General features: G+C 70.6%; 45 protein-coding genes (1 of these 45 running past the window's edge). 22 read left to right on the top strand and 23 right to left on the bottom strand.

What is annotated here, in order from left to right:
• A protein-coding gene (locus tag LR393_RS16845) for a hypothetical protein (protein WP_231484888.1) crosses the window boundary here: on the bottom strand, positions 1–137 show its 5' end (the start). The gene continues 2101 nt to the left of window position 1, outside the view; 137 of the gene's 2238 nt are visible here — the first part of the coding sequence; the start codon lies at positions 135–137; its stop codon lies beyond the left edge, outside the window.
• Positions 138–391: 254 nt separating this feature from the next.
• Between LR393_RS16845 and LR393_RS16840 the strand changes: the two genes are divergently transcribed.
• Complete coding sequence (locus LR393_RS16840) at positions 392–1159, top strand: TIGR03089 family protein (protein ID WP_231484887.1); 768 nt, start codon at positions 392–394, stop codon at positions 1157–1159.
• A gap of 95 nt (positions 1160–1254) precedes the next feature.
• Here the strand turns inward: LR393_RS16840 and LR393_RS16835 are convergent, their stop codons facing one another.
• The 6 genes from LR393_RS16835 to LR393_RS16810 form a co-directional block, all read right to left on the bottom strand.
• Positions 1255–2544 carry a SpoIID/LytB domain-containing protein gene (locus tag LR393_RS16835; protein WP_231484886.1) on the bottom strand — a complete coding sequence of 430 codons (1290 nt, stop codon included), beginning with the start codon at positions 2542–2544 and terminating at the stop codon, positions 1255–1257.
• A gap of 238 nt (positions 2545–2782) precedes the next feature.
• Entirely contained in the window at positions 2783–5302 is a 2520-nt protein-coding gene (locus LR393_RS16830; RefSeq protein ID WP_231484885.1) for a peptidoglycan recognition protein family protein, read from the bottom strand.
• A gap of 130 nt (positions 5303–5432) precedes the next feature.
• Entirely contained in the window at positions 5433–6491 is a 1059-nt protein-coding gene (locus tag LR393_RS36480) for a class I SAM-dependent methyltransferase (RefSeq protein WP_231484884.1), read from the bottom strand.
• A 41-nt stretch (positions 6492–6532) separates the two neighbouring features.
• The gene (wecB, locus tag LR393_RS16820; protein ID WP_231484883.1) at positions 6533–7699 is read right to left on the bottom strand and encodes a non-hydrolyzing UDP-N-acetylglucosamine 2-epimerase; all 1167 of its coding nucleotides are present in this window, start codon (positions 7697–7699) and stop codon (positions 6533–6535) included.
• Positions 7696–8946: a glycosyltransferase gene (locus LR393_RS16815; protein WP_231484882.1), complete on the bottom strand. Its 1251-nt coding sequence runs from the start codon at positions 8944–8946 to the stop codon at positions 7696–7698. The genes wecB and LR393_RS16815 overlap by 4 nt, the downstream gene beginning before the upstream one ends.
• A 5-nt stretch (positions 8947–8951) precedes the next feature.
• On the bottom strand, positions 8952–10622 hold the full coding sequence (locus LR393_RS16810) for a glycosyltransferase family 4 protein (protein WP_231484881.1): 1671 nt from the start codon (positions 10620–10622) through the stop codon (positions 8952–8954).
• Positions 10623–10860: 238 nt separating this feature from the next.
• Between LR393_RS16810 and LR393_RS16805 the strand changes: the two genes are divergently transcribed.
• From LR393_RS16805 to LR393_RS16785, 5 genes are all read left to right on the top strand, one after another.
• Positions 10861–12369, top strand: a complete 1509-nt coding sequence (locus LR393_RS16805) for a glycosyltransferase (protein ID WP_231484880.1) — start codon at positions 10861–10863, stop codon at positions 12367–12369.
• Positions 12370–12521: 152 nt separating this feature from the next.
• Positions 12522–13892: a nucleotide sugar dehydrogenase gene (locus LR393_RS16800; protein WP_231484879.1), complete on the top strand. Its 1371-nt coding sequence runs from the start codon at positions 12522–12524 to the stop codon at positions 13890–13892.
• Positions 13889–14803: an ABC transporter permease gene (locus tag LR393_RS16795; protein ID WP_231484878.1), complete on the top strand. Its 915-nt coding sequence runs from the start codon at positions 13889–13891 to the stop codon at positions 14801–14803. The genes LR393_RS16800 and LR393_RS16795 overlap by 4 nt, the downstream gene beginning before the upstream one ends.
• A gap of 151 nt (positions 14804–14954) precedes the next feature.
• On the top strand, positions 14955–15746 hold the full coding sequence (locus LR393_RS16790) for an ABC transporter ATP-binding protein (protein ID WP_345718572.1): 792 nt from the start codon (positions 14955–14957) through the stop codon (positions 15744–15746).
• A gap of 93 nt (positions 15747–15839) precedes the next feature.
• Positions 15840–16931 (top strand): glycosyltransferase, encoded by a 1092-nt coding sequence (locus tag LR393_RS16785; RefSeq protein WP_231484876.1) that lies wholly within the window; start codon positions 15840–15842, stop codon positions 16929–16931.
• Between the two features lie 53 nt (positions 16932–16984).
• On the opposite strand, the gene LR393_RS16780 is transcribed toward LR393_RS16785, so the two are convergent.
• The 3 genes from LR393_RS16780 to LR393_RS16770 all read right to left on the bottom strand — a co-directional run bounded on the left by LR393_RS16780 (position 16985) and on the right by LR393_RS16770 (position 21575).
• Entirely contained in the window at positions 16985–18061 is a 1077-nt protein-coding gene (locus LR393_RS16780; RefSeq protein ID WP_231484875.1) for a glycosyltransferase family 2 protein, read from the bottom strand.
• 205 nt (positions 18062–18266) lie between these two features.
• Positions 18267–19811 (bottom strand): LCP family protein, encoded by a 1545-nt coding sequence (locus tag LR393_RS16775; RefSeq protein ID WP_231484874.1) that lies wholly within the window; start codon positions 19809–19811, stop codon positions 18267–18269.
• A 429-nt stretch (positions 19812–20240) separates the two neighbouring features.
• Positions 20241–21575 carry a UDP-glucose dehydrogenase family protein gene (locus LR393_RS16770; protein ID WP_231484873.1) on the bottom strand — a complete coding sequence of 445 codons (1335 nt, stop codon included), beginning with the start codon at positions 21573–21575 and terminating at the stop codon, positions 20241–20243.
• 214 nt (positions 21576–21789) lie between these two features.
• Here LR393_RS16770 and LR393_RS16765 point away from each other — a divergent pair, with 214 nt between their 5' ends.
• Both LR393_RS16765 and LR393_RS16760 read left to right on the top strand, forming a co-directional pair.
• Positions 21790–23682, top strand: coding sequence for an anthranilate synthase family protein (locus tag LR393_RS16765; RefSeq protein ID WP_231484872.1), 1893 nt, complete (start codon positions 21790–21792; stop codon positions 23680–23682).
• 76 nt (positions 23683–23758) lie between these two features.
• Complete coding sequence (locus LR393_RS16760) at positions 23759–24745, top strand: LLM class F420-dependent oxidoreductase (protein ID WP_231484871.1); 987 nt, start codon at positions 23759–23761, stop codon at positions 24743–24745.
• On the opposite strand, the gene LR393_RS16755 is transcribed toward LR393_RS16760, so the two are convergent.
• A complete protein-coding gene (locus LR393_RS16755; protein ID WP_231484870.1) occupies positions 24746–25252 on the bottom strand; it encodes a DinB family protein in 507 nt (168 codons plus the stop codon).
• 63 nt (positions 25253–25315) lie between these two features.
• On the opposite strand from LR393_RS16755, the gene LR393_RS16750 reads away from it, so the two are divergent.
• On the top strand, positions 25316–26488 hold the full coding sequence (locus LR393_RS16750; protein WP_231484869.1) for an acyl-CoA dehydrogenase family protein: 1173 nt from the start codon (positions 25316–25318) through the stop codon (positions 26486–26488).
• Between the two features lie 152 nt (positions 26489–26640).
• On the top strand, positions 26641–27513 hold the full coding sequence (locus tag LR393_RS16745; RefSeq protein WP_231484868.1) for a calcium-binding protein: 873 nt from the start codon (positions 26641–26643) through the stop codon (positions 27511–27513).
• On the opposite strand, the gene LR393_RS16740 is transcribed toward LR393_RS16745, so the two are convergent.
• The 3 genes from LR393_RS16740 to LR393_RS16730 form a co-directional block, all read right to left on the bottom strand.
• On the bottom strand, positions 27503–31522 hold the full coding sequence (locus tag LR393_RS16740) for an ATP-dependent helicase (protein ID WP_231484867.1): 4020 nt from the start codon (positions 31520–31522) through the stop codon (positions 27503–27505). The two genes, LR393_RS16745 and LR393_RS16740, sit on opposite strands and share 11 nt — an antisense overlap.
• Positions 31519–34737 (bottom strand): ATP-dependent helicase, encoded by a 3219-nt coding sequence (locus LR393_RS16735; protein ID WP_231484866.1) that lies wholly within the window; start codon positions 34735–34737, stop codon positions 31519–31521. Before LR393_RS16735 ends, LR393_RS16740 begins: the two co-directional genes overlap by 4 nt.
• A 766-nt stretch (positions 34738–35503) precedes the next feature.
• Positions 35504–35878 (bottom strand): MGMT family protein, encoded by a 375-nt coding sequence (locus tag LR393_RS16730; protein WP_231484865.1) that lies wholly within the window; start codon positions 35876–35878, stop codon positions 35504–35506.
• 162 nt (positions 35879–36040) lie between these two features.
• Between LR393_RS16730 and LR393_RS16725 the strand changes: the two genes are divergently transcribed.
• Complete coding sequence (locus LR393_RS16725; protein ID WP_231484864.1) at positions 36041–37495, top strand: MBOAT family O-acyltransferase; 1455 nt, start codon at positions 36041–36043, stop codon at positions 37493–37495.
• Between the two features lie 22 nt (positions 37496–37517).
• The gene (locus LR393_RS16720; protein WP_231484863.1) at positions 37518–39002 is read left to right on the top strand and encodes an alginate O-acetyltransferase AlgX-related protein; all 1485 of its coding nucleotides are present in this window, start codon (positions 37518–37520) and stop codon (positions 39000–39002) included.
• A 1-nt stretch (position 39003) separates the two neighbouring features.
• Here the strand turns inward: LR393_RS16720 and LR393_RS16715 are convergent, their stop codons facing one another.
• Positions 39004–39795: a DUF4184 family protein gene (locus LR393_RS16715; protein ID WP_231484862.1), complete on the bottom strand. Its 792-nt coding sequence runs from the start codon at positions 39793–39795 to the stop codon at positions 39004–39006.
• Positions 39796–39936: 141 nt separating this feature from the next.
• On the opposite strand from LR393_RS16715, the gene LR393_RS16710 reads away from it, so the two are divergent.
• The gene (locus tag LR393_RS16710) at positions 39937–40104 is read left to right on the top strand and encodes a hypothetical protein (protein WP_231484861.1); all 168 of its coding nucleotides are present in this window, start codon (positions 39937–39939) and stop codon (positions 40102–40104) included.
• A 54-nt stretch (positions 40105–40158) separates the two neighbouring features.
• Here LR393_RS16710 and moeB read toward each other — a convergent pair whose 3' ends face one another.
• The gene (gene moeB / locus LR393_RS16705; protein WP_231484860.1) at positions 40159–41349 is read right to left on the bottom strand and encodes a molybdopterin-synthase adenylyltransferase MoeB; all 1191 of its coding nucleotides are present in this window, start codon (positions 41347–41349) and stop codon (positions 40159–40161) included.
• 8 nt (positions 41350–41357) lie between these two features.
• Positions 41358–42245: a DUF3152 domain-containing protein gene (locus LR393_RS16700; protein ID WP_231484859.1), complete on the bottom strand. Its 888-nt coding sequence runs from the start codon at positions 42243–42245 to the stop codon at positions 41358–41360.
• Positions 42246–42627: 382 nt separating this feature from the next.
• Between LR393_RS16700 and LR393_RS16695 the strand changes: the two genes are divergently transcribed.
• Complete coding sequence (locus LR393_RS16695) at positions 42628–43338, top strand: TetR/AcrR family transcriptional regulator (RefSeq protein ID WP_231484858.1); 711 nt, start codon at positions 42628–42630, stop codon at positions 43336–43338.
• A 165-nt stretch (positions 43339–43503) separates the two neighbouring features.
• Positions 43504–43728, top strand: a complete 225-nt coding sequence (locus tag LR393_RS16690; protein ID WP_231484857.1) for a DUF3107 domain-containing protein — start codon at positions 43504–43506, stop codon at positions 43726–43728.
• A gap of 73 nt (positions 43729–43801) precedes the next feature.
• Here the strand turns inward: LR393_RS16690 and LR393_RS16685 are convergent, their stop codons facing one another.
• A complete protein-coding gene (locus LR393_RS16685) occupies positions 43802–44488 on the bottom strand; it encodes a ferritin-like fold-containing protein (protein WP_231484856.1) in 687 nt (228 codons plus the stop codon).
• Between the two features lie 420 nt (positions 44489–44908).
• Here LR393_RS16685 and LR393_RS16680 point away from each other — a divergent pair, with 420 nt between their 5' ends.
• Positions 44909–46633: a DEAD/DEAH box helicase gene (locus LR393_RS16680; RefSeq protein ID WP_345718571.1), complete on the top strand. Its 1725-nt coding sequence runs from the start codon at positions 44909–44911 to the stop codon at positions 46631–46633.
• A 134-nt stretch (positions 46634–46767) separates the two neighbouring features.
• Here LR393_RS16680 and LR393_RS16675 read toward each other — a convergent pair whose 3' ends face one another.
• Complete coding sequence (locus tag LR393_RS16675; protein WP_231484854.1) at positions 46768–47613, bottom strand: ParA family protein; 846 nt, start codon at positions 47611–47613, stop codon at positions 46768–46770.
• A gap of 288 nt (positions 47614–47901) precedes the next feature.
• Here LR393_RS16675 and LR393_RS16670 point away from each other — a divergent pair, with 288 nt between their 5' ends.
• The 3 genes from LR393_RS16670 to LR393_RS16660 all read left to right on the top strand — a co-directional run bounded on the left by LR393_RS16670 (position 47902) and on the right by LR393_RS16660 (position 50536).
• Positions 47902–48798 carry an oxygenase MpaB family protein gene (locus LR393_RS16670; protein WP_231484853.1) on the top strand — a complete coding sequence of 299 codons (897 nt, stop codon included), beginning with the start codon at positions 47902–47904 and terminating at the stop codon, positions 48796–48798.
• 192 nt (positions 48799–48990) lie between these two features.
• Positions 48991–49974, top strand: coding sequence for a hypothetical protein (locus LR393_RS16665; protein ID WP_231484852.1), 984 nt, complete (start codon positions 48991–48993; stop codon positions 49972–49974).
• 40 nt (positions 49975–50014) lie between these two features.
• On the top strand, positions 50015–50536 hold the full coding sequence (locus LR393_RS16660; protein WP_231484851.1) for a TIGR00725 family protein: 522 nt from the start codon (positions 50015–50017) through the stop codon (positions 50534–50536).
• Here LR393_RS16660 and LR393_RS16655 read toward each other — a convergent pair.
• Genes LR393_RS16655 through LR393_RS16640 form a run of 4 tightly spaced genes read right to left on the bottom strand, consistent with a single transcriptional unit; the run spans position 50533 to position 53437 of the window.
• On the bottom strand, positions 50533–51384 hold the full coding sequence (locus LR393_RS16655) for a RecB family exonuclease (protein WP_231484850.1): 852 nt from the start codon (positions 51382–51384) through the stop codon (positions 50533–50535). The genes LR393_RS16660 and LR393_RS16655 overlap by 4 nt on opposite strands.
• On the bottom strand, positions 51381–52226 hold the full coding sequence (locus LR393_RS16650; RefSeq protein ID WP_231484849.1) for a PHP domain-containing protein: 846 nt from the start codon (positions 52224–52226) through the stop codon (positions 51381–51383). Before LR393_RS16650 ends, LR393_RS16655 begins: the two co-directional genes overlap by 4 nt.
• Positions 52227–52231: 5 nt before the next feature.
• On the bottom strand, positions 52232–52879 hold the full coding sequence (locus LR393_RS16645) for a DUF6758 family protein (protein ID WP_231484848.1): 648 nt from the start codon (positions 52877–52879) through the stop codon (positions 52232–52234).
• A 54-nt stretch (positions 52880–52933) separates the two neighbouring features.
• The gene (locus tag LR393_RS16640) at positions 52934–53437 is read right to left on the bottom strand and encodes a MaoC family dehydratase (RefSeq protein ID WP_231484847.1); all 504 of its coding nucleotides are present in this window, start codon (positions 53435–53437) and stop codon (positions 52934–52936) included.
• A 116-nt stretch (positions 53438–53553) separates the two neighbouring features.
• On the opposite strand from LR393_RS16640, the gene LR393_RS16635 reads away from it, so the two are divergent.
• From LR393_RS16635 to LR393_RS16625, 3 genes are all read left to right on the top strand, one after another.
• Positions 53554–55068, top strand: coding sequence for an aminopeptidase P family protein (locus LR393_RS16635; protein ID WP_231484846.1), 1515 nt, complete (start codon positions 53554–53556; stop codon positions 55066–55068).
• 481 nt (positions 55069–55549) lie between these two features.
• Positions 55550–56689, top strand: coding sequence for a magnesium and cobalt transport protein CorA (locus tag LR393_RS16630; protein ID WP_231484845.1), 1140 nt, complete (start codon positions 55550–55552; stop codon positions 56687–56689).
• 7 nt (positions 56690–56696) lie between these two features.
• On the top strand, positions 56697–57671 hold a 975-nt coding region (locus tag LR393_RS16625; RefSeq protein ID WP_231484844.1), incomplete at its 3' end, for a P1 family peptidase.

Below are 57671 nucleotides of genomic sequence, written 5' to 3'. Positions count from 1 at the left end.
GCAGCGAGCAGGCCGGCGATCGCCAGGAAGCAGGCGGCGAGCGGACCCGACCGGGCCAGCACGGTGCCGGAGAGCCGTTCCCCCCGTATACCGGGCAGTGAATCGGCAGGAGGTTCCGTGCTCGTCCGCTGGCTCACGGCTCTCAACTTTCAGTGGGTGCGGGTCACCACCGGCAGCAACGAGCCGGCAGGGGTGCCAGCGGCTCTACCGGCTCGGGCGCAAACCTACGAGACGCCCGCAGCAGGCTCCAATCCGCCGCCCTACCGTCAAGAGTTCTAGAACACCGGGGAGTGGGGGCACCTCCCGGCCGAAGGCTGGGGGACATGCATGATCACGAACAAGGGAGTGGGTGCACGGGCGACCGCCGACCGGCCCCTCTACGCTGGCGCGCGTGACCACCCAAGCCCCGGCTGACGTCGCCGCGCTGTTGTCGTCCCTGATGTCCACCGATCCGGGACGGCCCCGGGTGACCTGGTACGGGCCGGACTCCGAGCGGGTCGAGTTCTCCGCCAAGACGCTGGGTAACTGGGTCGCCAAGACCGCGAACCTGCTGGTTGAGGAGCTCGACTGCGAGCCCGGGTCGACGGTCGCGATCGCGCTGCCCGTGCACTGGCGCAGCGTGTCCTGGCTGCTCGCGGCCTGGGCGGTGGGCGTACACGTGGTGGTGTTCGACGAGAACCTCGGGCCGGCCCGCACCGACCTGAGCTTCGACGTGCTGGTCACCGACCGGCCGAGTTCACCGCCGCGGGGCAGCACCGAGGCCGCGCTGGTCGTGGTGGCCCTGCCGTCGCTGGCCACCCGCTGGACCGGTGACGTACCCCCCGGCGCGATCGACGCCGCCTCCGAGATCCGGCTCCAGCCCGACGCGTTCAACCCCTACGCGGCGCCCACCCCGGACAGCCCGGCCCTGACCATCGGCGAACTCACCGTCTCCTACGGCGATCTCTTCACCCAGGCCCGGACCGCGGCCGGCGAGGAGGGCACCCGTCTGCTGACCGGAGCCGGGCCGTCCCGCGCCGTCGAGGCCTATCTGGCCCCGCTCGTCACCGGTGGTTCGGTGGTTCTGCACCATGACCTGACCGGCCTGGGCACCGATGAGCGGGCGCATCTGGAACAGCAGGAGCAGGTCACGGCCACCGACCTGGGGCCCGCCCTCTAGAGCCGAAAGACCGAACCCGAACACCCGCGTCCACCGACCAAAATGGTGGGCCGCCCCCAGAACCCTGGGGACGGCGCACCATCTCGGAAGAACCGTCAGCCGAAGGTGAACCCCGGCGACTTGAGCCCGAGGCGGTAGCGGGCCTGCGCGCCGGTGAAGGTCCTGGTGACCTTCTTGCCGTCGATCTTTCCGGTGATCTTCACACCGTTCAGGCGGGCCGCGCTACCGCGGGCGGCGACCGAGTACGAGCTGACCGAGTCGAAGCCGAACTTCTTCGCGAAGGCGGCCTTCGTCATCCCGACGCTCCAGGAGCGGTAGGGGTTGTCGGAGGCACCGTCCCAGCGGCTGTCGTCGACCGGCTTGAGGTAGCTGATCTCGTACTTGCCCCAGACGTATTCGCGGTTCTCGGTGTAGCCGCCCATCGAGGACGAGTAGAGCGCCTCGATGGTGCGCCCGGAACCGTCGACGATCACCTGGTTCGCGGTGGCGACGACGGCCTTGCGCCAGTTGCCGCCCGAGGAGGCGTCCACCGACTCCACCGCGTACCCCCGGTAGACCTGGTCGGCGGTGCCCGCGCTGAGCACGTACGCCTTCAGGTCCGCGTTGTACTTGGTGCTGAGATACGTGCGGGCGGCCACGGTCTGGGCCTTCAGCGCCTCGATCGGCCAGGACACCGGCACCTCGCCCAGACCCATCAGGTACTTCTGCACGGCGCTGTGACCGCCCGACGCGGTAATGGTCTCGGTGACCTTGATACCCGCGCCGGAGCCGACGTAGGCGGCCCGGTCGTAACGCGTCGAGAGAGCCGAACTACCGCCGTACGGATAGACGTTGACAACCTTCCCGGTGTGCGCGGCCGACATCACCGAGGCGTTCTGCACGAACATGCGGCGCTTGCCGTCCTGGTCGAACAGCGCGATGCCCGGCCGTCCGTCGATGGTCTTGCGGGCGACGGTCCAGGTCGAACCGGTGGGCTGGACGACGTGGCGGGTGGGACTGGCCCAGCGCACCGTGCCGGTCACCGCCTGGAGCTTCGACGACGACGCCCCCGAGGCCAGGTTCAGCACGACCGGGGCGTCAAGATTTTTCTGGGAGAGCGACGCGTCGTAGTAGTACGTCTTCAGGATGGTCTTGTAACCACAGCCGAGTCGGGCGGCGCCCTGGGCCCCGTACTGACTCATCCCCATACCGTGGCCCCAGCCGCCACCGTAGATCTTGACGGCGCCCTTCGGGACGCTGGCCTGGGAGATCCGGCTGCCACCCGGCGAGGGGCAGCTCTTGGCGGCGGAAACCGGTACTACTGCGGCATTCGCGACGGTCGGGCCCGCCAGTACGGCGAGTGCAGTTCCCAGGACGGTCGCAGCGATCGAGCGGGGACGGCGCATCGGGTAGGGCTCCCTCGAGTTACGGACACAAGGGTGGCCGGCTCGATCTGCCTCCGCCGGCCACGCAAAATCCATCGGCCGCATCCCTGCCCTGGTGAGGTACCGCCCGGGGGCTCCCCTGAAGGGAGCAGTCCGTCGCTCCCCCCGCACTTCTCAGAACTCCTCGGAGCTACTGAAGGGGAACTTGATCTCTTCCCGGAGAGGACCTGACCGGGTGAGACAGGACAGTGAGTGACCGTCATCGCACGTACCCCACGACATCGACCCGCACCCGGGTGCTGCCCACACTGCTGACCAGGGAGATGGCCCCGGCGTCACCGATCGGGACGAGCACCTGGTTGGAACGGGTGTCGCCCTTCGCCACCCGCAGCGCCACCGCGTTGGACGCCGGGGCGCCCCACGCGTAGGCGCCGAGTGCCGTGGTGGAAGCGGAGTCGATCGCGGTCAGGGTGACGATCACGCCGGTCGCGTCGTTCGGCACCGCTGTCTTCGCACCCGTCACCGTGATCTTCTTCGGCGTCTGCCGGGCCAGCGTGGCGTCGGTGAGGAGGACCGGCTTGACCGCGGTCAGTGACCCGGGCGTCCCCGCGGTGACGATCCCCCGCACGTCGACGGTCGCACTGGTCGCCGCCCCGGTGTTCCGCAGGGTGAACTGCCCGCCGGTGACCGGCACGATCGCCAGGTTGTCGATGGTCTCGTCGCGGCGGTAGGTCAGCGTGGGCAGGGTGTTCACCGTCAGCGTGCCGTCTCCGTACGGTCCCATCGCCGAGACGTCCACGATCACGGCACTGATCTGCGCCGAGGCAACCCCGCCGACGGTGTCGGGCAGCACCACCGTGCGCGGCTGACCGTCCTTGAGCTGACCTCCCTGGTAGCGGCTGTCGAAGATCCGCAGACCGTCGACCGGCTGCACGGGCGAGCCGGTGGCGCTGTAATACCCGACCACATCGACAGTCAGCTCGGTCACGCCCTGGGCGTTCCCCACCGTGATCGAGCCGTCGGCGCCGACCCTGGTGGTCACCAGGGTGGAACGGGTGACGCCCCGGGGCACGGTGCTCACGGGACGCGCGGACACGCGGCCGGTCGGGTAGGCGGTGAGGGATGTGTCCGCCGTGGAGCAGGAGGCCGTCAGGTTGAGGACGACCGAGGTGACGCCGGTGGCCGGGATCCCGGCCTGACCGAGCACGGGCACACGGGCGTAACCGGCCGGTCCGAGACCGATGTTCTTTCCGCTGCGGGTGTTGTAGAGGCGGGTCGGGGTGACGGGGACGTAACCGCCCGCCCCGCCCGACGGGGTGGCCTCCGGCTGCACCGGTTGCCGGGGTGGGGTCACCAGAACGGTCCGGGCCACCGGTTTCGCGGTGCCGGTAGCAGAGGACGAGGTGAGTGTCAGCACGTAGGTGCCCGGGCGGGCCAGGGTGCCGTCGGCGCGACGGCCGTTCCAGGTGGCCCGGATTTCCTCACCGGCCGCGGTGTTTCCGCTGACCCGGGCGACGGCACCGCCGTTGCAGGGGGCGGTCACGTCGAGCCACCAGTTCTGCCGGCGCAGGGCCCGGGCCGTGATCGTCAGCGGGGTGCCCTGCTGTGCCGTGCTCTTCGGCACCGTCGGGTTGATCAGCGCGGCCTGCATGAGGGTGGTGACCTGCGACCGGATGGCCGGCAGGTACGGATACAGGTATTTACCCGGGCAGGCGGTGTAGCCGGTGTTGCGGTGGCCCATGATCACCGGCAGGGTCACGGTGCGGCCGGCCGGGTAGCGCGCGGTGCCTCCCCCGGCCGAGGTCAGCTGGGTGGAACCATTCGGATCCCGGTGGTACTGGTTCAGCTTCCAGGCGAACACCCGGGCCACGGCATTGATGGACGCGGCGGTCGGCCTGGCCACGTCATAGTTGCCGATCACCGAGACACCGAACGTGTTGGTGTTGAAACCGCCCGCGTGGGCGCCGGTCACGGCCTTGTCCAGACCGCCGGCCCGCCCTTCCCAGATGCGGCCGTACTTGTCGACGAGGGCGTTGTAGCCGATGTCGCACCAGCCGCGGGACAGGTGATAGGCGTAGTCGCCCCGCAGGATCGAGGGCACCTGGGCCGCGGTGTAGCGGTTGTTCCCGGCCGTGTGGTGCATGACGACGGCCTTCACCGTGGTGGTGACGGTGGGCGAGCACTTCACCCGGGACTCGTCGGCGCCCCACTGCGCGCGGGTCATGATCGTCGGACGGCCCGCCTGGGCCGCGGCGTACCCGGCCGGCTGCACCGCCGCGGCGACCTGGTCGTAGTCCGAGCTGCCGGCGTCGACGAGCTCGAGTCTCAGGCCCGACGGCAGATTTCCCGATCTCACCGTGACTTTCGCCTGCACGCCGTCACTGGGCCCGACGTAGAGCGGATCGGTGCCGCCCCGAACATCTTTCGTGGCCATCACGTCGTCACCGGCGTCGTCATCCAGCCCCAGCCAGGCCCCCCAGACGCCCTTCTGCCGCGTTCGCACCTGAATCGTCACATCCGGCGCGGTTTTACGACCCTTCCAGGTGACCCCTACGGTCTGGAACGCACTGGTTCCGCGCCGCGAGGTAAGAATGCCCGTCTTCTGACTCGACGCCGAAATGCCCGGCGCCAGATCGATGGTCGCGATCGACGGCCGCACGACGACCGGATCGGTGATGCTGCTCGCCGAGACCGGGGGGTCTTGGGCATGAGCGCCGGCGACCGGCAGAACGGGCAGGATGGCGAGGCAGGACAGGAGGACGACAGGTGCTTTACGCATTGGCGGGGGACCCCAGACAGCAGAAAATACGTTCAGTTTCAGACTAGATACTCAACGTAATTTGCCCAGGAACTAGCCATCCCCCGTCCGCCCGATGCCACCGGGTGATGGCGGCGAGGGCATCGGGCGATCAGCCCAGCGGCTTGCGCAGCACCAGCAGGAAGTAGTCGCGCTGCAGATCAGCGCGGGGGTAACGGCCCAGAACGTCTTCGAATCGGGAGTAGAAATCCTCGTCGATCGGGCTCTGGGTGAAGGCCCGGTGCGCCACCTCGAACCCCAGCAGATCGGCGTAATACTCGTAATGCAGCCAGCTGAGCCGATTCACCCAGGCATGCCCGATCGGCGCGCGCCCGTGCTTCACGTCCCAGGCCCGCACCACCTCGTCGGTGAACAGCAGGTGCGGCCAGGGGAAGTAGATGTCGCGGTAGCGGTGCGAGGCCTGGGGGCCGGCGTGCAGATTGGCCCGGATCCAGGCCAGACCGCCCGGTTTCAGCAGGTCGTAGGTGGCCTTGAGCATGGCGTAGGGATGCGTGACGTGCTCCCACACGGTGAAACTGAGCACCCGGTCGAATGAGTCGGGCTCATAGGGGCTCTTCACCGAGAGGTCGGCACACTCGAAGTGCACGCGGTCACCGGCGAGCTGGTCCCACGGCCGGTAGTGCGTGACATCGACACCGTGCGCGTCGCAGCCGAGGTTGTGGGCCAGCGACCAGACCTCGAACCCGTTGCCGCAGCCGATCTCCAGCGTGCGCTTCCCGGCCAGGCCGACCATGTCGTTGACCCAGCCCACGCGCCGCCGGGCCGCCTCGGCCAGGGCCGTGTCGCTGTACGAGGGCGGGCTGGGCACGATCCGCCGGTCCTGGTACTCGGCGTTGAGCTGCTCCAGCAGGTCGATGTCGTAGACCTGGCCGCTGCCCTCACCGGTCTCGTAGAGGCTGCGCACCCTGTGCCCGGAGCCGGTGATGCCCTGCGGCAGTTGCCAGTTCAGGTCGGTTGGCAGGGGTGGAACGTCGGGCAGGCCGGTCGGTGGACGCACGCTGCCGGCACCCGGTCTCGGCTTGGGGGCCGGTTTCGGTGGTTTCGCGAAGGGCGCGGGTTTCTTCCCGAGCACCAGGTCGCGCAGGGCGATGGCGGTGCGGATCGCGGCCTCGTCGCGCGGTCCGGGAAGCCCGCGAAGCGTGCGAAGCACCCAATCCTGAGGGACGCGGAGCCCCCACTTCCGGTTCGTGATCATGCAATCCCCCAGCCCCTGGGGGCCCGGGAGGCGCCCCTTCCCCGGGGAAGGTTTGCATGATCACGAAGAGCTTGGGGGGTGCCGAGGTAGGTGAGGATTGCCTCGGCGATGCGGGGGCCGGCGGCTCCGTCCCAGAGTGGGGGGCGTTGCCCCAACGGGGCCGGGCGGGGTGCCCTCGGCCGCGCAAGCACCTCGTCGAGCGCGGCCGGCACCTCATCCGGTGTCACCAGGCGGTTGGTGCCGTGCGTGATCGTCACGGGCCGCTCGGTGTTGGGCCGCATGGTCAGGCAGGGCACGCCGAGCACGGCCGCCTCTTCCTGCACTCCTCCGGAGTCGGTGAGAACGGCGGACGCACCCCGCACCAGTGCGAGAAAGCTCGTGTAGGGCAGGGGGTCGAGGATTTTCACGGCAGAGGACGCGTGCAGGCCCGCCTTCTGGAGTCGGTCGCGGCCACGCGGGTGCAGCGGCACCACCAGCGGCACGCGTTCCGCGGCCCGGTGCAGCACCGCGACCAGGCGCTCGACCGCGGCCGGGTCGTCCACGTTCGAGGGCCGGTGCAGCGTGGCGACCAGGTAGTCGCCGTCCAGGCCGTGGGTGGCCCGGGCGGCGGCCTCGTCGAAGCGGTCCAGGTGCTTCAGCAGGGTGTCGATCATCGGGTTGCCGACGAAGTGGATGCGGTCGGCCGGCACCCCCTCGCGCGCCAGGTGCCCCACCGCGTCGGCGCTGGTGACCAGCAGCAGGTCGGAGAGCTGGTCGGTGACCCGGCGGTTCACCTCTTCCGGCATGGTCATGTCGAAACTGCGCAGCCCGGCCTCGACGTGCGCCACCGGGACCAGCAGCTTGGCCGCGACCAGGGCGGCGGCCAGGGTGGAGTTGATGTCGCCGTAGACCACCACCAGATCGGGCTCGTGCTCGAGGAAGACCTTCTCCAGGCCGGTCATCACCGCCGCGGTCTGCCCGGCGTGGCTGCCCGAGCCCACCCCCAGGTCGAGATCCGGCTCGGGCAGGCCGAGCTCGTCGAAGAAGACCCGGCTGAGACGGTCGTCGTAGTGCTGACCGGTGTGCACCAGCACCTGCTCCACCCGGCCGTGCAGCGCCTCCAGCACCGGCGCGGCCTTGGGGAAGTTGGGCCGGGCGCCGGTGACGTGAACCAGCTTCCTCATCGTGAGGCCCCCGGAGGGACACCGGCCGCCACCCCGGCGACCACGTCGTCCTGCGCTGAGAGGACCGTGACCACCGGCGCCTGCGGCACCACCCCGGTGTCGGCCCACGAGCGCATGTCGGCGGCGAACCGCTCGGCCACCACCGCCCGGTCGATCCGCCGCCCGGCCGCCGCCGCGGCCCGGTCGAGCGCCCCGAGATCGACGTCCAGACAGGAGAAGACGGCCTCGGTGAGGGCCTCCACCCCATCGGCCGGATAGATCAGCGCGGCGCCTCCGTCCACCACCGGCAGCGATCCGGAGTTCGACGGCATCAGCACCGGCCGGCCGAAACTCAGGGCCAGGGCCAGCACCCCCGAGTTCAGCGAGCGCCGGTAGGGCAGGGCCACCAGGTCGGCGGCCCGCATCAGCACCTGGATGTCGACGTCGGGCACCGGCACGGGCATCAGCCGCACCGCCGGGTGCGCGGCCGCCGCGGTCAGGAACTCCCGGGTCTCGGGCGCGTCGTCGGGCTTGCCCGCCACGATCAGCACGATCTCGCCCGGCCGCACCCGGGAGACCCGGTCCACCGCCTCGAGCAGATCCGCGATGCCCTTGTACGGCTTCACCGCGCCCGTCAACAGCAGGGCCACCGCGCCGTCGGGGATGCGCAGCCGGCGCCGGGCGTCGGTGCGGCCGATCCAGTCCGGGTACACCCCTTGATAACCGGGATGGTCGCACTGGTAGACCTTCTCGGGCGGCAGCGCGAACCAGTCGCCGACCGCCGCGACGGTGGCGGGGCTCATCACGTGCACCAGGTCGGTGCGCTCCACCACCTGCTCGCGCAGCCGTACCTCCTGCGCCTCGAACCGGGTGTCGTGCGGCAGCACGTTGTGCACCGTCCAGACCAGGCGGGCACCGCGGTCTTTCAGCGTGTCGAGCAGGTCGGCGTGCCGGCCCACGGCCTCGTCGGCACTGCGGTCGTCGGTGCACTTGGCGAGCACCTGGTTCAGCCAGTGCAGATGCACCACGAGCGGCACGTCACCGGGCCAGTTGCGGGTGGTGGCGAGCAGGTCGGTGATGCGGAACGTGGGCGCGGCCACCAGCCCCCGCCCGGCGAACCGGCTGTAGAGCACGCTCTGGAAGGGGTTTCCGGTGTAGTAAGGGGTGAACGGCCAGACCACCGGCTCCGGACCCTCGACCGGCACCCGGGCCAGGGCCGCGAAGGTCTCGGCGATCCAGCCCTCGGTGCTCTGGTCACGCCCGGGCATCGAGATCAGCATCCGTGGGCCCTTTCCGCATAGCGCTGCTGCGCGAACGTGTAGACCGCGTCGAAAGACCGGCCGTTCCCGGCCCAGGTGCGCTCCCGGCGCACCCAGTCGGCCGCCTCCGCGGCACGTTTCGCCATCTCCTCGGGATGGTCCGCGAGCCAGGCCACCGCCCCGGCCAGCGACTGGGCGTCGCCCGCGGCGAACACACTGGCGCGCTCCAGGTTCTCCCCGGCGATCTCGACCAGCGCGGGCAGGTCGCTCACCAGCAGCGGCACCTCCATCGCCATCGCCTCGAAGGGTTTCATCGGCGAGACCATCCGGCCCGCCCGTTCCGGCACCCGGGGCACCACGAACAGGTCGACCTGCGCGTACCAGTCGGGCACCTCGTCGAAGGGCACCGACCCGGCGAACACCGCGGCCTCCCCGAGGCCGAGCTCGTCGGCCCGGGCCTCCAGCTCGGCCCGGCGGCGCCCCTCCCCCACGAGCAGCACACTGATCGGCAGCCCCTGCCTGCGCAGGAGCGCCGCGGCGGCCAGCAGCACCTCCTGCCCCTCGCGGAAATGGTCGAGGTTGCTGATGTAACCGAGGACGAAGGTGCCGTCCAGACCGAGCGCCCGGCGCTTTTCCCCAGACCGGGCCCGAGGCTGGAACCGGTCCAGGTCGACGGCGTTGGGAATGACGAAGACCTTGTCCTCGGGCACCCCGTGACCGTGCACGATCTCTTCACGCATCGGCCCGCTCAGGGTGACCACGGCGTCGGCCGCGCGCATCGCCCGGGTCTCGGCGGCGAACCGGCGCCGGTAGTACTCGGCGTGCTCGGCGTAGCGCTCGTCGGCGGTCCAGGTGGTCTCGAAGAACGAGCGCACCTCGTAGATCCACGGCAGCCCGGCCCACCCCGACAGCGCCTCGCCGACCACGCCCAGGTCGTAGCCCCGGTGGCCGGAGCCGGCGTGCAGCACCTGCGGCCGCACCCGCGCCACCTGCCGGGCGAACGCGGTGGTGGTCAGCTGGACGTACTCCTCCCAGGTCACCGCCGAGAGCTGCCCGGCGCCGGGCATCACGTGGTGGTAGTCGATCGCGTCGACCCTGGAGATCGGGGAGATCGGGCCGACCCGGACGTCGCCGTCGGCCGCCGGGGGGAACCCGGGCAGGGTCACCGCCACCGGGTCGCGCCCGGCCCCGCGCACCGCCAGGAGCGTCTCGTGGGTGCGGGTGCAGTAGCCGTTGTTGCGGTGCGGCATCGACTCCTTGGCCAGGTACAGCACCCGGCCGGGAACGGGTTCGGCGAGCCGGGCCGGGCGGGGCCCGGGCACGCTCGGCCGCCAGCCCGCGTCGGTCTCCACCAGCCGGCCCTGCACCGAGCGCTGGAGCCGCACGTTCTTCCCGCTGGGCGCGGCCATCGCCAGCCGGGATGCCTCGGCCACCGCGTCGGACAGCTGCCCGGTGCGGGCCAGCACCTGGGTGCGCAGCCGGGCCACCCGCATGTCGGCCGGACTGCGCCGGGCCGCGTCGTGCAGCAGGCGCAGGGCGTCGTCGTGCCGCCTGTCCTTGTCCCGGCGCACGGCGGCGCCGATCTCGGCGTAGGTGATCGCGATGCGCGCGGCCCGGCGACCGCGGCGGGGCACCGCTGTCACCTGGCGTCTGAGCTTCCGCCGCCAGCGGGCGAACGCTCCCATGCGGAACCTCTCCTCGAAATCTGAACCGACATCCGGACCGAGATCTCAGCGGGCCGGTCCGGCACGCATCGTCACAGGATGTACCGGATCTGCGACGGCCAAGTCTGCCGTATGTTGGGCCCCACCACGGTTAACGAGGGCCTCCCCCTCCGAACAGCCGAGGTGGCAGCACACTGATGTGTCAGATGAGACGCAGATGAAAATCTCCAGATGCAGATGAGGACGGCGACCTCACTCCATGCGCACCGGACCGCCCACCGTGGTGCTGGCCACCACCAACGGCAAGGGAATGGGACACCTCTCCCGTCAGCTCGCCCTCGCGCTCGCCTCGCTCGGCGGGATGGACCCGGTGATCTTCTCGCTGTCGTCCGCCGTCACCGTGGTGAACCAGTACGGCATGCGCGCCGAATGGGCGCCCGGCTCGCAGCGCAAACAGGTGCCGCGCCGCCACTGGGACGCCTACCTGGCCGAGCGCATCACCACCCTGATCACCGAGACCAACGCCAGCGCCTTCGTCTTCGACGGGGTGTACCCCTACGACGGGGTGCTGCGGGCACTGCGCCGGATGCCCGACGTGCCGTTCATCTGGAGCCGCCGGGCGATGTGGCAGAAGGGCGTCGGGGCCCGCGCCCTGAGGTACCGCCGCCTGTTCGCCGCCGTGCTGGAGCCGGGAGACCTGGCCTCCGCCGGAGACGTCGGCCGCACGGTCTATCTGCAGGACGCCCGCCGGGTCGGCCCGATCACGCTGGTCGGGCAGGTGCCGCAGCTGAGCCGCGAGCAGGCGATCGAGCAGCTGGAGCTCGACCCGGACCGGCCCCGCCTGCTGCTCACCCTGGGCAGCAGCAAGCGCAGCGACCTGTACTCCGCCTACCAGCGCACGGTCGAGCAGTTCACCGCCGCCGGCTGGCAGGTCGTGGTCACCTCGTCCCCGCTGCGCGGCCGGGCCGCCTCCGCCGCGGGCCCGAAGCAGATCTCGGTCTTCCCGCTGGTCAGGTACCTGAAGGCGTTCGACGCGGCGGTCTCGGCGAGCGGCTACAACGCCGTGCACGAACTGCTCTACTCGGCCGTGCCCACGCTGCTGGTGCCGAACGCCGACGCGGTGACCGACGACCAGCGCACCCGGGCGCGCATCGTCGGCAACAGCGGTCTGGCCCTGGCCGCCGACCCCGACCGCCCGCGCGAGTTCGACGCCGTCCTGGCCCGCCTGCTCGACGCGCGGGTGCGCGACCGGCTCAGCGCGTCCTGTCGTGACCTGGATCCCCCCACCGGCGCCACCGAGGCCGCGCGCACCGTCATCGGCCTGGCCGCGGTCGGCGTGCCCAGCGGTGAGCGGATGGAAGCCGCCTCGCTGCACGCCCAGCGGTTCGCCCGGCGCACGATCGGCCGGGTGCTGCCGCCCGCCATCGCCAACCAGCTGGGCCGCCCGCCCCGCCTGGCCCGGCCGGGCGACCTGCGCGGCCCGCTCCCGGTCAGCCCGGTGCTGGCACCTGGCCTGCAGGGCGTCCCGCACATCACCCGCGACCAGCTGCTGGTCACCGACGCCCTCACCCCGGGGCTGTTCGACGGGCGCTTCGTCGAGCACCTGCTCCCGGGCGCGAGCGACGACTACGTGCGGGCCCGCGCGGAGATCGCCGGGCGCTACTACCGGCTCGGGGCTCCCTCGTCCGTGGAGACCGAGTCCGTCGAGGCAATCCGGACAAAGAGTGACGAACGAGACTGGTCCACTCTCGGCTGGCCTGCGGGTTAGGTCGCCATTGATGACTCTGCGCCCCGCCAATGCGCACAGCGTGTCACAATTCAACCCGGGCGCCATGGACTGAACGACGGTCGAGGTCTCACGGAGACCCCCTCCGGCGTCCTTCAACCACACCGATCGGTGCGCGGAAGGATTCGCTGGAGATGTCGCAGCACTTGCCTGTCCGGTCCACGGGGCTCGACCTCGTGGTCGTCGGGCTGGGTTACGTGGGCCTGCCCCTGGCCCAGGAAGCCTGCCGCAGTGGCCTTCAGGTGGCCGGGCTGGACCTCGACATCCAGGTGGTCGACGACCTGAACGCCGGGCGGTCCCACGTCGACGACCTGTCCGCCGCCGGCCTCGCCGCCATGCGGGAGGCCGGTTTCGCCGCGCACACCGACGCATCGATCGTGGCCGAGGCGCGCACGGTGGTGATCTGCGTGCCGACCCCCCTGGCCCAGGACGGCGGGCCGGACCTGAGCATGGTGCTGGCCGCCGCCGCGTCCGTCGCCGCGTTCGCGCAACCCGACACGCTCGTCGTGCTGGAGTCGACGACCTATCCGGGCACCACCGACGAACTGCTGCGCCCGATGCTGGAAGAGAGCGGGCTGCGGGTCGGCCACGACATCTTCCTGGCCTTCTCCCCCGAGCGCATCGACCCGGGCAACGCGCACTGGCACTTCCGCAACACCCCGAAGGTGGTCGGTGGCCTCACCCCGGCGTGCACCGAGCGGGCGGCTGCCTTCTACCGGAAGATTGTGGACGAGGTGGTCACCGCCCGCGGAGCCCGCGAGGCGGAGATGTCCAAGCTCCTGGAGAACACTTATCGACATGTCAACATCGCTCTGGTGAACGAGATGGCCCGGTTCTGTCACGAACTCGGTATCGACCTGTGGGACGTGATCCGCTGCGCGTCCACCAAGCCGTTCGGGTTCCAGGCCTTCTATCCCGGGCCGGGCGTGGGCGGTCACTGCATCCCGATCGACCCCAACTACCTCTCCTACCGGGTGCAGGCCGCGCTCGGTTACCCGTTCCGGTTCGTCGAGCTGGCGCAGGAGATCAACAACGCCATGCCGACTTACGTGGTCCAGCGGGTCCAGGACAGCCTCAACGACGTCGCCAAGCCACTGCGGGGGTCGAAGGTGCTCCTGCTCGGGGTGACGTACAAGGCCGACATCTCGGACCAGCGTGAGTCGCCCGCCCTCCCGATTGCGATCCGGTTGCGATCGGCCGGTGCCGAGGTGGTCTTCCACGACCCGTTCGTCACGTCCTGGGAACTCGGAGGTCACGGGGACACACCTTCGGGTGACGAGCTTGGTCACGATTTCGCACCAGATGGTGAAACTATAGGTAGCGGTGCCTCGGGCGGAGCCCTCCAGCGTGTGCCGGAGCTCGCCGGAGCGCTCGCCGGGGCGGACATCGCCGTTCTGCTGCAACGCCACTCAAGCTACGATCTCGACGAGATCGCCCGGCTCGCACCTCTGGTGCTCGACACCCGTGGCGCCATCACCGACAGCGCAACCGTGGAGCGACTTTGACCAGCATCCTGCCGATCCGGCCCGAGACGGGCGCGTCGCAGCGGGCAGCGGCGAGAGCCGCTGAGTACGGTCTGGTCCAGCTCGGGGGCCGGCCCCCGCTGGGCAGATATATCAAGGAACTGTGGGCGCGGCGGCACTTCGCCCTGGAGTTCGCGAAATCGCGCTTCCGGTCGGCGAACGAGGCCAACCGGCTCGGCATGGCCTGGGTGGTGCTCAACCCCCTGATCCAGGCGGCCGTGTACGGCCTGATCTTCGGCTTCATCCTGACCAGCAACTCCAAGCCGCACAACTACACGGCGTTCCTGGTCTGCGGTGTCTTCACGATCGGCCTGTTCTCCGGCTGCTTCACCGACGGCGCCAAGTCGCTCGTCGCCAACCGGGGCCTGGTACGCACCCTGCACTTCCCCCGCGCGGTGCTGCCGATCGCGACGCTGCTGAACAAGCTGATGGAACTCGTCGCGACCACGGTCGTGATGTGCGTCATCGTCATGCTGACCGGTGAGATGCCGCAGCTGGACTGGCTGCTGATCATCCCGGCCTACTTCTTCCTGGCCCTGTTCAGCGGGGGTATCGCCTTCGTCGCGGCCCGGCTGACGGTGCACCTGCGGGACATCAGCCAGCTGATCCCGTTCATCAACCGGCTGATCTTCTACCTGTCGGGCGTCTTCTACATCGTCGGCAACCGTTTCGGGGACCGGGGCATCCTCGGCAAGGTGATCGAGGCCAACCCGCTCAACGTTTACCTGAGCCTGGTGCGGTACGCGATGCTGGAGGGTATCCGGGGCACCGGCCCCAACCAGATCTCCATCGACGCCACCACCTGGATCATGGCGGCCGGCTACGGCGTCGTGATGTTCGTGGTCGGTTTCATCTTCTTCTGGCAAGCCGAAGGGCTGTACGGACGTGACTGAGCAGACCTCTTCCCAGAACGGTTCGGTAGCCACCGACCGCAGCGGGGAAGACCTGGAGACCATCGGGCAGGATGCCCCTCCGGCCGAGGAGAAGGCCGCCCCGAAACCGGCGGCCAAGAAGGCCGCGAAAAAGGGTGTCGGCCCCACCGGCCTGAAGAAGATCAAAACGCGGGTGCCGGTCGGCCCGCGCGAGCGGCCGACGGTGATCGTCGACAACCTGCACGTCACCTACAAGGTCTACGCGACCGGCAAGCGTGCGACCGGTCGCAACGCCGAGAAGAAGGGCCTGCTGGCCCGCACTCCCGGTGTCCGCCGGGCACACGAGGTGCAGGCCGTGCGGGGCATCAGCTTCACGGCCTACGAGGGCGACGCGATCGGCCTGGTCGGCACCAACGGTTCCGGCAAGTCCACGCTCTGCCAGGCCATCGCCGGCCTGGTGCCCGCCAAGCGGGGCGCCGTCTACTCCGAGGCCAACCCCACCATGCTGGGTGTCGGCGCGGCGCTGATGAACGACCTGTCCGGTGAGCGCAACGTGATCCTCGGTGGGCTGGCCCTGGGCATGAGCCTCGACGAGGTCAAGTCCAAGTACCAGGACATCGTCGACTTCTCCGGTCTGAAGCCGGAGTTCCTCGACTACCCGATGCGCACCTACTCGCAGGGCATGGGGGCCCGGCTGCGGTTCTCCATCGCCGCCTCGGTCTCCCACCAGGTGCTGCTGATCGACGAGGCCCTCTCGGTCGGTGACCGGCTCTTCGGTCAGCGCAGTGAAGAGCGCATCCGCGAACTGCGCGAGTCCGCCGGTACCGTCTTCGTGGTGAGCCACGCCCTGCCGACGATCACCAAGACCTGTAACCGGGTGCTGTGGATCGACCAGGGCAAGCTGATCATGGACGGTGGCGTCGACGAGGTCATCGAGGCGTACACCGAGGCCGAAGGCGCGTGACCCACGGATGAGGCCGTCGTGACTCAGGAAAGCTCCGCTCCCCTGAACACGACGGCCTCTTCCGCTTTCCCGTCAGTAACAAGCGCCCCCCGCGTGCTCATCGTGACCGTGGTGCACGACCCGGACGACGCCCGCATCCGCTACCGGCAGCTCACCGCGCTGCTGGCCGCCGGGGTCGAGGTCACCTACGCCGCACCCTTCGAGGCCACGCACCGCCGTCCTCCCGACGGGGTGACGGCGCTGGAACTCCCCCGGGCCGCGGGCCGGCAGCGCTTCACCGCGGTCTCCGCCGCCCGCCGCCTGCTGCACCGCATCGGCCCCGAGTACGACCTGGTGCTGCTGCACGATCCCGAGCTCCTGCTCGCCGTGCCGGGTCTCGACCGGCACGGCCCCCCGCTGGTGGTGTGGGACGTGCACGAAGACACCGCCGCGGCCCTGCGGATGAAGTCCTGGCTGCCGGGCCCGCTGCGTCCGGCGGCCGGTCTGGCCGTGCGCGCCGCCGAGCGCTGGGCCGAGCGCCGCTGCCGGCTGCTGCTGGCCGAGGAGGGCTACCGCAGCCGGTTCCGGCAGGACCACCCGGTGGTACCGAACAGCGTTCCGGTGCCGGAACACCAGCCTCCGCCGCCCGGTGACGACCGCGTGGTCTACCTGGGCCGGATCACCCGGGCCCGGGGCGCGCTGGAGATGATCGAGCTGGGCCGCCGTCTGGCCCCGCAGATGCGGCTGGAGCTGATCGGCCCGGCCGACGGCGACGTGGCCGGGCCGATCGCCCTCGCCCACGCCGAGGGCTGGCTCGTGCACCACGGTTTCGTGCCGAACCGGCGGGCCCTCGGGCTGCTGCCCGGCGCCCTGGCCGGGCTGGCGCTGCTGCACGACGAGCCGAACTACGCGGTGTCGCGGCCGACCAAGGTGATGGAGTACATGGCCTGCGGCGTGCCGGTGCTGACCACCCCGAACGCGGCCGCGGCCGAGCTGGTGGGTCACTACCGCAGCGGCACGGTGGTGCCGTTCGGCGACATCGACGCGGCCGAGACGATGATCCGGGCCCTGCGCCACGACGTGGAGCGCCGTGAGCGCCTGGGCTCGGCCGGATGGAACGCGGCGCGGGCCGATCTGGACTGGCGCACCGACGGCAAGCAGTTCGCGGAGCTGATCCGGAGCTGGAGCCTCCAGCCCCGCCACTGAAGAACGCCCGCCCACACGTCAGCGTGCGGGCGGGCGTCTTCAATCAAAAGGGATCAGGGTGCGGACGCGTCGGGCATCGTGAGCCCGCCGATCTGGCTGGGCAGCTCGGCCAGCTTGCGCGGGCTGAGGATGAATCCCGCACCCCAGCTGAGGTGCATGGTGGCGGTGACCACGGGCAGGCGCACCCAGGCCCCGGCCGGCAGGCCCCGGCCCTCGAAGGCCGAGCCGGCGCAGATCGCGACCAGGTACCCGGCGGGCAGGATCGCGGCGGGCTTGATGCCGGCGGCGGCGAGCCCGAGCCCACCCACCACACCGGCCAGGGCCAGCGGCGGGGCCAGGTAGCGGAAGTTGACGGTGCCCTCGTGGCGGCGCATGACCACGCGGCGCCAGCGGCCGTAGAAGAAGTACTGCCGGCTGAGCGCCTTGACCGTGGGCCGGGGGCGGTAGGAGACACGCAGTTTCGGCTGGAACCAGACCCGCCCGCCGGTACGGCGGATGCGCAGGTTCATCTCCCAGTCCTGCGCGCGCAGGAAGGTCTCGTCGTAACCACCGACGCGCTCCAGGGCGGAGCGGCGGAACACACCGAGGTAGACCGTGTCGGCCTCACCGGCCGTGCCCCCGGTGTGGAACGAGGCGTTGCCGACACCCAGCTTGCTGGTCATGGCGCGGGCCACGGCCTGCTCGAACGGGGTCTCCCCCTCGGCGGCCATCACCCCGCCCACGTTGTCGGCGCCGGTCTCGCGCATCGTCTCGACCGCGATGCGGACGTAGTCGCGCGGAAGCATCGCGTGCCCGTCGATCCGGACCACGACCGGGTGCTTGGTCTCCGCGATCGCCGCGTTCAGCCCGGCCGGTGTGCTGCCGTGCGGATCGGGGTTACGCACCAGCGTGATCCGGGAGTCAGAGGCAGCCAGCTGGGCCGCGATCTGATCGGTGTGATCCTTCGAGGGCCCGAGCGCGATCACCATCTGCAGCTGACCGAGGTGATCCTGGTCGAGCGCGTGGTGCACGGCCTGCTCGAGATGCCGCTGCTCGTTGAGCACGCAGAGCACGATGCTGACCGGGGCGTCAGCGGGCAGCTGATCGTTGGCGGAGTGGGCGCCGAGCGCCTCAGGCAGGTGGCCGTCCATGTCCTTGCCAGCCTATCGGGGGTGCAGGAGTGCTTCGCGCGGTGATTGCGGCGGCATCCGGGCCGAATTCGCTTCAGACGCCCCTGATCAGGCACGTCCGGAGCAGGGCGGCCAAGAATGTCACAGCAAATTTATTCGTGTAAGGGTGAGTGCGACGCCGGTGTTCGTCGTCCATCATCAGATTTTCCTTTTCCCGGAACCGAACTCAGGCGGCAGCGCATACGGAGCGCACATTGACGGCCGCGCTGCGTGACGATTCCGACGGCGCGGCATCGTCTTCGGACGAACCCTTGCCCGTTGCGGGTGTCGCCGTGGCAGAGGGTGTCACGACCGGAGTGCTCGCCACCGTCTCCGGGTCACCCTCCAGGGCCTTGATCGTCGACGTCACCTGACGCCGGACCTCGGAGTAGTCAGGGTGTTTCGGCACGATCAGCGGGGGCACGAACTGCACGCTCTCGATCTCGTTGCCCTTCGCCCCCTGCGCCAGCTCCAGGAACAGCGGTAGCCGCCGGGCCGGGATGTCCGTGGCCACCACCTGGGTGCTCGCCGAGGCGATGGTCTGGAAGTGCTCCAGCACGGTCGCCGGATCGAGCTGGTTGACCATCGCCGTCATCACGCAGCGCTGGCGGGCCATCCGGTCGTAGTCGCTCGTGGTCTCGCGGGACCGGGCGTACCAGAGGGCGTGGTAGCCGTCGAGGTGCTGCCGGCCGGGCGCGATCCAGCCATGGATCTTCGAGGTGCCACCGCCGATCGGGGTGCGGGCCACGACGTCGACATCGATGCCACCGACCGCGTCGACCAGGTCCTGGAACCCCTGGAGATCGATGATCACGTAGTAGTTGACCTTGAGACCGGTGATTCCCTGGACAGCCTGCATCATCGCCTCGGCGCCCGGGTCCTGCGTGCCCGGGAACAGGGCGGGATTGTCGTTGCCGTACTTGTAGATGGCGTTCAGCAGGCAGTCGTCCCCGCAGTCGTACCCCTGCGGCCACCGCTGCGCGGCCGGGGTGCCCGCCGGGAAGGGCACGTTCTGCAGGTTGCGCGGCATGCTGAACAGGGCTGTCCGGCCGGTGTTCTCATCGATGCTCGCGAGGTTCACACTGTCCGGCCGGGTACCCACCCGGGTCGGCCCGGTGTCGCCGCCGAGCAGCAGCACGTTGTACCGGCCGTCCACCGCGGCCGAGTGCTTGCCCGAGCCGAACACCCCGGACAGCAGGTCGGCCGCCGCCCACACCCGCTGCCCCAGGGCCAGCGGGACAACGAACGTCACCACCATCAGGACGGCGCTCAGCAGCGCGATCCAGCGGCGCGACCGGCGGGTCAGCTCGGGTGCCTGACCGATACGCCAGGCGTCCAGCAGCAACAGCGGCCAGATCACCGCGCCGCCGAGGAGCGCGATCGCCAGCGGCCGGATCACCCACTGGTGCGTGAACAGGCCGAGCACCCGGTCGCGATCGACGACGGCGACGACGGCCAGCCCCACGGCCACGAGCAACGCGCAGACCCACAGGCGTAACGACGCGCGCGCGACCGCCAGTCGCGCACGGCTCAGTTTCTCGGAGTGCCGAGAGGACGACCCGGCGACCAGTTGCGCCGAGCCCGGGGCCATCAGCGTGAGCGCGAGAAAGGAAAGACACCGGCGCATCCGCAGGGCACTGAGCGCCGGATCAGGCGGGCTCGGCCGTCGAGGTCCCCGCGGCCCCCCACCGCCGCCCAGCGGCTCGACGACTTCCTCGTCCAGGTGTGCCACGCGAAGTCTCGGGAGTGCATGACCCGTTCCCGTTTCCGGGCGCGCCGGACGCCTCACGGCCGGCGATCGGGAAACGGACATCACCTCAGTATCGTCCTGTCACCTGCCCAGACCCGTGGATTACGGCCCGCCGTGTCGCAGTTTCGCCACCGGCCGCCGCGCACCGCGCGCCCACCGTCGCCCTGAGCAACGGGATGACCACTGGCAGAGGCCAGATCTGGGCCCTCCCACCACGAATGGGACGCAAAAGGTGTGTGCCCCCGACGGGGGGCGGGGGCACACACGGGCAATCGTAGCCGTCACGGACGGACAGGGACAGGGCGGGCCAGAGGTAACCAGTCGTTCAGCCCTACCCCGCAGAAGGGTGGTTCACCCTCCTTCAATGCTGAACCTGATTCGCCTGTTTGTGACGGCGGGAGTCAGTCTCGTTCACACCCGGGGACGTCCCAGGGCGCGGTAGGCCCAGCCGGCGTCGCGCCAGGCCTGCGGGTCGAGGGCGTTGCGACCGTCGAGCACGTTGCGCTGACGCACGATGCCGGCGAGCTGGGCCGGGTCGATGGCCTTGTACTGGTCCCACTCGGTCAGGAGCAGCACCACGTCGGCGCCGTCGGCCGCCACCTCGACCTTGTCCTCGTAGTGCAGGTCGGGCCAGGCGCGGCGGGCGTTCTCCAGGGCGGCGGGGTCGGTCACCACGACCTCGGCACCCTGCAGGCGGATCTGGGCGGCCACGTTGAGGGCGGGCGAGTCGCGGATGTCGTCGCTCTCAGGCTTGAACGCGGCGCCGAGCACGACCACCTTGCGGCCGAGGAAGGATCCCTGCAGCACCTCGCGGGCCAGGTCGACCATCCGGGTGCGGCGGCGCATGTTGATCGCGTCGACCTCTCGCAGGAAGGTCAGGGCCTGGTCGGCCCCGAGCTCACCGGCGCGGGCCATGAACGCGCGGATGTCCTTGGGCAGGCAGCCGCCGCCGAAGCCGAGACCGGCGCCGAGGAACTTCGGCCCGATGCGCTCGTCGTGCCCGATGGCCGCGGCCAGGACCGACACGTCCGCCCCGGCCGCCTCACAGACCTCGGACATCGCGTTGATGAACGAGATCTTGGTGGCCAGGAAGGCGTTGGCCGCGGCCTTGACCAGTTCCGCGGTGGCGTAGTCGGACGTCAGCAGCGGGATGTTCTCGGCGATCGGGCTGGCGTAGACCTCGTCGAGCAGGGCCTTGGCCCGCGCCGCGTCGTCCGGGTCGGAGGGCAGGCCGTACACGATGCGGTCGGGGTGCTGCGTGTCGTTGACCGCGTGACCCTCGCGCAGGAACTCCGGGTTCCAGGCCAGCAGGGCGCCGGGGACGGCCTGCGAGATCATCGCCGCGAGACGGGCCGCGGTGCCGACGGGAACGGTGGACTTGCCCACCACCAGGTCACCCGGCTGCAGGTGGGGCAGGAGGGCCCGCACCGCGGCGTCGACGTAGGTGGTGTCGGCGGCGAACTCACCGGCCCGCTGCGGCGTACCCACGCAGACGAAGTGGACCGTGGATTCCTGCGGGTCGTGGGCCACCTGGGACACGTCGGTGGTGAACGAGAGACGACCGGACTGGGTGGCCCGCTGCAGCAACTCGGGCAGCCCCGGTTCGAAGAACGGGGCCTTCGCCTGGGTCAGATCGGCGATCTTCCGCTCGTCGACATCGACACCGACGACCTCGTGGCCAAAGTCCGCCATGCACGCCGCGTGCACAGCGCCCAGGTAACCGCACCCCATCACTGATAAGCGCATGATCCGACAGTATCGGCACCGCGCGACCCTCACGCGTCCAACTGCATGCGATACGGTGTACGTATGAGATCTACGCACACCTTCTGGTGGCCCGCCTGACCGGCGGCCATCTCGCGTAGCTCCACTCCCATTCGCGGCCGCCTCGTCGAGGCGGCCGTCGGCTTTTGTGCCGGGGCCCGGTCCCGGCGGGCGCCTGACAGAAGCAGGTCGTCAGATGAGCCACCAGCAACAGCCGCAACTCCCGTCCGTCCTGTCCCGGCTGGAGTCCGCCCCCGCCTTCGCAGTGATCCATCGACCCGGCGAAAACCCTTCCCGGGCCGAGATCCTCATCGGTGAGGCGACTGAGGTCAGGAACATCCGGGACCTTCCCCAGGCCCCCGACGAGGCCCACCCCGTGCTCGCCGCCATCGGCTTCCGGCAGATCACCGAGCGCGGTTTCGACGTGGTCGACGACGGCACCCCGATCCTCGCGCTCCAGGTGGCCGAGCGGATCACCGTCGATCTGGGCCAGCTGGTGGACGCCCTCCCGGACGGCCCGAACAGCTTCCGGGAAACCGGTTTCGACGTCGGTGACGCCGCCTACGAGCGGACGGTACGGGACGTTCTCTCCCAGGAGATCGCCGCCGGTGAGGGTTCCAACTTCGTCATTCACCGTAGCCTCACCGGCCGCATCGAGACCGAACGGGAGCCGCGCGCCCGAGCCGCCCTGGGCGTCCTCGGACGACTGCTCGAAGGTGAGCGCAACGCCTACTGGACCTTCCTGCTCCACACCCCGGCGACCACCCTGGTGGGCGCCACCCCGGAACGCCACGTCAGTCTGAATGCCGGTGTGGTGACGATGAACCCGATCTCCGGCACACTCCGGCACCCGGCCGGCGGCGGCCCCGGCGAGGCGGCCCTGGAAGCGTTCCTCAACGACGCGAAGGAGCGCGACGAGCTGGCGATGGTGGTGGACGAGGAGCTCAAGATGATGGCGGCGATCACCGAGAACGGTGGACGCGTGCGGGGCCCCTTCCTGAAGCCGATGTCCCACCTCACCCACACCGAGTACGTCATCGAGGGGCGGACGACCGCGGACGTGCGGGAGATCCTCACCGCCACGATGTTCGCCCCCACGGTCAGCGGCAGCCCGATCCGCAACGCCTGCCGGGTGATCGCACGTCACGAGAAACGCGGAAGGGGTTATTACGGAGGCATACTCGCCCTGATCGACCGGGACGACGAGGGCCGCCAGCGACTCGACGCGCCGATCCTGATCCGCACCGCCGAGATCACCCCGGACGGGAGCGTGCGGGTGGCCGCCGGGGCGACCCTGGTGCGAGGATCCCGGCCGGAGGCGGAACTCGCCGAGACCCGGGCCAAATTGGCCGGCATCAGGGCCGCCCTGACCGGCGCCCCGCGCCCGTCGGCGACTCCCCACTCCATGGAAAAGCTCCTCGCAGAACGCAACCAGACCCTCTCCAGCTTCTGGTTGCAGCCGTCCGCGGCGGCCACGCCGGTGGCGCAGATCGGCCGGGTACACGTGGTGAACGCCGAGGACGACTTCACCGCAATGCTCGGGCACCTGTTGCGCTCGCAGGGTTTCGCCGTGACGGAGCACTCGTGGGAAGACCTTTCCGGCCCGATCGGCGACGAGCTCACCACCACGGCCGACCCGGTCGTGATCGGACCGGGCCCGGGCGACCCGCGCGACATCATGAATCGCCGCATGCGAGCCCTGCGTTCCCTCACCCAGGCCCGGCTGGCCGTCAGCCTGCCCACCCTGGGCATCTGCCTCGGCCACCAGATCCTTTCCCTGTCGCTGGGACTCGGCGTCTCCCGGCTCCCCTTCCCGGACCAGGGCCGGCAGCGGCAGATCGACCTGTTCGGCCGGCCGCACCACGTCGGCTTCTACAACAGCTTCGCGGTGCCGGCCCCCGGCGGGCCGTTCGACGGGCTGACCCTCGCGGTGGACGACACGGGCACCTTCGTCAACGCCCTGCGCGGCCGGAATCTGGCCGGTTTCCAGTTCCATCCGGAATCGGTCCTCACCACGCAGGGCAACCTGATCCTCGCCGCCGAACTGGCGCGCCTGTCCGGAAGGGTGGACGCCGGCGTGCCCGCTTGAAGGCGAGCCGGGTCAGGAGCCCCGGGACCGGTCCGGGGCTCCTGACGGCCGGGCACGCAGGCCGTAGGGTGACGGCATGCGCTTCGGATTGTTCATCCCGCAGGGCTGGCGGCTCGACCTGGTGGGCGTCGACGTCAGCGATCATTGGCCGACGATGCTCCGGGTGGCCCAGCTGGCAGAGGCCGGCCCCTGGGAGTCGGTATGGGTCTACGACCATTTTCACACCACCCCGATTCCCACGCCCGAGGCAACGCACGAGGCCTGGACGCTGATGTCGGCCCTGGCCGCCACCACGAGCCGGGTGCGGCTCGGGCAGATGTGCACGTGCATGGGCTATCGCAACCCGATGTACCTGGCCAAGGTCGCGGCCACCGTCGACATCATCTCGGCCGGTCGCGTCGAGATGGGCATCGGTGCGGGCTGGTACGAACATGAGTGGAACGCCTACGGTTACGGCTTCCCGAGCGCCGGTGACCGGCTCGGCCAGCTGGCCGACGGCGTCGAGATCATGCAGCAGGCCTGGCAGAACGGTGTGGCCACCCACTCCGGCGAGCACTATCAGGTAGACGGCGCGCTGTGCTACCCCCAGCCACTGCAGAGTGGTGGTATCCCGTTCTGGATCGCGGGCGGCGGGGAGAAGAAGACCCTGCGCATTGCCGCGAAGTACGCCTCCTACACCAACTTCGGCGGTGACACCGAGACGTTCACCCACAAGTCCGGGATCCTCGAGAACCACTGCCGCGACCTGGGCCGCGACTTCGGTGAGATCACCCGCAGCAGCAACTACAACGTCATCATCGGGCGCGACGAGTCCGAGGTGGCGCAGCGGGTGGCCCAGCTGGAAGAGCGGTACTCGAAGTTCCTGGCGCCGGAGGGCGTCACGCGCATCGTCGGGAACGTGACGGCGGCCGGGCTGGTCGGCACGCCCGAGCAGATCGTCGAGAAGCTCCAGGCGATGAGGCAGCTCGGCATGACCTACGCGATCACGTACTTCCCCGAGGCCGCCACCGATTTCAGTGGCGTCGAGCTGTTCCAGAAGGAAGTCGTCCCGGCCCTGTCGTAGTCAGCGACCGGTCACGCCGTCCAGCGATTCCCGGATCAGGTCGGCGTGACCGTTGTGCCGCTGGTACTCCCCGATCAGGTGCACGTAGATCATGCGCAGCGACAGCACCTCGCCGCGGACCTCCACGGTGTGCTCGAACGACACGTCCCGGGCCGCCTCCGAGGCCAGGGCGCACTCCCTCACGTACGCCTCCAGCTCAGCCCGGGCGTTCTCCGCGCGGGCCTCGTCGAAGTCCTCGTCCACCACCGTGAACGGGTTGGCCACGTCCTGGGCCGCGGCCCGCTGCCGGAGCCAGATCCGCTCCACCTTGGTCAGGTGACGCACCAGCCCGAGCAGGGAGATCGAGGTCGGCAGCGGACGGGCGGCGAGCTGCTCGGCCGTGAGCCCCGCGCAGATGTTCAGCAGGGTGCTGCGGCAGAAGTCGAGGTAGCCCTCCAGCATCGGGCGGTCCGGGCCGGTCAGGGGACCGTCCTTGATCTCGGGCGAGGGAGCTGTCCAGGTGGTCACCGGGTGACTTTCCCAGCACCGTAGGGGCAGCGCGAGTCAATATCCGTGACTACTCTCGAAGTCATGAGCAACGTTGCTGACTTCCCGTACTTCGCGTTGTCCGACGACCATCGTGAGCTTCAGGCCGCGGTACGAGAGCTCTGCACCGACAAGATCGCCCCGCACGCCGCCGAGGCCGACCGGAACAGCGAGTTCCCTCAGGCCTCGTACGAGGCGCTGAAGGCGGGCGACTTCCACGCCCCACACATCCCCGAGGCCTACGAGGGGGTCGGTGCCGACGCCCTGGCCACCTGCCTGGTGATCGAGGAGATCGCCCGGGCCTGCGCCTCCACCTCGCTGATCCCCGCCGTGAACAAGCTGGGCACGCTTCCGCTGCTGCTGGGTGCCGACGAGTCGCAGAAGAAGAAGTACCTGACGCCCGTCGCCACCGGCGAGGCGCTGTTCTCGTACGGGCTCTCGGAACGCGAGGCCGGCAGCGACACCGCCAGCATGCGCACCCGCGCCGTGCGCGACCCTCACCATGGCGACGACTGGATCCTCAACGGCCAGAAGAGCTGGATCACCAACGCCGGCGAGAGCAAGTACTACACGGTGCTGGCCGTGACCGATCCGGACGGCCGGCGGGGCCGCAACATCGGCGCGTTCGTGGTCGAGGCCGGCGACGAGGGTTTCGACTGGGGCAGTAAGGAACGCAAGCTCGGCATCAAGGGCAGCCCGACCCGCGAACTGCACTTCGACAACGTCCGGCTGCCCGGCGACCGGCTGGTCGGGCAGCCCGGCGAAGGACTGCAACTGGCCCTGCGCACCCTTGACCACACCCGCGTCACCATCGGTGCGCAGGCCGTCGGCATCGCCCAGGGCGCCCTCGACTACGCCGTCGGATACATCAAGGAGCGCAAGCAGTTCGGCAAGCACCTGGCCGAGTTCCAAGGGCTGCAATTCATGCTGGCCGACATGGCGATGGCGGTGGAGTCGGCGCGCCAGATGGTCTACGCGGCCGCGGCCAAGAGCGAGCGGAACGACCCCGATCTGGGGTTCTTCGGGGCCGCCGCCAAGTGCCACGCGTCCGACGTGGCGATGAAGGTGACAGTGGACGCGGTCCAGCTCCTGGGTGGCGCGGGTTACGTCTCGGATCATCCGGTGGAGCGGATGATGCGCGACGCGAAGATCACCCAGATCTATGAGGGCACCAACCAGATCCAGCGGCTGGTGATGGCGCGGGCGTTGTTGCGGTAAATGGTGGACGCGGCCCCCGGCGACCGACGGCGCCTCACCGGCGTCGTGGTCGGGCAATCCGGCAAATCGGCTGAATCCCCCTCGGGATCTGCGCTTTTTTGAGATGTTGGTGGCGCTTGCCATGATCTTCTCGAACTCGGAGGCTCTCCGTGGTGCTGCCCAGATTCCGTTCGATCACGCTGCTGCTGGGCCTGGCTCCCCTGCTGCTCGCCGCCCCGGCTGCGCAGGCGGCGGACGGCCGGGCCCAGGCCTACGTGCTCGCCGATCCGCAAGGCCACTACTGGCAGTTCCTCTACTTCGCCGCGCCCGGCGCCAACGAGCTGACCGTCGCGGTACAGGCGGCCGACGACCACTCCTCGTTCACCTACACGATGGACGACAGCAGCGAGATCGAGGCCGGCGACCGGTGTACCCACCCGAAGCCGCAAGACCTGACCCTGGTCACCTGCGTGGTGGAGAACTACGTCGACCCGGAGATCGATGCCTCGCCCTACCTCCTGCTCTCGCTCGACGAAGGCGATGACTCGGTGACCTTCTGGAACACCGAGGCGGCAGCCGGAATGTCCAACAACGTCGACCTGGGCCAGGGCAACGATCACTACGGCCTCGGCCAGTCGACCACCTGGGACAACGCCAAGGTCCAGGGGCAGGCGGGCGACGACGACATCCGGCTCGGCGCGAGCGGGTGGGGCAACGGCGGCGAAGGCGACGACATCATCACCACCTTCGTCGGGCCGGTCGCGGCCTACGGGGGCCCGGGCGACGACCGACTCACCGGCGGCCCCCTGAACGACCGCCTCGACGGCGGCACCGGGGCCGACACCGTCCAGGGCAATGACGGGAACGACCACATCACCGGCGCCCAGGGCAACGACACGCTGTACGGGGGTAAAGGGGACGACCTGATGTACGGAAACAGCGGCGACGACGTGATCTACGGCAACAGCGGGAACGACACCATCTCCGGCGGGCCGGGCACGGACACGATCTCGGGCGGCCCGGGCACCAACACGATCACGGACTGACCGCGATCGTCGTCAGCAGCTCTTCCAGCGCGGTCTCGTCCCACAGGTCCACGGGGCGCACGGTCCGGCCGGTCGAGGCGTAGAAGAAGGCCGCGCTGACCTGGTCGAGGGGCACCCGGTGCAGCTTCGACCAGGCCAGCCGGTAGACCGCGAGCTGCACCGAGAGCGCCCGCATCTGCTCGTGGCCGGGTGGGCGGCCGGTCTTCCAGTCGACCACGTCCCAGCCGCCGTCCGGCCGGCGGAAGACCGCGTCGATCCGGCCTCGCAGCACCACGCCGGCGACCGGCGTCTCGATGTTGACCTCGACCGCCTCGGCCGTGCGGTCGGCCCACTCCGAGGCCAGGAAGTTCGCCTGCAGCGTCTCCAGTTTCGCGTCGTCCAGGTCGGCGTCCCCGGCGCCGGGCAGGTCGTCGATGTCGACCAGGGCCGCCGACCCGAAGCGGCGCTCCAGCCAGGCGTGGAAGGCACTGCCCCGGCGGGCGTGCGGGCTCGGCTGCTGCGGCATCGGACGCCGCAGCCGCTCGGCCAGCGCCTGACGGTCGGCGGCCAGGGCCACGGCCCGGGACGCGGACAGGTGCGTGGGCAGCCGCACGGTCAGCTCACCGCTCGCCTGGGCATCCCGCTCGGCCAGCAGAACCTCGACCTCTCTGGCCCAGTCGGCCTCCTCGGTGGTGCGGGGCTCGAGGACGGACGCACGACGGGCGGCAATTCGTGGGCCGGGGGCGATGGGCTCATCGGAAATCAACGGCCCGGAATTGTCGTCGGCCCACGAGCTGCCGCCGGTCGCGGTTGCCCGGTCAGCCCCTCCCTGGTCACCGCTCCGCACCCCGCCGTCACGACGCCCCCCACCGCCGGCTCGCGCGTCGTCATCCGTCTGCGTCCCTTGACCGGCCGGCCCCCCACCACCGGTGCCCACCTCATGGCCGGGCCACACCACGTCACCCACGAGCGGGGCGTCACCGGCTCGCACCTCACCCCCCGGCTGCACCCCACCACCGGTGCCCACCTCATGGCCGGACCACACCACGTCACCCACGAGCGGGCCGTCACCGGCTTGCACCTCACCCCCCGACTGCACCCCACCACCGGTACCGACTGCATCGTCCTGAGCATCGATCGGTACGAAATCATCCGGCGGGGGCTCGAACTCGTCGTCCGGCGCCCAGCTGTCCAGCGGTGACCACTCCTCCGCCGGGGCCCAGCCGAGCTCGGTGACCCCGAACTCGGTCGCCCGGGTCACCGTCGTGCCCGACTCCGACGCACCCGCCTCGACCGCACCGCGATCGTCGTGATGTGCGTCTGCCATTCGGCTCGTGCCGTAGGTCGCCCGGCGCTCGCCGGTCAGTGCCTCGATCGCCAGGCGCACGAGTTCGGCGCCGTCCTCGACGGTTTCGCGCCGGCCCTCGAGCGGGTCGGGCCAGATCGCCATCCGGCCCTCGATCTCGCGCGGGTTCTCGGCTCCCTCGTCGGGCTGGTCGCTCCACAGCCCGATCGCGATCGGCAGCTCAGCGTTCTGGTTCTGCTGCAGTAGTTCCCGGATCTCCACCAGGAACCGCGAGGGTTCGCGGGGCTTCTTCCCGTCGCCCCAGACCGCCCCGGTGAGCAGCAGCGAGTCCTTGGCCCGGGTGGCGGCCACGTAGGCCAGGCGGCGTTCCTCGGCGACCTCGTGCTCACCGCAGTGGTCCATGAAGTGCTTGAGCTCAATCTCCAGCTCGTCCTGCGTGGTGGCGGCCTGGTAGTTCCACTGGGGCAACCCGGCGGCGTCGCCCCGCAGCGGGAACGGCACCGCGCCGATGTCGGTCAGCCAGCCCTTCGACCGTTTCGGCGCGTTGCCCGACGGCCCGGCCGGGAAGGTTCCCTCGACCATGCCGCAGACCGCGACCACGTCCCACTCCAGGCCTTTCGAGCCGTGCACGGTGAGCAGCTGGATCGCGTCCTCGTGCTGTTCGACCACCCCGGTGTCGAGGCCGCGCTCACGGTCTTCGGCAGCGGTGAGCCAGCCCAGGAACGTGCCCAGGGTGGGACGATCACCGCCGTCGGCGAACTGCGCCGCAACATCGGCGAAGGCGTCGAGGTGGGCACGGGCCGCCGCCGGGGAACGGTTCGGCTGGGCCGCCACCTCCACGTCGAGCAGGAGGGCGCGCTCGGCCTCCAGCACCAGGTCGGGCAGTGGCAGGGCAAGCCGACTGCGCAGACCGCGCAGCAGTCCGGCCAGGCGTTCCAGGCGGCGCCGTCCTTCGGCCGAGATCTGCTGCCCCTGGGCACCTTCCCAGCCGGGCTCGGGCAGGGCGTCGACGGCGTCGACGATGGACTGGTCGTCGACGACGTCGACCTGCAGGGTCACACCGTTCAGACCGGCCGGAACGTCGAGGCGCCCGTTCTCACCCCGCCAGCTCGCGGCCAGCTCGCGCGACCAGGCGCCCAGGCCGTCCAGGTCGCGAGGGCCGATGCGCCAGGCCGGGCCGGTGAGCAGCCGCATCAGGGCATCACCGCGGGTCGGGTCGTGCACCACCTCGAGAGCCGCCCGTAGGTCGGCGATCTCGGGCACGTGCAGGAGACCGCCCAGGCCGATCACCTCGACCGGCAGGTCGCGGCCCCGCAGCGCGGCCTCGATCAGCGGGAACTGCGCCCGGGCCCGGCAGAGCACCGCCACGGACTGGCGAGTGCCGTCGGCCTTCGGGTGCAGCCAGGCGTACTGGGCGATGTCGGCGATCGCCTTGGCCTCTTCCTCCAGCGTGCCGTGCCACTCCAGGCGCACCCGCCCCGGCCCGGCGCCGGGCCGGGCCGTCAGGGGCTGCACGTCGACGGTGAGGTCGGGGTCGCCCCAGATCGGTGTGCGCCGCAGCGGATCGGCGAGCTGGTTGGCCACGGCGAGGATGGCCAGGTCGTTGCGCCAGCTGGTGGACAGGTGACGCGTGGCCGCCCGGCCCCCGTCGGCGGCCGGGAAGTCCAGGCCGAAGCGCTGCAGGTTGCCGGCTGAGGCACCCCGCCAGGCGTAGATCGACTGGTGCGGGTCGCCGACCGCGATCACCGGGTGCCCACCGCCGAACAGCTCCTGCAGCAGCACCACCTGGGCGTGGCTGGTGTCCTGGTACTCGTCGAGCAGCACCACCCGGAACCGCTGCCGCTCCACCTCGCCGACGTCCGGCACCGTGCTCGCCAGCTGGGCCGCGAGCGCCACCTGGTCGCCGAAGTCGAGCACCTCCTGCTCGCGCTTGCGCCGCTGGTAGGCGTCGACCAGCGGGATCAGGGCCCGGCGGGCCTGCATGCGCTGCCCGATCGCCTTGACGTCGGCCTTCGGCTTGCCCGGCAGTGGATCGCCCGGGTTCTTCGGCAGCTCACCGATGCGTTCCACGATGCTCTCGGCCACAGCGTCGATCCGGCCGGGGTCGAGCAGGTGCTCGGCGATCTCCCCGGCCAGTGCCAGCACGGCGTCGACCACGGTGCTGCGCGTGAGCTCGACACCGGTCATGTCGCCGTCCCAGCGCTCGACCAGTTCGTCGACCAGCTGCCAGCTGCCGGCCTCCCCGAGAAGCCTTGCCCCGGGCTCGATCCCGAGTCGCAGCGCGTGGTCGCCCAGCACCGCGGCGGCGTAGGCGTGGTAGGTGGAGACCGTGACCGGCCGGGACTCCGGGGTGAGCCCCTTGCGGTGCAGGGCCCGCAGCCGGGCCCGGATGCGCTCGGCCAGCTCACCGGCGGCCTTGCGGGTGAAGGTCAGGCCCAGCACCTCGTCGGGCTCGACCATGCCGTTGGCCACCAGCCACACCACCCGCGCGGCCATGGTCTCGGTCTTGCCCGACCCGGCGCCGGCCACGACCAGCATCGGCTCGAGCGGTGCCTCGATGACGGCCACCTGCTCGGGAGTGGGTTCGGGACGCTCGAGGACGCGGGCGATCTCGGACGCGGAGATGGTGCGGGCCGGAGGGGTCCGGGTGCGGCGCTGGGAGGCCGGCGGCGGGGACTCCAGAACCGGGATGTCGAAGTCGAACCCGAGCTGCTCGTCGCTCACCGCCCCACCTGCCGGCCCTCGTTCTGCACGGGGCAGGCGCGGCGCAGGGCGCACACCCGGCACATGCTGTTGCTTTTGGCCGGGAACTGCCCGGCGGACATCCCCTCGGCCGCTCCCTGCACGAGGTTCGAGGCCCACAGGGGGTCGGTGTCTTTCGACAGCGGGAGCTGCTGCTGCACGGGCACACTCTTGTTGCCCGACCCCAGCTGCACCAGGGCCGCACCACCGGAGGCCGTGCCCTCGGGCAGTTTCAGCCCGGCCCGGGCGGCGGCCCGCGCCAGGCCGCCCTCCTCGATCGCCACCTGATAGACCCCGAGCTGCGCGTGCCGTTCCACCTCGGCCTTGGTCGGCGCCGACTTGCCCGTCTTCAGGTCGATGACGACGAGCCGGCCCTCCGCGTCCTGCTCGAGCCGGTCGACCTTGCCGCGGATGAGCGCGCGGCCCACCTCGACCTGGAGGGTCTGCTCGGTGGCCACCAGCGTGCGCCCGGCCGCGCGGGCCTGCGCGGCGTACTGGGCCATGTGCGCGACCATCTTCTCCGCGCGCCGGCGCTCGGTGTCGGCCACCCAGCCCTGCCCGAGGCCGAGCCGGTCGAAGCGCTCGGCGAGCAGGGTGCGCAGCTTGACCAGGTTGCCGTCGGGCACCTCCTCGGCCAGTTCGTGCACCAGCTCGCCGAGCCCCTGGGCCGTGGACGACGTGCGGCGCCCGCCGGAGGCGTCGAGCAGCCAGCGCAGCGAGCAGCGGTCGAACGAGTCGACCTGCGACGGCGAGACCTTCACCAGCGCATGGGATTCCCGTAGCGGCGCGGAGACCGAGACCGGGGCCAGCCCGTACCAGTCCGCCGGGTCGGCCCCGGGCACACCGGCGAGCGCGAGCCGGGCCAGCTGGCGGGCCGCGCCTTCCCGCCGGGACGTCTTGGTGAGCGGGTCGACGACCACGGCCCGTAGCTGCGCGACCAGGGCGGGCAGCGTCATCATGCGCGGCACCTCGGCCAGGGGCCGCACCTCCTGGTCGCCGCTGACCCCGTCGGGATCGACCAGGTCGAGGAACGTCGAGGGCATGACCTCGTCCGAGCGCACCGCCGTGACCAGCAGGTGGGTGCGTGCCCGGCTGACCGCGACGTGGAAGAGCCGCAGCTCGTCGTCGTGGATCGCCTTGCGCTGGGCGACGAATCCCTGGTCGCCGCGACCGTCGACCACCTCGGCCAGACGCTGGCCGCCGAGCAGCGAGTCGCGCAGGCGCAGGTCGGGCCAGGCGCCCTCCTGCACCCCGGCGACGGCGACGACGTCCCACTCCAGCCCGGCCGCCGCGGTCGCCGTGACCAGCGCGACCGCCTCGTCGGAGGGGGCCCGCTCGGCCAGGGTGTCGGCGGGTACGTCCTGGGCCTCGAGATGGTCGAGGAAGGCCTGCGCGTCGGCCCCCGGGAAACGGTCGGTGAAGCGCGCCGCCGCCTCGAAAAGGGCCATGACGGAGTCAAGGTCGCGGTCGGCCCGGGTGCCCGCGGCACCGCCGGAGAGGGCGGCGCGGCGCCAGGAGATGGCCAGGCCGGTGCGGTCCCAGATCTCCCAGAGCACGGTCTCCGGGCTGGCGTCCGGATCGGCGGCGGCCTCCCGCCCGGCGGTGAGCACCGAGGCGACGCGCCGGGCCGGCGCCGATACCCGTGGGTCGAGCGCAGCCAGGAGCGAGGGCTCGGCGAGGGCCTCGACCAGCAGGGCGTCGCTGGCCCGGCCGCCCCCACCGGCGATCTCCTCGGTGCGCAGGGCCTGGCGCAGCCGCCGCACGGCAATCGCGTCGGCGCCCCCGATCGCGCTGGTGAGCAGGTCGGAGGCCACCTCGGGGGTGAGCTCGGACGCCCGCAACACGCAGCGCAGGGCCAGTCGCAACGGCACCACGGCGATCTCGTCACGCACCGGAACCTCGGCCGTCGGGATCGCCACCGGCACACCGGCCGCACCCAGCGAACGACGCAGGGGGGCGGTGGCTTTCGTGGACCGCACGATCACCGCCATGCGCTGCCACGGCACCTGCTGCTCCAGGTGCAGACGCCGCAGGTACTGGGCGATGTACGCGCCCTCGCGGGCGGGTGAGGCGAAGACCTGGACCGCGACCGACGCCGGTCCCGCCGCGCTGTTCGTGGTCACCAGGCGATGGGAAGCCTTGCCCGCCGCCCCGATCCGCTCGGCGACCCGGCCCGCGACCGCCCGCAGCTGCGGCCCGTGGCGGTACACCGTGCCGAACGTGATGACCGGGGCGGACGAACCGTCGGCCCGCCGGAACCGATCCACCGCGTCGGCCAGGGCGGTCGGCCGGGCCCCGCGGAAGGTCTGGGTGGCCGAGTCCGGGTCGCCGGCCAGGAGGATGTCGCGCCCACCCCCCGCGATCAGCCGCAGCAGGTGCTCGGCGGCCACGGTGAGCTCGTGCGCGTCGTCCACCACCACCAGGCGGTACCGGTCGCGCTCGGCCCCGAGCAGTTCCTCGTCGTCGAGCAGCAGTTCGGTGGCGGCGTCGACGATGCCCGCCGGGTCGTAGGCGCCCGGGGACGACAGCGCCGTGACGTCGAGGTATTCGGCCATCACCTCGGCCGCGGCGACCCAGTCCGGCCGGTCGTTCAGCTCGCCCAGCCGGCGCAGGTCGCCCGGCGTGAGCCCGCGCTCGACCGCCCGCATCAGCAGGTCACGCAGCTCGTCGCGGAAGCCGCGCAGCTGCCGGATCTCGTCACCCGTGGAAGTGGGCCAGACCGGCGCGCTCCCCAGCCCCTCGGCGTGCCCGGCGAGCAGGTCGGCCAGCATCCGGTCCTGCTCGGGGCCGGAGATCAGCCGCGGCGATGGCGAACCGTCGAGCGCCATCGCCCGGTGCAGCAGCCCGAAAGCGTAGGAGTGCGGGGTGCGCGACATCGGCTCCTGCACCGTGCCCCCGATCCGCGCCGACAGCCGCTCCCGCAGTCGTGCCGAGGCCACCCGGGTCGGGGCGATGGCCAGCACCGAGCCCGGCGACAGCCCATCACGTTCCACGCGGGCCGCGACCGCCTCGATCAGCATCGTGGTCTTGCCCGTGCCCGGCGCCCCGAAGACCACCACCGGCCCGCTGCCCTGCCGCAGCCCGGTCAGCGGAACCTGGGACCGGTCCGGCTCCACCCGATCACGACCGCCCGCCCCGGGACCGACCAGCCGGACGGAGGGCCCGGCCGGACGACGCTCACGGATAGCGGTGCTCATGGCCCAACATCAGACCACAAGCCACCGACAAGTCGGACCGCGGACGAACCAGCCCCTCCAGTCGGCGTGACCGCCGTCGCCGTCCCCGGCACCGCATCTCCCCGGCACCGCATCCCCCCGGCACCGCATCCGCGCCGCTCCTCCTTCGGGGCCCTGGTCGACGCGCCGGGGCAGACCGAACGCCGGGTCTCGCCACCCGAGGTCGCCCAGGAGGTCGGTGTTCCCCGGGAACGCACCCGTCGGCCGGATGAAGGACGGTGGCGGCCTGTCCTCCTGCCGGATGCCCCCTGCCGCACCACTCTCCCGTCGCGCCACGCCCACTCCTGCCCACACTCCTGCCCATGCCTGCCGACGAGAGCCGACGAGAGCCGACGAGAGCCGACGAGAGCCGACGAGAGCCGACGAGAGCCGACGAGAGCCGACGAGAGCCGACGAGAGCCGACGAGAGCCGACGAGAGCCGACGAGAGCCGACGACGATGTGTACACCTGGTACACCCGGTACCGGATGTACCAGGTGTACACATCGCGCACCCGTCCGTACTCATGCCGGGGTCGCGTCCTGGCCGAACAGAACGCGACAGAACATCACCGGACACGACAGGACGCAGCCATACACAACAACCGACCACGCCTGCGGAGGCCGGCCGCCATGCCCGTCGAGGACGAGGAAGACAGCAGCGGGGCACATCCTGGCCTGAGGCGAGGGATTACCCGATCACACACCACAGAGGTGGGCGCCTCCGAGAAAGGTGCGCAACCGCGTCCTCAATTCTCGTCGTCATCATCGGGAGACCAGCGCGCCCGCCGCATGTCCACCCGATCGCCGCCCGGCCGCATCGGCGTGCGCTCCGACCGGTACTGCGCCAGCGCCCGGGCCTCGTGCCCGGAGGGCGGCATCCCGCCCGCCCGCAACACCCGCCACCAGGGCGCCAGGCTGCCCCACCGGGACATCACCTTCCCCACCTGGCGCGGGCCACCCCGGCCGATCAGTGCGGCCACGTCCCCGTAGGTCAGGACGCGCCCCGGCGGGATGGCGTTCACCACATCCAGCACATCGGCGACGAAGGTCTCGGCGGTGGAGGCGCTTTCATCTTCCGAATCATCAGTATCACCAGCCACCGGGTCCTGCGGAAATGGCATGTCCGACCTCTCTCACGATCCCTGTGACCCGCTGTGCCGCAGACTCATCCGTTCGACCGATGCCCGATGAGTAGGACGCCGGAAGGGCCTAAGCTTCCCTGACCCGCCACCGCCCCTCCAAGCCGCCAGCCCCTCGGACACTCCCGCCGACAGATCGCGGACATGGTCTTCTCCTCGCCGACGTTCCTGTTCCTCTTCCTGCCACTGACCCTCCTGGCCTACCTCCTGGTGCCCCGGTCGTGGCGGAACGCCTGCCTCCTGCTGGCCAGCATCGTGTTCTACGTCTGGGGTGCGGGAGGGCACGTGTTCGTGCTGCTCTACGTGGCCGTCGTCAGCTTCTACGGCGCCCGGGCGGCCGGGCGAGCAAGAACGAGAGTCACAACCGAGGACGGGAAACCCCTTCCGGCAGCCTCCCGCCGCGAGATCGCCACCCTGATCGCGCTCGTCCTAGTGCCGATCGTGCTCTACAAGTACCTGCCCCCGGTGACGCAGTTCGTCGCGTCCACAGCCTGGCCGGGCGCCCCGCAGATCCACTGGGCACTCCCCCTGGGCATCTCCTTCTTCACGTTCCACGCGATCTCCTACGTGGTCGACGCCGGCCGCGGCGATCTGCCCCCGGAGGAGTCGCCCCGCGACTACCTGCTCTACCTGTTCCTCTTCCCGCACCAGATCGCCGGGCCGATCGTGCGGTACTCCGAGATCGTCCACGAGCTGAAGGACAGCCGGGAGGTCACGCTGGGCAACGCCACCTACGGCCTGACCCGGTTCGCCTGGGGGCTGACGAAGAAGGCTTACATCGCCGACTCGGCCGGCATCGTGGCGGACGCGGCCTTCGGTACCCCGGGCGGAAGTCTCAGCTCCAGTACCGCCTGGATCGGGGCCCTGGCCTACGCAATCCAGATCTATTTCGACTTCAGCGGCTATTCGGACATGGCGATCGGTCTGGCGGCAATCTTCGGATTCCGGTTTCCGGAGAATTTCCGTTCGCCCTATACCGCGGCCGGGCCCGCCGAATTCTGGCGGCGCTGGCACATGACCCTGTCGCGCTGGTTCCGGGACTACGTCTACATTCCCCTGGGCGGCAACCGTCACGGAATCCGCCGCGAGTACGCCGCCCTGCTGATCACCTTTCTCCTGACCAGCCTCTGGCACGGGGCGACCTGGGGATTCCTGGTGTGGGGCGGGCTGCACAGTCTGGCGCTGCTCGCCGAGCGCGTCACGGGTCTGCACCGCCAGACCCCGGGCATGCTTCTCACAGCGCTGCGACGAGCGGCGATGGCGACGTTCGGGGTGTGCAGCTGGGTGCCGTTCCGGGCCCCGACGCTGACCGGGGCGATCGACGTCTGGCAGGCGATGTTCACGTTCCAGGGAGGCGAACCATCACCAGACGTCTACATCACCCTGACCCCCTGGAACGAGCTCGCTCTGATGCTGGGGTTACTGGTGTTTCTGCTGCCGCGCAACACCACGGGCTTTCAACTGATTCACGGTGGGCATTCCGGAGGATTGACATTCCGCTATCCCCTGGCCGCAGTCACTGCGCCGGTCCTGCTGGCGGTTGCGGTGATCTCGGTGCTCTGGCTGGATTTCAGCCCGTTCCTGTATTTCCAGTTCTGATTGTTCTGCCATGCTGTTCTTCGTGGGCCGAACCATCATCCTTCCCGACGACGACGAGCCCGAGCATTTGTCGGGTCCGGGCGACCGGGCAGCCGGACCGGCCGGGTCGTTCAGCGGGTTCGGCTCCCGCGACGGCGTGTCCCCTTCACCCTTCGCCGTCGCTGTGCGTCACGCCGAGCATCCCGACCGGCTGGAAATCGTCCATCACCCGGCGCCGGAGGCCGGCGTGGACGAGACACCGGACGAGCCGGGTTCTTCCGCCGCGCAGGAGCTCGACGATCTACTCGCCCGGTTCCGCGCCGAACGTCAGCGCAGGCGCAGCGTGAGGGCCGCCCGGGTGCTGGTAGCCCTGTTCGCCGTCGCGCTGCTCGCGGTCTGGCTGCTCGACCCACCCCTGCCGTGGGGCGACGAGAACCGTGACCTGACGTCGTTCCCGCGCGTCTCCCCCTCGGGAATCCTCAGCGGCGCCGACTCCCAGCAGACCGACGCCGCGCTGCGCGACCGCCTGGCGCTGCGCCAGTACGTCACCGAAGCGATCGGTGAGGCCTCGCGCGACCGGCTCGGCACCAGCCTGAACCCGGCCGTGGTGCTGGGCAAGAACCGCACACCGTTCCTCTCCGAAGACTTCACGCTGCCCTGCCGGTACCCGTTCGACGCCGCCGCGACCCGGGCCGGGCTCGCCAAGCTCACCCAGATCGCTTCCGGCACCGGCAAATCCATCATGGTGGCAATCGCGCCGGACAAGTCGGCGATCATGAGCGACATCCTCGGCCCGCGCGCCGACGCCCTCCTGGCCTGCGCCGACCAGGTACGCAGCACGACCGAGCAGACCTGGCCGGTCACCGGCGGCCTGGCCACCGGGCCGGTCGTGACCAGCTGGGACCAGCTCCAGGCGGCGCAGGACGAGGCCCCGGGCTCGGTGTTCCAGAAGGGCGACAGCCACTGGACCAGCCAGGGCGCCCTGGTCTGGTCGAAGACCGTGATCGACGCGCTGATCGCCCGGGGCGAGGCACCCGGATCGCTGGCCGGGGCCCCCCACGCGGTGCAGGTGCAGGACGAGCAGGCCGACAACGACCTCTACCGGCTGATGGGCATCTCGAAGAAGGCGATGGTGCCCGTCTACCAGGTGACCCGCAAAGACGTGACGATCCGCGCCCGCACCATGAAATCGCCCTCCGGCCGAGGTATTGCCGTGTTCCGGGCGTGGTCGACCAGTGCCCCGATGATCGACGGCCGCACGCTGGTGGTGAACGACTCGTTCATCTCCCGCGCCGAGGGCCTGCTGGCGCCGTACTTCACCGATCTCGAGGTGATGCACTGGTCCGACTTCCTCACCGCGGTGCAGGACGACGACCTGCCGGAGTTCGACCGGATCATCATCGAGACCGTGCAGCGCGGCTGGCCCCAGCGCGCGGGCTGGCTGGAAGAGGGTCAGCCGATGTACGAGTCGCTGGCCGCCGAGCTGGGAACCCCGGCGAAAGACGAAACCAGCACCTCCGACGAGTAACTCACGGCAGTTGTCGGTAGCGCGGGACGATCACCACGAGCGCGCACACCAGCACCGCGAGCAGGCCTGCCCCACCGCCGTACGTCGCCACCAGGTAGGGCAGGCTCTGCGTGCCGGGACGGGTCAGGGCCGCCCGGAACCCGATCGCCGATCCGACACCCGCGCAGAACAACACGATCGTCCAGACCCGGGCCGAAACCATCCGGGACACAGGCGCGACCCGTGGCGCGACCGGCTGCGCGACCGGTTGGGGCATCGTCCGCACCCACCAGCGCCATAACGCCCCGCCGATGAACAACAGCCCGACGATGCTGCTCGCGACCTGCGCCCAGCGGGCCCCGAGCATGCTGCCGTGCTGCTGCGCGAGCCAGGAAAGGTGCGCGGTACCCCAGCGGTCCGGATGCGTGAACTCGTCCCAGAAGACATGTGTCACCGCGCCGACGAGCAGGGAGACCACCACGAGCGCGGCCGCCCGGAGGGTGCCCAGGTTCTGCCGCAGCGGTACCGGCAACTCCCCCACCCGGTCGCGCACCGGCCGCGGCGAGACCGCCACGGCCAGCGGCGCGATCAGCACCTGCCAGACCGCGAACGCGAAAAGGCCCATCAGCAGGTCCAGTCCGACGATTCCGGTGATCGTGTGGCTGGCGTGCGAGACGGACCAGCGGGCCCCGGTCGGCAGCGGGAAGTAGTAGACGAGGTCGGGCGTCATGCTGCCGATCACCAGCGCCGACGGCACCAGGCCGGTACGCAGGAACGGCAGCACGGCGGCCGGGTGACTCCCCGTGAAGGGCATGTAGTACTCCGAATCGTTATATTGCAGACGGTTCCCTCGAAATGCGCGCTTCCGGGGCTGCCCTCAAGATCGTCTCATCGCCCGGTGATCATCGGGCAGTAACCGTCCCTTCCCCCTCGGGGACCTACCCAGGAGGTAACCGTGCTTGCGATTGCTGCCGCCGTGGCCTTTGGCCTTGCTCTGCTTCTCGACTTCGCGAACGCCGACCTCGGCGACGCGTTCACGAACACCACGCTGACCACGCTGGGGCTGTTCCTGCTGGCGCTGCACTTCGCCGGCGTCGGTACCCGTGGCCGGAGCCACCGCTGACCTCTCGGCTCCGGTAGTTCTGCCGACAGTCGTTCCAGCAGTGGACGACGTGGCTCAGTAGCGCGGTTGCGTCGGGTCGATCTCATCGATCCATCGCAAGACGCCTCCGGGTACGTGAGCCACGTCGTCCAGCCCTGCGTCATGGGCCATTTCGAGAGCCTGAGCAGACCGTCCGCCGCTCTTGCAGTGCAGTACCACCGGACGCCCCTGGGCGACCTCCGCGAGGAGAGCACCCGCGTCCCCAGTTCGCAGCACCGACCAAGGCAACCCGACCGCACCGGGGATCGACGCGATCAGCCGTTCTTCGGGTTCCCGCACGTCGACCAGCACGAAATCATCCTCGCCGCGCCCGCGTCGCTCCAGGCGCCGGGCCAGTTCCCCCACGCTGACCTCGCGAACCTCGCCGCCCGAGCCGCCGGGAGCCGAGATACCGCAGAACGCCTCGTAATCGGCGGCCAGTTCCCCGACCGGCACCGCATCGGGGGCGGGCCGCACCCGAATCGTCTGCCACGTCATCCCGGCCGCGTCGAACAGCATGATCCGGCCCAGAAGTGGTTCTCCAACACCGGTGATCAGCTTGATCGCCTCGGTCGCCATGACCGAGCCGATGGCCGCGCACGTCACCCCCAGCACGCCCCCCTCGGCGCACGACGGCACCGCACCGGGCGGCGGAGGCGTGGGGTGCAGGTCGCGATAGGTCACCGGCACATGCCCCTGCGGCGGGCGGGACCAGAACACCGAAACCTGCCCGTCGAAACGGAACACCGAGCCCCAGACCAGCGGAACCCCGGCTATCGAACAGGCGTCGCCGACCAGATAACGCGTGGCAAAGTTGTCCGTGCCGTCGAGCACCACGTCGTGCCCCTCGATGACGTCCAGGGCGTTGTCGCGGGTGATCCGGGCTCGCAACGGTTTTACCGTCACCAGCGGGTTCAGCTCGGTCAGGGCCCGCACCGCACTGTCGACCTTGGGCGTGCCCGTCGCCGACCCGGCGTGCAGCACCTGCCGGTGAAGGTTCGACACCTCCACCACGTCGTCGTCGATCACGCTGATGGTGCCGACCCCGGCCGCCGCCAGATAGGTCAGCACCGGGCTGCCCAGACCCCCGGCGCCGATCACCAGCACCCGGGCGTTCTTCAGCCGCCGCTGCCCGACACTTCCCAGGCCGGGCAGGAGCACCTGCCGCGAGTACCGGGTGAACTCGTCCGCGGTGAGCTCGTCACCGGGCTCGACCAGGGGCTCCATCGACGGCTTCACGGGTGCGGCCAGGGATTGGGCTTGCAGCCGAGCAGGCCCTTCGTCTGCTGCATCATGAGCGGCGCCCGCTTCCCCTGGCCGGCGCAGTACTCGTGACCGTGGCCGAGGGCGTGACCCACCTCGTGGTTGACGACATAGTGGCGGTAACCCGTCCGGTCCTTCTTATATTCGGGAATGGCCTTGGTCCACCGGTACGTGGTCAGCACCACCCGTCCGCCGTTACGGCAGGAGAGCTTGCCGAACGTCTTCAGCGGCAGGCACATCGACGCCGAGGTCTGCGGGCTGGCCAGCGTCACCGTGGTGAAGGCCTCCGATGCCTCGTCGGTGCGGGCGAAGCGCCGGGTGCCGTTCTCGGTCCAGCTGCGGTCGTCGTTCAGGGTGGCCAGCACGAAGTCGGCGAACTTCTCGCCGTCGATCGCCACACCCTTCTCGACCTGCACCCGCACCTTGTAGACCTTGCCCTTACCCGGGGCCTTGGCCGTGCCCTTCACCGTCGTCAGCGTGCCCGTGGCCTTCCACTTCACCTTCGCCGAGGTCAGACCCGCCTCCACATCGGCCTCGGTAAGGCCCTGGGGCAGATCGGCGGTGTCGTCGGTGGTGGACGTGGTGTCCGACTCGCCGGTGGCGGTGCCGGTGGACGTCAGGGTGGCCGTCGTCGCGCTGCCGGTCGGGGCACTGATGGAGGACGAGGTTGAGGACGAGGTGGTGGACGCGGTCGCGGAGGCTCCCTCCGACGATCCCGAGCAGCCGGTCAGGGCCAGCGCCATCACGGCCAGCAGGGCCGCCGCCCGGAACCGGACCGCGGGCTCGTCCGCTTTCGCCGTGTTCCGGGTGCCCAGAACATCCATGCTGTCGCCCACCACATCCGGCCTGGTCGAGCTCATTCCGGCTAATCCCTCCTGTACGGCCACTTCCCGTCCGGCACGCTACCGGCCCCGGCGAACCCTGAGAGCCGGGAGTACAGCCAGGTGACTGACGTGACTTCCGTGGGCGAAGACGGGCAGGCTGGACGCCGGCGCCCTCGAGGGAGAGGGTGCAGCAAGAGGATGGTTAGGAACTCGTAGGTAGCGGCTATACCCCTTTACCTGATGCTGAAACGTGGGAACGATCACCCGAATAGATGTACCTGGTGCCGCAGAGTGTCTAGGTGCACCGCAATTTGGTAACGCCTCGTAGCCTTACAATCACTTAAAGCATCGGAATCGCGGGGGCGCAGCCGAAGCGTCTTAGCATCCGCTGACGGGCACTGATGCGGGGAGGCAAGCAATGTCGACACCAGAGGTGCGCTCGCGCGGAACCCGGCTGCCGAGGACGGCACGACGCAGCCAATTGCTCGGAGCAGCGCGAGAGGTTTTCGTGGCTCAGGGCTATCACGCGGCTGCGATGGACGAGATCGCCGAGCGTGCCGGCGTCAGCAAGCCGGTCCTCTACCAGCACTTCCCTGGTAAACGGGATCTGTACCTGGCGCTGATCGAACAGCATTCCGCCGAGGTGGTGGAATGCCTGCGCGGGGCGATCGAGGGCACCACCGACAACAAGATGCGGGTCGCCGGGGCGATGGGGGCTTTCTTCGATTTCATCGACCGGGAGAACGAGTCGTTCCGGCTCATCTTCGAGTCCGACCTGACCAACGACCCGGACGTCCGGGCGCGTGTGGAGTCGGTGAACGAGCAGTGCGGGCGGATGGTCGCCGAGCTGATCCACGAGGAGTCCGGGCTGCCCTGGCCGGAGTGCGAGCTCATCGGGATGGGCCTCTCCGGCATGGCCCACGTCGCTGCGCGCTACTGGCTGCAGAAGGGGCGCCAGATGCCCCGGGAGGAAGCGGTACGCCTGCTCGCCGGGATCACCTGGCGGGGTATCGCGGCCATTCCCCTGCAGGAGAACGAAGACATGCTGCCTGGTCAGCCGAGCACTCCCCGCCCGGTGACCGACCTGACCGGGCTGGGCGAGAGCCAGCCGGCGACCCACCTGTCCTGACCCCCGGCGAAGGGCCCGGAACGCCCCGGGCGGGGCCCGGCGATTCCGCTGTCGGCTAATCATGCGTGCCGCCCGGTTCAGCGCGCCTTCTGGCGGTTAGGCTTCGTCGACCAACGACAACGCCACCCCGCGAGGGGGCCGGCAAGGACGGAAGGGGCCACTCGCGTGGAGGTCAAGATCGGCGTCCGGGACATCCCGCGCGACATCGTGCTGGAGTCCGACGACTCGGCCGAGTCGGTCGCGAACGCGGTCGAGGCCGCGATCAGCGGCGGCTCGCTGCTGCGCCTCAAGGACGACAAGGGCCGCACGATCGTCGTTCCGGGCAACCTGATCGGCTACGTCGAGATCGGCGCGGAAGAGACCCGTCGCGTAGGTTTCGGCACGATCTGAGTTCGTGAACCGAGAAGGCGCCGCTCCCGGTCATCCCGGGGCGGCGCCTTCTTCACGTCCTGGGCCCTGAGCTCTAGGCGGACAGGCCCATCTCGGCCATCCGCCGGGTGTGCTGCTCGGTGATCCGGCTGAACATCGACACGATCCCCACCAGGCCCATGCCCGGGTGCTCGTCGGTACCGGTCAGCAGGGTGGAGAAGGTGTCCCGGTCGGCCGCGACCCGCTGGCCCTGGCTGAGGGCCTCCCCCACCAGGCGGCGACCCCACAGCGCCAGCCGGCTGCCCTTGATCGGGTCCTCACTGATCGCCTGCCGCACCTCCTGCAGGACGAACGACATCCGCTGCCCGGCCTCCAGGGTGCCCAGCACCAGGTCGCGGGTCTCGTCGTCGACGTAGGTGCTGATCTCCCGGTAGAAGTCGGAGGCGATGCCGTCCCCGACGTAGAACTTGACCAGGCCCTCCAGCCAGTCCGAGGGCCGGGTGCGCTCGTGGAATCCGTCCAGCGCCTCCACGAACGGGGCCATCGCCTGCTCGGGGTCGGCGCCGATCTCCACGAGGCGGGCCCGCAGCCGGTCGTAGTGCGCGAACTCGGTGGCGGCCAGGGCGGCCATGTCCGCCTTGGCCGAAAGGCGTGGGGCAAGGTCCGCATCCGTGGAAAGTCGGATGAACGCGCTCAATTCGCCATAAGCCAGCGTGCCCAGTAGATCAACAACGGCCGCCCGGTATGCCGGATCGGTGAACCTGTCCTCCTGCTGCTCCATGATGAGGAGGGTATCCAGCCCCGGACCAGGTAGGATCAGTTAGTTAGAGGTAACTGTTAGACCCGTAAGTGGATGACCGGTCGCTAACACGGTCGGCTTCCGAATGCCGCAGCGCGGCCCGCCGGAGCGCCTTTTCCTTCGCCACCCCACCGGGGTCGGCGCGATCCGGCCGCAGGCCTGCGCCCCCGAAGAGTTAGGCACTGCGTGTCCGCTTCACCGAACGATTCAGAGATCCAGAATTCTTCCAGCGAGCCGGGCGACACCGTCGACCCGCTGGCGATCGCCGACCCGATCGAGGCCCTCGACAAGGCCGGCGAGATCGTCGCCGTCGTCGAGAACGAGGCCGGGGCCGCCCCCGTCGCGGGCTGGGCCGAGCTGGGCACCGACCCGCGCATCACCGACGCGCTGATCAGCGCCGGCATGACCGCGCCGTTCCCGATCCAGTCGATGACCCTCCCCGTCGCCGTCAACGGTGGCGACGTGATCGGCCAGGCCAAGACCGGTACCGGCAAGACCCTCGGCTTCGGCATCCCGCTGCTGCACCGGGTCACCGGCCCGAAGGACGAGGGCTTCGCCGAGATGGCGCTGCCGGGCGCCCCGCAGGCCCTGGCGATCGTGCCGACCCGCGAGCTCGCCACCCAGGTCGCCGAAGACCTCAAGGTCGCCTCGAAGAACCTCAGCGTGCGGATCCTGACCGTCTACGGCGGCCGGGCCTACGAACCGCAGGTCGAGGCCCTGAAGAAGGGCATCGAGGTGGTCGTCGGTACTCCCGGCCGCCTGCTCGACCTGGCCCAGCAGGGCCTGCTGAACCTGGCCCACGTGCGCACCCTGGTGCTCGACGAGGCCGACGAGATGCTCGACCTGGGCTTCCTGCCCGACGTCGAGAAGCTCATGTCCCTCACCCCCGACGGCCGTCAGACCATGCTGTTCTCGGCGACCATGCCGGGTGCCGTGGTGTCGCTGGCCCGTAAGTACATGACCCAGCCCACCCACATCCGCGCCAGTGACCCGGACGACTCCGGCGCCACGGTGCTCGCGACCGCGCAGTTCATCTACCGCGCCCACGCGATGGACAAGGTGGAGATGCTGGCCCGGCTGCTGCAGGCCGAGGGCCGCGGGCTGTCGATCATCTTCACCCGCACCAAGCGCACGGCCGCCAAGGTGGCCGACGACCTGGCCGACCGGGGCTTCGCCGCCGCGGCGATCCACGGTGACCTCGGTCAGGGCGCTCGCGAGCAGGCGCTGCGGGCCTTCCGCAACGGCAAGATCGACGTGCTGGTCGCGACCGACGTGGCCGCCCGCGGTATCGACGTCGACAATGTGACGCACGTGGTCAACTACGCCTGCCCGGAAGACGAGAAGACCTACCTGCACCGCATCGGCCGCACCGGCCGGGCCGGCAACACCGGTGTCGCGGTCACGTTCGTCGACTGGGACGACATCCACCGCTGGGTGATGATCGACAAGGCCCTCGACCTGGGCATCCCGTCCCCGGCCGAGACCTACTCGACCTCGCCGCACTTCTCCGAGGACCTGCACATCCCGGCGGGGGTCAAGGGCACGCTGCCCCGGGCCTCGCGCACCCGGGCCGGGCTGGCCGCCGAAGAGGTCGAAGACCTGGGCGAGACCGGCAAGCGCGGTGGCGGGGCCAAGGTGACGTCCCGGCGTGACGGTGGTCGCGACAGTGGCGGCCGGGACAGTGGCGGCCGGGACGGCGGCGGCCGTGACGGCGGACGTGACCGGGGCCGTGACGGCGGTGGCCGCTCCCGGAGCCGGGGTCGCGACGAGTCGGGTACCCCCTCCGAAAACTCCGGTCCCGACGAGGTCACCGGTTCCGACGAGTCGGCCGAGCCCCGGACCCGGCGTCCGCGGGCCCGTCGGCGCATGCGCTCCGGCGTTCCCGTCGACGGCGCGGCCGCCGAAGGCACCCAGGGCCCGGACGAGGCTCCCGCGGTGACGGCGGCGTCCGGTACGCCGACCGACGCGGCCGGCAGTTCCCCGGCCGGCGACTCCACTGACGGTGGTGATGCGGACGGCGAGGCCGCCCGCAAGCGCCGCCGGCGTCGTCGCGGTGGCCGGGGCTCGGGCTCGGGTTCGTCCGCGGCGGAGAGTGCCCCCGCCTCGGCGGGTTCCACCGAGAGCTGAGTTCTTCCCCCAACGCCCGTGGCCCGCACCGAAAGGTGCGGGCCACGGGCATTTTGCCGACCATCGCGGAAGGTGAGGGGCCGGACCGGGGGTGGTGGACGTCCTCAGTCCGGCTCGGCGAGACCCCCTGGGAGCTACAACGCGCCGGCCTCGCCCGGCGACGCGTTGTGCATGCTGTGCGCACCCCGGGAAGGCCTGGCCGGGGCGACCTTCCGGCCGCCGAAGCGCCAGGCCCGGAGCAGACCGTCGGCGATCCGGAAGTAGGCGCGGGCCCCCGACGAGCTCGGCGAGGTGGCGATGATCGACGTGCCGACGCTGGGGGCCTCGGCGAACTTCACCGAGCGCGGGATCGGGTTGAGCACCGGCACCCGGTAGCGTCGCTTCACGTCACCGAGCACCGCGCGGGCGTGCGTCGAGCGCTTGTCGTACATGGTGGGCAGCAGACCCCGCACACGCAGCCGCGGGTTGAGCAGACGGTGCACGTCGGCCACGGTGTCGAGCAGCTGCCCGACACCCCGGTGGCTGAGCATCTCGCACTGCAGGGGCACGATCACCTCGTCGGCCGCGGCGAGCGCGTTGAGCGTAAGCAGGCCCAGGCTGGGTGAGCAGTCGAGAAGGATGACGTCGTAGGTGGAGAGCACCTCTTCGAGGCCGCGGCGCACCACGAACTCGCGCTGGGGCGCGGGCAGCAGCATCGCCTCGGCGGCCAGCAGGTCGATGGTGGAGGGCACCAGGTCCATGCCCTCGCTGGTGCGCAGGCGGGCCATCGACAGGTCGACCTCACCGCGCACCACGTCGGAGATCGAGTACTCGACCACGTCGGGGTCGATGCCCAGGCTGAAGGTGAGGGACGACTGCGGGTCCAGGTCGATCAGGAGGACGCGGAGCCCTCTCAGCACGAACGCGGCACCGAGCGAAGCCACCGTGGTGGTCTTGGCGACGCCACCCTTCTGGTTGGCGACGGCGATTACGCGGCCCATGCATCTGCTCCCGAAGACGGCGGGCCGGAAAGACCCGCTTTCAGACTATCGACAGACTGTGTCCGATTGGGCCGACGGAGGGCTCGACAGGCGATCAAGGGTCGAATCCGACAGGCTTGACCCATGGCAGCGAGCGCTACGGAAGACAGGTGGGAACGGAGCGGCGTGCTCCTCCCCCTGGCCGGCGCTGCCCTGCGGACGGTGGATCATGAATCCGACCGCAGGCAGCCAGGATCCGACCAGACTGCTGCGGGCAGAGCGCGGGCAGCCTGGGGACGGCGAGGGCAGATGGAGCAGGTGGAGACCGGTGCGGCGGTACGGCACCAGCAGGAGAACTGGGACCAGCTGGAGCATCCCGCGGACTCCGGTCTCACCGACGACCAGGAACCCGAGCATGATGCTGATCACGATGGGCTGGGTCAGTGGGGCCTTTTCGGACCGCGCACCGTCACCTGGCGCGTGCACTCCGACCCTCTGATCGGCCTGGCGACACTGCGGGGTCTGGCGATGCAGGTACTCCACCCGGAGGGGATGGCGAACGTGTTCGCCACGGCCCGGAGGGTGGACGACCCGTGGGACCGCCTGCAGTGGTCACAGCGGCACATGGGTGCGGTGATCTTCGGTAACAGCATCGAGGCCGCCATGACCGGCGCCCGGTTGCGCGCGGTGATGGGACAGGTCAGCGGCTGGGCCAGTGACGGTGACGAGTTCCGTGGCGACGACGAGGAACTCGTGCTGTGGATGCACTGCTGCCAGGTCGCCTCGTTCATCGAGGTCACGCGGCGGGGTGGGCTCGACCTGACCGATGCCGAGCACGACGCCTACATCCAGGAACAGGTGCGTACGGCCGCGGTCTGGGGCCTGGAGCCCGACCAGGTTCCGGCCACGCGGCGTGACCTGGCGCGGTACTTCCGCCGGGTGCGTCCGCAGCTGCGGATGACGCACGAGGCCCGGGCCTTCATCTCCTCGCTCCTGAGCCCGGCCGTGCCCGAGCTGATTGCCATGACCCAGCGCAACCGCCCGTCATGGGCTCCGGTCGCGGGGCTGGCCTGGTCTTCGCTGCCGGGCTGGGCCCGGTCGATGTATTCGTCGGGGCCCGGCGACGGGGCCGGTTCGCTCACGCCGTCGGCGGCGACGGTGGCCCTGCACTCGCTGCGTGACGCGTTGCTCGTCGCGCGTCACTGATGTGCGGTTCGCAAGCGACACGCCCGACCTGACCCGTTCGGCGGGGTGGGTTCGCATCAAGTAGGCAAACCGCCACGGAAAGTTCGCATTCAAGACCCAGAAGTGGGCGTCAGCCATTACTCTGACTCCTGCCCGGCCTCCCGGTCGGTGGCTCTGACCAGCACACCGACCCAGACGAGGCGGTCCGCGCGGATGAACCGAGTGCCCGTTCCCGGCAGCCGGGCCGGGGTCGACCACGACCTGCTCGACCAGCTCAGCGGCCAGGTGCGTGCTCTGGCAGCGGACTATCTGGTCCAGTCGCCCATCGCCCTGGTGAACCCGGTCTGGCGGCTGCGGCGTGAGGTGTTCGAGCTGCTGGAGAAGCGGCAGCGTCCCAGCCTGACCGCGCCGCTGTACTCGCTGGCCGGCCGGCTGTGCGCCCTGATCGCCCACGCCAGTGCCGATCTCGGCGATCCGGTGGCGGCCGAGACGAACACCCGCACGGCCTGGCTGTGCGCCGAGCTGGCCGACGACGACTCGCTGCGGGCCTTCATCCGCTGGGTCCAGTCCAACGTGGCCTACTGGGGCGGCGACTACCCGGGGGCGGCCCGCATCGCTCTCAGCGGTCGCCGGCATGCCACCAAGGGCAGCAACCTGCTGCGCCTGGCCAGCGCGGAGGCCCGGGCCTGGGCCGCGTGCGGCCAGACCCGCGAGGTGGAGCAGGCCCTCACCGTGGCGCAGGCCGAACGCGACCGGACCACCGGGGACGACCACCAGGCCGGGGTCTTCCGGTTCGAGCCGGGCAAGGCGGCCTACTACGCCAGCGAGGCCTGGCTGGCCCTGGGAGGAGTACCCAACGCCCGGCTGGCGGCCCGGGAGGCCACCGAGGCGCTCGGTCTGCTGCAGTCAGTTCCCGCTCAGCGCTCCCCCGAGCTGGTCGCGGCCGCCCGCCTGGACCTGTGCAACGCCCACCTGGCCCTGTCCGACCTCGACGCCGCGGCCGGCGAGCTGCGCGAGGTGCTGTCCCTGCCCGCCGACAATCGCACCGGGCCGATCGTGGGCCGGGTCGCCACGGCGGCCGGCACGCTCCAATCGCCCGAATTCACCCGTTCGGCCCTTTCCCGGCAGCTCCTGGATGAGATCGCCTTGTTCCGGGCCTGTCCGGCCCGGCGCGACCTGTCGGACGCCCTGACGTAATCGCCCGACCACACGGCTCTGCGAAACGGAGATCCGCATCGTGCTGCCCCCTTCCGCCCGGCCGTCACCCCTGTCCGGCCCGGAACGCTCTTTCCAGGTGGCCGTGTGCGGCCCCCGGAACTGCACCGACGAGCAGGCCGAGGCGGCGCACCGGGTGGGTGAGCTGCTCGCCCGGGCCGGGGTGACGGTGATCTGCGGCGGCGGCACCGGGGTGATGGCCGCGGTCGCCTCCGGGGCCCGCGCCCAGGGCGGCACCGTGGTCGGCATCCGCCCAGGCCCCGACACCACCGGCGCCAGCCCCGACCTGTCGGTGACGATCGTGACCAATCTCGGCGAGGCCCGTAACGCGGTCATCGTCTGGAGCGCCGACGCGGTGATCGCCGTGGGCGGGTCGTGGGGCACGCTCAGCGAGGTCGCCCTGGCCCGCCGGCGCGGTGAGGTACCGGTGGTGGTGCTCGACGGCTGGCACGTGGTCGGGAAGGACGGCGAACTGGTAGACGCTGGGATCGCCTACGTCGACAGTCCGGAAGAGGCCGTCCGGCAGGCCCTGCAGAACGCCTAACCGAGCTGCGAGACCCAGGGCACCTTGTCCTCGGAGGCCGCTCTTCCTTCCGGGCAGTGCCGGCGGAAGTCGCAGTACGAGCATCCCGGTGAGGGTTTCGGCGGGAAGACGTCGCGGCCCTGGGCGTGGGCCCGATCGCCCGCAGCGGCCGCCTCACCCAGCGAGTTCGCCTCGGCCAGGCGGCTTTCCAGGCCCGCCCGGTCGTAGCGGGCCACCGCCCGGGTGCCCGAGGGCAGGTGGTGCAGCTCGACCTGCACGCACGGCCGGCGGTAGGTGCGGGCCGTGCCGACGGCATACACGGCCAGGGCGAGGCTGGCGAAGGCGTCGGACTCGTCCGGGGCCCGGCGCCCGGTCTTGTAGTCCACCACCACGAGTTCCCCGCCGCGCTGGTCGATCCGGTCGACCCGGCCGGACAGCGACAGCCGTTCGGTCTTCGCGGTGACCGTCTTCTCCACCCCGGCCGGTACGGCCATCGGGTCCTGCGCCGAGCCGAAGAGGTACTTCCGCACCCACTCCACGGCGCGCCGCCCGGCCGCGGCCGACTGCTCACGGTCTGCGAAACCATCGTTGAGCCAACGCTTCCGCACCAACTGGGAAGCCCGTTCGGTCGTCCTCAATTTCACCGGTGTACCCCACCAGTCGGCGAGCGCCGAGTGCACCGCGGCCCCGATGCTGGTGTGCGCCCAGGCCCCGCCCCGCGACGGCTGGGGCTTGTCCAGGTAGGTGAACCGGTAGCGGCGCGGGCAGTCCTGCCAGGTGGCCAGGCGCGTCGGGGTGCACGGGTAGAGCGGTTCGGGCATGCCGATCAGCTCGAGCTGGTCGTGCTGCTGGCCCTGGTCCTGCTTCACGGCCGCACCACCCGCTCCGGTGTGCCCTTCGCGATGATGGCCTCCAGCACCTCGGGGGCCGTGGTGTGCTCACCGATCCGGTTGACCTTGCCGGTGCCGTGGTAGTCGCTGGAGCCGGTCGTCAGCAGCCCGAGGTCGGCGGCCAGCCCGCGCAACCGCACCCGATCGGCCTCCTCGTGATCGCGATGCTCCACCTCCAGGCCGGCCATCCCGGCCCGGGCCAGCGTGGCGATGTCGTCGTCGGACACCAGCCGCCCCCGTTTTCCGGCGCGGGGGTGGGCCATCACCGGCACCCCGCCCGCGGCGATCACCAGCCGCACGATCAGGTCGGCCTCGGGCGAGTGGTAGGGCAGGTAGTAGCGTGAGCGGCCGTTCAGCACGGTGGCGAAGGCCTCGTCGCGGCTGGCCACGGCCCCGGCCTCGACCAGGGCGTCCGCGATGTGGGGGCGGCCCACGGCGACGTCGGGCCGGCAGTGACGCTGCACGTCGGCCCAGGTGATGTCGAAGTCTTCCGACAGCCTCTGCACCATCCGCTCCGCCCGGGTCAGCCGGTCGATCTTGGTCTGCTCCTCCTCGGCCAGCAGCGCCCGGTCGTCCGGATCGTGCAGGTAGGCCAGCATGTGCACGCCGATGCCGTGCATCTGGCAGGAGATCTCGGCCCCCGGCACCAGGGTCAGCCCCAGCTCCCGGGCGGTCCGGGAGGCGGCCGGGACGCCCGCGGTGGTGTCGTGGTCGGTGAGTGCGACGACGTCCAGCCCGGCGGCCGCGGCCGCGGACATCACCCCGGTGGGGTCGTCGGTTCCGTCCGAGGCGCTGGAGTGGGCGTGGAGATCGATTCGCACGCAGGTCAGCGTAGGCGCGGAGTCAGGGCGCCGCAGGGCAGATCGGGCTCGGCATCCTCATTACGGGCATCCACGAGGGAGAACCGGTTCAGCAGGGCCAGCGCGGCGGAGCTCGGCCAGGCCAGTACCCAGAGCCAGACGCCCGACGCCTCGCCGACGTAGGCCAGCCCGTCGACCAGCGGGATCGACCACAGCGGGACCTCGTGGTCGTCGGCGTGCAGCTTGATCTCCGCCGGGTCGTGCGCGGCCTTCTCGGCCAGCAGGGGGCCCGGGTCGACGCCGTCCAGCCCGGCCAGGTGGGCCCCCAGCCCGATGCCCGGCTGCTCGGCCACGAAGATCAGGTCGACCGTGGGTTCCTCGTCGCCGACCTCCGGCATCGGGTGCGGGCCGGAGACCGCGACCACGACCGCCACCGAGCCTCCGGAGCCGGCCCACTGCAGGCCGGTGACCTGCCAGTCGTCGGGCATCGGGTGCGGTATCCAGACCGGCACCAGCGAGTCCAGCGCGACCTGGCGGAGCAGTTTCTGCGTGGGCGCCTGCGCCGGGCCCACCGGCACGACGTCGCCGTGCTGCTCGCAGGTCCAGACCGGGGCCTGGTCGCCCGGTTCCCGGGCCACCGAACCGCAGCGCGGGCAGGTTCGCAGAAGGGTCACCCTTCGACGGTTGCGCGCCGCGCGCCACAGGTCAAGCCGCCGCGCGAGGGGGTCTCACCGAAGGGGCTCCGGCCGGCCCGGCTGGTCCCCGCCGCGACTGTCCAGGTAGTTCCGTTTCGGCACCATCACCTTGCGCCGGAAGATGCAGACCACGACGCCGTCCTGCCGGTAGCCGACGGTCTCCACGTGCACGATGCCGCGGTCGTCCTTCGACGTGGACTCCCACTTGGCGAGCACCGTGGTCTCGCCGTAGATCGTGTCGCCGTGAAAGGTCGGGGCCACGTGCCGCAGCGACTCGATCTCCAGGTTGGCGATCGCCCGGCCGGAGACGTCGGGCACCGACAGGCCCAGCAGGATCGAGTAGATCAGGTTGCCCACCACCACGTTCGCGCCGAACTGGGTGCTGTGCTGCGCGTAGTGCGCGTCCAGGTGCAGCGGATGGTGGTTCATCGTGATCAGGCAGAACAGGTGGTCGTCCGACTCCGTCACGGTCCGGCCGGGCCAGTGCCGGTAGACGGCACCGACCTCGAACTCCTCGTAGCTGCGCCCGAACTGCATCGTGGCCCTCCTCGTCGGCGTCGCCGATCACTCTGCCCGGCCGCCCGCCGCAGCGAACCCCTCCCACCGGTGGGCTGACTCACGCGCCCGCCACTGGCAGACGGCACAATGAGGGCATGAGTGAGAACGAACCCGTCGTGCAGGGCCCCGAGGGCGAGTCGGCGCAGCCGGCGGAGGTCGAGCACCGGGAGCGACCGAACTCCCCGGCGTTCCGCAAGTTCATCGCCTCCGGCTGGGCACCTCGTCCCGAGGGCCTGCCCGAGCAGACCCCTGCCGCCCCCTACGCCGCCGCCCGCCGCGCCGCTCTGGCCGCCGAACTGCCGGGTGAGCGCCTCGTCCTCCCCGCCGGTGGGTTCCGGGTGCGCAGCAACGACACCGACTACCGCTTCCGCCCGCACTCCGCGTTCGCCCACCTGACCGGCCTGGGCACCGACCGGGAGCCGGACGCCGCCCTGGTCCTGGAGCCCTCCGGCGACGGGTTCGACGCGGTGCTCTACTTCCAGCCGCGCGCCGAGCGCGACTCCGAGCAGTTCTACGCCAACCCCCGCTACGGCGAGCTCTGGGTGGGCGTGCGCCCCAGCCTGGAAGAGGTCGCGGCGGAGACCGGCCTGATCTGCCGGCCCCTGGACGAGCTGGCCGACGCGGTCACGAAAGACGCCGGCGCGATCTCGGTCCGGGTGGTGCGCGACGCCGACCCCGCCCTGGACGAGGCGATCGACGAGGCCCGCGCCGCGGCCGGCACCAGCCAGGAGGTCGCGCTCGCGGCCGACCGCGACCTGGCCCGCATCGTCTCCGAACTGCGCCTGGTGAAAGACGATTTCGAGATCGCCGAGATGCGCCGGGCGATCGACGTGACGGCTCGCGGGTTCGCCGACATCGTGCGCGCCCTGCCCGAGGCCGTGGCCTCCGTGCGGGGTGAGCGCGTGGTGGAGACGGTGTTCGAGAGCCGTGCCCGCCGCGAGGGCAACGGGGTCGGCTACGACACCATCGCCGCCTCCGGCCCGCACGCCTGCACTCTGCACTGGATCCGCAACGACGGCCCGGTGAACGAGTCCGACCTGGTGCTGGTCGACGCCGGTGCGGAGGTCGACTCGCTCTACACGGCCGACATCACCCGCACCCTGCCGGTCTCGGGCACCTTCACCGATGCCCAGCGCCGGGTCTACCAGGCCGTGCTCGACGCCGCCGACGCCGCGTTCGCCGCCGCCCGGCCCGGGGTGAAGTTCCGGGAGGTTCACTCCGCCGCGATGCAGGTGATCGCCGCCCGGCTCGAGGAGTGGAACCTGCTGCCCTCCACCGCGCAGGAGTCGCTGCAGAAGGAGAACCAGTTCCACCGCCGCTGGATGGTGCACGGCACCAGCCATCACCTCGGCATCGACGTGCACGACTGCGCCCAGGCCCGCAAGGAGATGTACCTGGACGCCGAGCTGGAGCCGGGCATGATCTTCACCATCGAGCCCGGCCTCTACTTCGGCCCGCACGACCTGCTGGCCCCCGAGGAGTTCCGGGGCATCGGCGTCCGCATCGAGGACGACGTGCTGGTGACCGCCGACGGGGTGGAGAACCTCTCGGCCGGTCTGCCGCGTGAGCCCGCCCAGATCGAGGCCTGGATGGCCTCCCTGCACGCCTGACCCACACCGTTACAGCCCGTCCCCGTCGTACCGGGGCCGGGCTGTAACGCTTTGGCCCGGCCACACGATGTACTCCTGGGCGCAGACCCGGGGCAGACTGATCACGGCCCGTGTTCACACGGGCAAGGCCAATCCGTTACCGGTTCTTCCGGCTGATGTCCAGGGTTTCCGGCGACGGTCGGGCTGCCCAAGGGTTAGCATGAGCGGCGGCCGAACGCTGTTCCGGTAACGCCCGGACGGCTGGTCAAGAGCAAGCTCGGGCGACCGATGTTGCAGGTCGACGATGGTTCCCGGATGAGGGAGGTGAGATCGGTGCCGTCCAGAGATGACACCCCTGCCAGTACCGACTCCCCCGCGGAACGTGAGCTCCGCGCTGCCCTCCCGATGACCGCGGGGGTCTGCGGAGCTCTCTGAGGGTTGTGCGCCCGTGGTGGCGCCGCCCTTCCGCGGGGCATGCCTGCCCACCGGAGGTGAAAGACCCATGGCCCGCACCAACCGCACCGGCCTCGCCCGGTCCCTGGCCCTTCCCCGCGCCCAGCTGCGCAACGTCTACCCGGCGCTGCGTTACGGGCCCCTCGACGTGCTCAAGCAGCACATCGACGACACCTCCAGCTCGACCGGCGGGCTTCTCGACGCAGCCGTGGACTGGGGCCTCTACGGCGCCGGCCGCCGGATGTCGTCGAACGACTTCCAGCACGCCGTACGGACCGCCCAGAAGGGTGAGGGTTTCGTCTGGCTGGGTCTGCACGAGCCCTCCTCCGAGCAGCTCGAGCAGCTCGGTGAGGTCTTCTCGCTGCACCCCCTCGCCCTTGAGGACGCCGCCGGCGCCCGCCAGCGTCCCAAGCTCGAACGCCACGAGAACGACATGTTCCTGGCCATGCGCACGCTCGCCTACGTGGACTCGGTCGACCGCGACGCCGGGGGTGACGTGGTCGAGACGGGCGCCGTGATGGTGTTCGTCGGCGAGTACTTCGTCATCACCGTGCGGCACGGCAAGCACACGGGGCTGGCCGGGCTGCGCCGCCATCTGGAGGGCAACCCCGAGCAGCTCGCGCTGGGCCCCTCCGCCGTGCTGCACGCCGTCGCCGACAAGGTGGTCGACGAGTACCTGGCCGTCGTGGACGCGGTGCAGCAGGATCTCGAGGAGATCGAGAGCACGGTGTTCGCCCCTCGCGGCAACACCGACATCGAGCGCATCTACCAGCTCAAGCGCGACGTCATCGAGATGAAGCGCACCGTGCAGCCTCTCGCCGCACCCCTGCGCGAACTCTCGGAACGGCCGCGGCGGCTGGTCCACGCCGAGATCCGGGAGTACTTCCGCGACGTCTCCGACCACCTGGCCCGCGTGCACGAGCAGGTCGCCGGTTTCGACGAACTGCTCACCTCGATCCTCCAGGCCGGCCTGGCCCGGGTCTCGATCGCCGAGAACGAGGACATGCGCAAGATCTCGGCCTGGGTCGCGATCGCCGCGGTGCCCACGATGATCGCCGGCATCTACGGCATGAACTTCGACTACATGCCCGAGACGCAGCACGCCTGGGGCTATCCGGTCGTGCTCAGCCTGATGGCGGTCATCTGTGCCGGGCTCTTCCGGGGCTTCAAGCGAAATGGCTGGCTGTAAAGGCACAATGGTGGACGTCGATGAGCACCATCCACTCTGGGGTTCCCTCACGGACGTGCCCGGCTTCCGGGTCGGGCACTCCCAGCGCCTCGAAGACGGCTGGCTGAGCGGCGTCACGGTCGTGGTACCGCCCCCGGGCACCGTCGGTGCCGTCGACGTGCGCGGTGGCGGTCCGGGGACGCACGAGACCGATGCCCTCGACCCGACCACGCTGGTGCCCACGGTGGACGCCGTGGTGCTTACCGGCGGAAGCGCTTTCGGCCTCGCCGCGGCTGGTGGCGTGCAACAGTGGTGCCTGGAGCAGGGTCTCGGGTTCGCCGTCGGCCCGCCGTCCGACCCGACCTCGGTCCTGGTGCCGATCGTCCCCGCCGCCGCCATTTTCGACCTCGGCCGCGGTGGTGACCTGTCCGCCCGGCCCGACGCCGCACTCGGGTACGAGGCGGCCTGCCACGTCGGTCAGACCACCCCGCGGGGCGTGATCGGCGCGGGCACAGGCGCTCTGGCCGCGCGAACCACGCTGAAGGGCGGCATCGGCACGGCCTCCGTGCAGCTGCCGGACGGAGTGGTCGTCGGGGCCGTCGTCGTGCTCAACGCCCTGGGCTCGCCGCTCGACGCGACCACGGGTGCACTGCTCGGCACTGCCTTCGTCCCGCCCGGCCGCCCCCGGCCCCCGGCCCCCGACCCGGCCGAGTACGCGGCCTACCGAGAGGAAATCGCGGCTCCTGCTCCCGCCGCCAACACCACCCTGGCGGTCGTGGCCACCAACGCCGCGCTCGACCCGGCCCGGGCCCGGCGCACCGCCACCGCGGCCCACGACGGCCTGGCCCGCGCCCTGACCCCCGCCCACACCCTGCTCGACGGCGACACTGTTTTCGTCCTGGCCTCCGGCGAGATCGAGGTCGACCTCCCGGCCGTGGTGACGATCCAGGCAGCCGCCGCCGACGCGGTCATGCTGGCCGCCATGGACGCCGTCCTGGCCGCG

This window comes from Kineosporia mesophila (assembly GCF_021129235.1).
Lineage (GTDB): Bacteria > Actinomycetota > Actinomycetes > Actinomycetales > Kineosporiaceae > Kineosporia > Kineosporia mesophila.
This window is presented reverse-complemented; position numbering and strand designations above follow the sequence as displayed.

Excerpts from the sequence above, each read along its gene's own strand:
- LR393_RS16640 (WP_231484847.1), bottom strand. The coding sequence starts at position 53,437 with ATGCAGTTCGGGCGCAGCTACGAGGAGTTCGAGGTCGGTGCCGTCTAC.
- LR393_RS16680 (WP_345718571.1), top strand. The coding sequence starts at position 44,909 with ATGACCGCGCCGTTCCCGATCCAGTCGATGACCCTCCCCGTCGCCGTC.
- LR393_RS16830 (WP_231484885.1), bottom strand. The coding sequence starts at position 5,302 with ATGCGTAAAGCACCTGTCGTCCTCCTGTCCTGCCTCGCCATCCTGCCC.
- LR393_RS16765 (WP_231484872.1), top strand. The coding sequence starts at position 21,790 with ATGAGCCACCAGCAACAGCCGCAACTCCCGTCCGTCCTGTCCCGGCTG.
- LR393_RS16730 (WP_231484865.1), bottom strand. The coding sequence starts at position 35,878 with ATGCCATTTCCGCAGGACCCGGTGGCTGGTGATACTGATGATTCGGAA.
- LR393_RS16800 (WP_231484879.1), top strand. The coding sequence starts at position 12,522 with ATGTCGCAGCACTTGCCTGTCCGGTCCACGGGGCTCGACCTCGTGGTC.
- wecB (WP_231484883.1), bottom strand. The coding sequence starts at position 7,699 with ATGAGGAAGCTGGTTCACGTCACCGGCGCCCGGCCCAACTTCCCCAAG.
- LR393_RS16700 (WP_231484859.1), bottom strand. The coding sequence starts at position 42,245 with ATGAGCTCGACCAGGCCGGATGTGGTGGGCGACAGCATGGATGTTCTG.
- LR393_RS16750 (WP_231484869.1), top strand. The coding sequence starts at position 25,316 with ATGAGCAACGTTGCTGACTTCCCGTACTTCGCGTTGTCCGACGACCAT.
- LR393_RS16805 (WP_231484880.1), top strand. The coding sequence starts at position 10,861 with ATGCGCACCGGACCGCCCACCGTGGTGCTGGCCACCACCAACGGCAAG.
- LR393_RS16810 (WP_231484881.1), bottom strand. The coding sequence starts at position 10,622 with ATGGGAGCGTTCGCCCGCTGGCGGCGGAAGCTCAGACGCCAGGTGACA.
- LR393_RS16670 (WP_231484853.1), top strand. The coding sequence starts at position 47,902 with ATGGAGCAGGTGGAGACCGGTGCGGCGGTACGGCACCAGCAGGAGAAC.
- LR393_RS16760 (WP_231484871.1), top strand. The coding sequence starts at position 23,759 with ATGCGCTTCGGATTGTTCATCCCGCAGGGCTGGCGGCTCGACCTGGTG.
- LR393_RS16665 (WP_231484852.1), top strand. The coding sequence starts at position 48,991 with ATGAACCGAGTGCCCGTTCCCGGCAGCCGGGCCGGGGTCGACCACGAC.
- LR393_RS16675 (WP_231484854.1), bottom strand. The coding sequence starts at position 47,613 with ATGGGCCGCGTAATCGCCGTCGCCAACCAGAAGGGTGGCGTCGCCAAG.
- LR393_RS16725 (WP_231484864.1), top strand. The coding sequence starts at position 36,041 with ATGGTCTTCTCCTCGCCGACGTTCCTGTTCCTCTTCCTGCCACTGACC.
- LR393_RS16735 (WP_231484866.1), bottom strand. The coding sequence starts at position 34,737 with ATGAGCACCGCTATCCGTGAGCGTCGTCCGGCCGGGCCCTCCGTCCGG.
- LR393_RS16685 (WP_231484856.1), bottom strand. The coding sequence starts at position 44,488 with ATGGAGCAGCAGGAGGACAGGTTCACCGATCCGGCATACCGGGCGGCC.
- LR393_RS16770 (WP_231484873.1), bottom strand. The coding sequence starts at position 21,575 with ATGCGCTTATCAGTGATGGGGTGCGGTTACCTGGGCGCTGTGCACGCG.
- LR393_RS16635 (WP_231484846.1), top strand. The coding sequence starts at position 53,554 with ATGAGTGAGAACGAACCCGTCGTGCAGGGCCCCGAGGGCGAGTCGGCG.
- LR393_RS16630 (WP_231484845.1), top strand. The coding sequence starts at position 55,550 with ATGGCCCGCACCAACCGCACCGGCCTCGCCCGGTCCCTGGCCCTTCCC.
- LR393_RS16835 (WP_231484886.1), bottom strand. The coding sequence starts at position 2,544 with ATGCGCCGTCCCCGCTCGATCGCTGCGACCGTCCTGGGAACTGCACTC.
- LR393_RS16715 (WP_231484862.1), bottom strand. The coding sequence starts at position 39,795 with ATGCCCTTCACGGGGAGTCACCCGGCCGCCGTGCTGCCGTTCCTGCGT.
- moeB (WP_231484860.1), bottom strand. The coding sequence starts at position 41,349 with ATGGAGCCCCTGGTCGAGCCCGGTGACGAGCTCACCGCGGACGAGTTC.
- LR393_RS16815 (WP_231484882.1), bottom strand. The coding sequence starts at position 8,946 with ATGCCCGGGCGTGACCAGAGCACCGAGGGCTGGATCGCCGAGACCTTC.
- LR393_RS16695 (WP_231484858.1), top strand. The coding sequence starts at position 42,628 with ATGTCGACACCAGAGGTGCGCTCGCGCGGAACCCGGCTGCCGAGGACG.
- LR393_RS16780 (WP_231484875.1), bottom strand. The coding sequence starts at position 18,061 with ATGGACGGCCACCTGCCTGAGGCGCTCGGCGCCCACTCCGCCAACGAT.